The following is a 57671-nucleotide window of genomic DNA, read 5'->3' as shown; positions in this document are numbered from 1 at the left end:
CCGGTTGACGAGCGCCACGCCCGCGCGGCTTTCCATCTGCGTCAGGCGCTTGCTGACGGCGGCCGCCGTCAGTCCCAGTTCGCGGGCCGCCGCGCTCAGGCTGCCCGACGCGGCGAGCGTCGAAAAAAAGCCTAGATCGGCCGGCTGGACAGTATCGCGCATTGCTGCCACTTGTGAATTCAGGTTAAAGATGCTTTGAGTTTAGCACCGGTTTTCGAGCTCGGATGTGGGTAGAGTTCAGTCACACCTACGACATCTGAAGGACGGAGACATGAAAACCTATCGCATCGCAACCATCCCCGGCGACGGCATCGGCAAGGAAGTCGTTCCGGCCGGCCAGCAAGTTCTGGAAGCGCTGGCGCAGTCCAGCGATTCGTTCGCCTTCGAGTTCGAAAACTTCGACTGGGGCGGCGACTATCACCGCAAGCACGGCGTGATGATGCCGGCGGACGGTCTCGATGCGATCCACGACAAGGACGCGATCCTGTTCGGCTCGGCGGGCGATCCGGACATTCCCGACCACATCACGCTGTGGGGCCTGCGCCTGAAGATCTGCCAGGGTTTCGATCAATATGCCAACGTGCGGCCGACCCGCATCCTGCCGGGCATCGACGCGCCGCTCAAGCGCTGCAAGCCGGAAGACCTGAACTGGGTGATCGTGCGCGAGAACTCGGAAGGCGAATATTCCGGCATCGGCGGCCGCGTTCACCAGGGCCATCCGATCGAAGCGGCCACCGACGTTTCGATTCTCACGCGCGCCGGCGTCGAGCGGATCATGCGCTTTGCATTCAGGCTCGCGCAGTCCCGTCCGCGCAAGCTCTTGACCGTCATCACGAAGAGCAATGCGCAGCGTCACGCGATGGTGATGTGGGACGAGATCGCGCTGGAAATCTCGAAGGAATTTCCCGACGTGAAGTGGGACAAGGAACTGGTGGACGCCTCGACGGCACGGATGGTGAATCGTCCGGAAACACTCGACACGATCGTCGCGACCAACCTGCACGCCGACATTCTCAGCGACCTGGCGGCCGCGCTCGCCGGCAGCCTCGGCATCGCGCCGACCGGCAACATCGACCCGGAACGCCGCTACCCGTCGATGTTCGAGCCGATTCACGGCTCCGCATTCGACATCATGGGCAAGGGACTCGCCAATCCGGTCGGGACGTTCTGGTCGGTCGTCATGCTGCTCGAACATCTCGGCGAATTCGACGCAGCCCGTCGCGTGATGCAGGCAGTGGAAGCCGTGACGGCGGACACGTCCCTTCACACGCGCGACCTCGGCGGCACGGCAACGACGGCGCAGGTGACGGCTGCCGTCTGCGCGCTCCTCGACAAAGCCGCGGTTCCCGCCGCCAACGCCGCGTAAGCCAGGCTCAAGGCGACTCGTCGCGCGACACGCCTGCCGGCGGCAGGCGTGCCCATTCTCGATCCGAACCGATGGCCGCGCCATTTCGCGGCCGGGATCGACTCGTCCCGGCGCTTTGGACGCAAGCACCGACAGCCCTAAAAAAATGCCGACCGAACGGCAAGGACGTTTCAACCATTCCATAGAGCACCGCTCAACCCTCCAAGGAGGAGACAAATGATTTCCGAACTCGAAGCCCGGGTTTCCCGGAAGCTCATGCTGCGGATCATTCCGTTCGTGATGCTGCTTTATTTCATCAGCTTTCTCGACCGCGTCAACGTCGGCTTCGCGGCGATGACGATGAACAAGGCCATCGGACTGTCTCCGGCCGCATTCGGCCTCGGCGGCGGTCTGTTCTTCATCGGCTACTTTCTGTTCGAAGTGCCCTCGAACCTGATTCTTCACAAGGTCGGCGCGCGCAAGTGGATCGCTCGCGTGATGGTGTCGTGGGGCATCGTGTCGGCGGCCTCGGCGTTCGTCGTCGGGCCCAACAGTTTCTACGCGCTGCGCTTCATTCTCGGTGTCGCCGAGGCAGGTTTCTTTCCCGGCATCATTCTTTACCTCAGCCTGTGGTTCCCGGGCCGCCAACGCGCCGTAGCCGCCGCGTGGTTCATGGCGGCGGCACCGATCTCGACCGCCATCGGTTCGCCGCTTTCCGGCGCCATCATGAAGCTGCCGCCGGTCTGGGGTCTCGCCGACTGGCAGATGCTCTACATCATCGAAGCGGTGCCGGCGATCATCCTCGGCTTCGTCGTGCTGAAGTACATGACCGACACGCCGTCGAAGGCGCACTGGCTCCAGCCAGAAGAGCGCGACTGGCTGATCGCGAAGCTGAAGACGGAAGCGGACGCCAAGCAGTCGCATGCCGGTCATACGGCCGGTGCGCTCGGCGCCTTGCGCGACCCGCGCGTGCTGGCGCTGGCGCTGATCTACTTCGGCACGTCGGCGGGTCTTTATACGCTTGGCCTGTGGGCGCCGCTGATCATCCGGCAGTACGGATTCGGCTCGTTCGAAACCGGTTTGCTGGCGGGCGTGCCGAGCGTCCTGGCCGTCGTCGCGATGATCGTCTGGGCGAAGCACTCGGACCGCACCGAAGAACGGACGTGGCATGTGGTGATTCCGTGTGTCGTCGCGTGCCTCGGATTCGTCTTTGCCGGCGGCGCCACGAGCGCGCTGATGATCATCCTGTCGCTCGTGGTCGTGAACATCGGCATCAGCGCCGCGAAAGCGCCGCTGTGGGCCATGCCGAGCATGTTCCTCTCGGGCGCCGGCGCCGCGGCCGGCATCGCGATGATCAATTCCGTCGGCAATCTCGGCGGCTTTGTCGGCCCGTTCGCAATCGGCTGGCTGAAGGACGTGACGGGCGGCTACTCGGCGGGTTTGTACGTGGTCGGTGCGACGCTGGCGGTCTCGGCCGTGGTGACGTTGCTGCTGAGCCGTCAATCGAAGCAGACGCCCGTCGCGGCTGGCGAACGGCACGGGCACTGAGCACGAGCGCTCGCAGGACAGCAAGACGCTCGTCTTGCGAGCTACGACTGCGCGAACGGCGTGCCGTCTTTGCGCACGAAACGACCATCGGTGTTGGCGCTCATCATGTCGACATCGGAGCATGTGGTGAGGTCGTCGACTATCCGCGACCCGACTTCCAGATACACCGCCACCGTTGCCGACCTGTTGATCATGTGATGGCCGTTGCCCGTGCCCTTCGGAAACGCGGCGCAATCGCCCGCGCGCAACACGGTTTCGCCCTCGTCTTCGACCAGCACCAGTTCTCCTTGCAGGACATACACGAACTCGTCCTCATGCGAGTGCCAGTGACGCTGGCTCGACCAGTTTCCCGGCGGCACATGCATGAGGTTCACGCCGAAGTCGCCGAGGCCGCCCGCCTCGCCAAGCCGCTGACGGATGCGCTCGGCGCATGGGGCATCGAAGGGCGCCGGATAACCCGAGCCTTTCACCTTCGGCACGGCGGCAACGTCGATCTTGGGCATGGCTCGTCTCCCGACCATGAAGTCGCACTGCGCGCGAATCAGGTGCCGTGCGGCGGCACGGCCGCCTTGGCGATGGCGGCGGCGCTCGGCAGGCTCTCGACCTGCCAGCACGTTTGCATCAGCGCCTGAATCTGCTCGCGAGGAAGAATGCCCGCAGCGAGATCGGTGAACTTGGTCTCCAGTTGCTGATCGCTCATCGGCACTTCCAGACTGCCGATCGCGTGCTCGATGAACTTGTGCAGCTTTCGCCCGTCCTTCAGCGTGATGGTCATGTCGACCTGCTCCGGGCGGATCGACGGCACGACCGTCGCGTTCACCTTGTCGCGCAACGCGATGGTCTGCGGGTCGCGCACTGCGCGGTCGCTATATTGCTTCTCGCCAGCGGCGCCGTCGATGATCGCCACCGCTACGGAGTGATAGATGCTGAACTTCCCTTCTAGACCGATCTGCGGGGTCTTCTTGCCGGTCAGTTCCAGCACCAGCGGATGCACTTTCAGATCGACGCTCTGGATCATGTCCGGCGTCAGGTGGTTCTCGTTGCGAAGCTGGATCGCGGCGTCGATGGCCGGATGGATCACGATGCCGCACGCAAACGGCTTGTACGTATTGAGCGTCGATTCGTAGTGCTGCCCGAGCCCTTCCGTGATCTCGCGATAGTCCTGCTTGGTGCTGATCGTATTGGCCCATCCGCGCTTCGCTTCGATCATGCCGTCCGAACTCGTGTAGTCCCTCGCCGCGAGCAACGCGGCGAAAAGTCCGTTGGCCGCCGCGCGTCCGGGGTTGAAGCTCTTGTTCATCGAGCCGAACGACTCTCGCAGGCCGACCGGCTGCGACGCCGCAAGGCCGAGCGCCCACACCATCTGCTGCTCGGTGAGCCCCATCAGCTTGCCGGCGGCCGCGGCCGCGCCGAATACGCCGCAGGTCCCGGTGATGTGCCAGCCCACGTCGTAATGATTCGGATAGACGGCATTGCCGATCCGGCATTCGGTCTCGACTCCGAGCACCAGCGCGTTGAGGAAATCCTTTCCCGATACGGGCTGATATTCGGAGTACGCGAGGATCGCCGAAACGACCGGTCCCGCCGGATGAATGATGGTCTTCAGATGCGTGTCGTCGTAGTCGAAGATATGGCTACTCACGCCGTTGATGAATGCCGCATTCATGATGTCGAAGCGGTCGGTGCGTCCGAGCAGGCTCGCCTGCGGCGGTCCGGAGAACGGACCGAGCGCGGCCACGGAGCGCTTGACGGGGTCCTCGCGCGAGCCGCCGACCGCGACGCCGACCCAGTTGAGCAATGTCCTTACGCCTTCCTTGCGGACATTGGCGGGCAAGTCCTCATAGCGCGCGGTGACGATATAACGGGCGAGAATTTGCGTGACTTTCGGCGGCTTCGCGGATGGCGCCTGCGCGGACGTTGCAGAGGCCGGAGTGGCAGCCTGCGCGGCCGCGGGCGCGAGTGCGGCGGTAAGGACGGGCGCTGCCGAAGCAACCGAGGCGGCCACGCTTGTCTTGAGGAAATGGCGTCGATGCAAAGGATTCATGTAGGCGTCTCTCTTCTTATCGTTGAACCGTGATGTCGTGGTTTCAGGCAGTGAGAATACAGGCAACGCGATTGCCGTGCTGCTGGCGGGGTTATCCGGGCATCGATCACCCGCGAAGCAGAAGCGGACGGCAAACGTTCAACCCGCAGCGGTTGCGAAGATCGAAGGAAGCCTATCTATTTTTTTTATCGGCCGGTCGCGCAGAATGGCTGTGATATCAACGACCGAACATCGCGCGCCGCACTTCATCGCGGCCCTATCCCCTTGATTCTTCGTCCTTTTCCGCCGGCCCGCCGATTCGAACTCTCGTTCGATTGTCTCGGTGACGAATCGAAAACCGCGATTCGTTGTACTCCGTTGCTCGCTGCGTCGCCATACCTTCCAGCGCGCTAGCCACCTATATTGGCGAGGCGCGCACACAGCTGATCGACGATAACGAACGGAGACGAAGATGCCAGTAGACGGTAAAGCAGGAGTATCGCGAAGCGGTTTGCCAGGGAGCCCGAGCCGGTCGACCCAAGGCGCACTAGGCCGATGGTGCGCCGCGTTCGCAGCGTTGCTCGTGGTGGCCTTCTGGTCGTCAGGCGCAAGCGCCGCGGCGGGCCTCGCGGATCTTCCCGCCATCATGCCCGCCATGAATTGCGCGGCAGTGGCGACGCTCGACCTGAGCGGCGTCACCGACGGCACGGTCACGATCACGTCGGCCACGGCGCTTCCTGCGGGAACGATGGTCGGCAACACCAAGCTGCCTTCGGCGGTGTGCGACGTGAAGGGCAGCATCGGACCGGGTGCCGCGCTCTTCGAACTGCGCCTGCCGACTCAGGGATGGACGCAGCGCTACTTGCAGACGGGTTGCGGCGGACTATGCGGCAACCTCAACATCAACGCGCCGATGGCCGCGAGTTGCGTGCCCGTCACGAACGGACAGATCGCCGTGGCTGCCACCGACATGGGCCACGAAGGCTCCGGAACCCCGGACGGCGCCTGGGCGCTCGACCCCAAGGCCAAGATCGATTTCGCGTATCGCGCGGAGCATGCGACGTCGCAGGTCGCGAAGGCGATTATCAACAAGTTCTACGCGAGGCCCGCGAAGTATTCCTACTTCGACGGCTGCTCCGATGGCGGACGCGAAGCCCTGATGGAAGCGCAGCGCTATCCCGACGACTTCGACGGCATCGTCGCCGGCGCGCCCGCCAACGACCTCATCGTACAGAACACGTTCCACCACGGCTGGGCCGCCGCGGCGAACATCGATCCGAAGACCGGCAAGTACATCCTGCTCGCCGACAAGCTGCCGCTCGTTCATGCGGCCGTCCTGAGCGCCTGCGATGCCAACGATGGCGTGACCGACGGCATCATCGACAATCCGCAGGCCTGCCGCTTCGATCCCGCCACGATGATCTGCGCGAAGGGACAGGCCGCCGCGACGTGTCTTTCGGAAGCGGAGGCAACGGTCGTGCGCAAGATCCACGATGGCGCTACGGACCCATACGGTCGCCATCTGGAACAGCCGATCTCGCGCGAATGGGGCTCGGAACTGCAATGGACGCTGTTCGTGCCGACGACGGATGCCGGCCCGAGCGGCAGCATCAACTTCGTTCTGCCGTTCCTGCGCTATCTCGACTACTTCAACGCGTCATATCCGAACGCCACGCTGAGCGACCTGAAGTTCACCGTCGAATCGTTCGTGAAGACCGTGCAGACTTCGAACTACCTCGCGGCCACCGACCCGGACCTGCGTCCCTTCGAGCGTCATGGCGGCAAGCTGATCCTGTGGCATGGTCTCGAAGACCAGCATATCTCGCCGCAATCGACGCTAGAGTATTACCACGAGATGAAGGAAATCATGGGCGACGAGCGGGTCGAGACGTTCTCGAAGCTGTATCTGTTTCCCGGCGTCGCTCACTGCGGCGGCGGCGACGGTCCGAACACGTTCGACATCCTGACGCCGGTGATGGCATGGGCCGAGACGGGGACGAAGCCGGGCAAGATCATCGCTTCGATCGTCGACACCACCGGACAGACGACCCGCACCCGGCCCGTGTTTCCGTATCCGGCCGTGGCCCGCTATACGGGGTCGGGCAGCACGGACGACGCAGTGAACTTCGTCGCCTCCAGGCCGCATGGCGATCCGTACACGGACTTCCACTGGGTCGGCCAATGGCTCTATTCGCCGGGCTACGAAGCCACATGTAGCGCGCAAGGTTCGCAACTGGTCTGCAAGGGCGGCAACGACTGGAAGAGCTATCACGCCTATCACGGTGACGGCCACGACAAGGATGGAAACCACCGCTAACCCGGCCGGCACTCCCGCAGCCTGACGCGCAGCCATTCGATCGCGCATCGAATGGCTGTTTCGCTTGCGGATTCATTCGTTGCTCAGGTAGGCGCTATGGCGCACATTGGCCGAGCAGAACACGCGGAACTCGACGGGCTCCTCGCGCGGCGCCGCCTCGACGACACCGCACGCATGCAGCACGTGCTGAAGCGCCGCGATGACCTGTCCGTCCGGGTCCTGATCGATCACGATATCCATGATGCCCGCTTCGATATAGTCGCGATGCAGATCGAGCATTTCGTGTCCGACCCATACGATATCGCGCGCCGCACCGGACTTGCGCAACGCGGCTTCGACGCCCGCCGAGCCATAGCCGCTGTTATAGATCGCGCTGACCTCGCCCTTCCTGAGCGCCGCCGTCACCGCGCGATAACAGCGGTCGTCATCGTCGAATGTCTCGAACGTCTCGCGATCGCACGTGAGGTGAGCGAACGCTTCGTCGATCTGCGCCCGACAGCCGCCCATACGATCGACGTGCGCCCGGTAATCCATGCGTCCGCCGAGCAGCAACACGCGCCCGGGCCGGGTCGCGAGCCGGCCGATGTAATAGCCCGCGGTACGGCCTGCACGCAGGTTGTCGATGCCTGCGTAGTGCAGCCGCGCGATGTCCGCGATATCCGTCACCATCGTCACGACCGCTTCGTTGCGCCCGATGGCTGCTGCCAGCGCGTCACGCACGCGCGCCGTATCGTGCGTCGTCACGATGAGCGCCGCGCGCCGGTAGCGCGGTTGCGCGATGGCCGCGGTGATCGTGGTGTCGTCGGCGGGCGGCAGCGCCACGCGATGCACGATCACCCGCCGGTCCAGCATCTGCATGGCGCGTTGCAGCGCCTGATCGAGACGTCGGAAGAACGGGGCGTCGCTGTCCGGCAGCAGCACGTCGACGTGAACGAGACCGTGTTGCGTTTCGGGCAAAAGACGCGGCAACGCAAGTTCCCGCGCCGCCGCGACGACGCGCTCGCGCGCCGCGGCCGACACGCTGCCGCGCTCGTTCAACACGCGATCGACGGTCGAAGGGCTGACGCCCGCCCGTTCTGCGATCTCCACGAAACGCGCGGTTCGTTTGCGTCGCGGGGATGCGGACGGATTCGGCACGGCGGTCTCCAGATGGTTCGCGACTCGTCGAGCGCGCTTTGGCACAAAGCTAGAAGATTGACGATAAATCGTCAATCTTCTCGTTGAGCGGCGCTCGCGGAGGGCTTATTTTTGAGCCTTGGACGCTCTGCGAGGCGCCGGGAGCCTTCCAGTGAGATCGGCAACCATCCGACCAAGGAGACGCATGTGTCGAATTCATCGCAGCGGCATGAGGACTACCGGCTCGTCGGCGGTGCAGGCGAGCGCGCGCAAGCGGCGGGGCTTGTCAACGCCGACTGGTACAAGTGCGCGGTGCCGCGCCCCGTGATGAAACAGTTGATGCAGCGCAGCGACGCCCGCGCGATCCGCGACACCGTGCTCTGGTACATCGCGATCGTCGCGAGCGGCGCGCTCGCCGGGTTCGCGTGGCACCTGCATTCCTGGTGGGCGATGCCGGCGTTCTTCGTCTACGGAACGCTTTACTGCAGCCCCGCCGATTCGCGCTGGCATGAAGCCGGACACGGCACGGCATTCAAGACACGCTGGATGAACGATGCGCTGTATCAGGCCGCGTCGTTCCAGGTGTTCCGTCGCGCGACCGTGTGGCGCTGGAGTCATGCGCGTCATCACACGGATACGCTCGTGGTCGGGCGCGATCCCGAGATCGCCGCGCCCCGGCCGACCGACTGGCTGGCACTCGTATCGAGCGTCTTTGGGCTGAAGCAGGTGTCGAGCGAGTTGCCGAAGATGATCACCGCCGCATTCGGCAGGATGAACGCCGACGATCGCACTTTCGTGCCAGCCTCCGAATGGCCGAAGGTGTTCCGCGAAGCGCGTATCAGCCTTGCCATCTACGCCATCGTGATCGCGGCGAGCACGTACTTCCGCACGATCCTGCCGCTACTCTTCATCGGCCTGCCGAGCCTGTACGGCGCCTGGCTTTATCTGTACTTCGGTCTCACGCAGCATGCGGGCATGCCCGAGAACGTGCTCGACCATCGCAAGAACTGCCGCACGGTGCTGATGAATCCGCTGTTCCGCTTCCTTTACTGGAACATGAACTATCACGTCGAACACCACATGTTCCCGATGGTTCCGTTTCATGCACTTCCGCAACTGCACGAAGCGGTGAAAGCGGACATGCCGCCACCGTATCGAAGCACCCTCGCCGCTTACGCCGAAATCATCCCGGCGCTGGTGAAGCAGACGCACGATCCGTCGTTTCACGTAGTGCGTCCGGTGCCGGCGGCCAGCCAGGCCTGAAAGACCACAACCATAAGGAAACACTCCACCATGCCCCAATGGATCGATGCTGCCGCGCTCGACGACATCGAAGACGAAGACGTCATGCGATTCGATCACGCAGGCCGGACCTTCGCGATCTATCGCGTGAACGACGAGGTCTACGCGAGCGATGGCCTGTGCACACACGAACACGTCCATCTGAGCGACGGATTCGTGATGGACCATACGATCGAATGCCCGAAGCACAACGGCCGCTTCGACATACGCGATGGCCGTCCGCTTTGCGCGCCCGTCTGCGAGAAGCTCGCGACCTATCCCGCGCGAGTCGAAGGCGGACGCATTCTGATCGACGTGTGATGTCATGACGAGGGCAGCCGTTGCGGCTGACCGCAAACGCGCCCGCTAGCTGAACCGGAGTTCCGTGCCCGGGCCGGCGGTCCGCGTCGAGACATGGACGCGCTGAAGCAACGCTTGCAGGTCGTCGATGTTAAAGGGCTTGGACAGGATGGTCACGCCGGCATGCTTGGCGCGCTCGAACTCCTCCGCGTAGCCGGTCATCAGGGCAATCGCCTGATGCGGCCACGCGCGCCGGACTTTCTCCGCGACGTCGATCCCGTTGTTCAGGCCGGGCATCTGGATGTCCGAGAGAATCAGGTCGAATCGCTCGCCGTCTTCGAGCAACTGAAGGGCGGCGTCGCCGGTCAGTTCGTGGCGCGCGCGCCAGCCGAACACTTCGAGCACCGCAGCGAGACCGGCCGCGACTTCGACGTTGTCTTCCACGAGCAGCACCGATCCCTGATTCGCGACCTCGGCCACGTTCTCGGGCTTCGACAGTTCGGCGGCTTCCCGCCTTGCTTCACCCGCCCAGCGCGGAAGAAAGAGACGGATCGTCGTGCCGTGGCCGACGACGCTGTCGACTCGCGCGGTGCCACCCGCCTGCTCGCACATCGCGAACACCTGCGCGAGGCCGAGGCCGGTGCCTGCGCTCGTCGCCTTCGTCGTGAAGAGCGGCTCGAATGCGCGCTGCACGACCGCGGGCGGCATGCCGGTTCCGTTGTCCGTGCAGGCGATCACGACATAGTCGCCCGGCTTCAGCCCGGCCGACGCCTGGAGCAACTGAACGTTCTCGCAGCGAATGACGAACTTGCCGCCTTCGGGCATCGCGTCCTTCGCGTTGACCGCGATGTTGATCAGCGCGGACTCGAGTTCGGTTGCATCGACGTAGACGGGCCAGACGGTCTCGGGCGCATGGAGCGTCAGCTCGACTTTCGCGCCAAGCGAAGTCTCGACGAGCGACGCGGCGTCCTTGAGCCAGCCGCTCAGTTGTGTGGCGTCCTCGCGCAACGGCTGCTTGCGCGCGACGCTTAACAGCCGGCGCGCGAGCACCTCGGCGCCGAGCGAGGCGCGCTCGACGGCCGTCACTTCCTTCTCCAAACCGTTGAAGCCCTTGCGCCGCGCGAGCTCCATGTTCGCCTTGACGACCATGAGCAGGTTGTTGAAGTCGTGCGCGACGTTCGCCACGAGATTGCCGAGGGCGCCCATTCGACGCATCTGACGACTGGTCGCTTCCGCCGTCAGCCGCATGCCGACTTCGGTCCGCCATCGCTCCCACGCGGCCTGTTCCTCCTTGAGCCTGCGCAACGAGAAGACGACGAGCAGCCAGATGCCCGTGCAAGGAATCAGCGTCGCGAGCGCAATGAGGCCGTCGTGTTGCAGCCATCGGCTCGTCACCGCCGACACCGCGATCCCGGCCGTCACGTAGAGCGGATACGTGCCGACCTGCCGGTACGCGAGCAGCTTGTCGACGCCGTCGAGCGTCGACTCGATCCGGATGCGGTCGAATGCGCCATTTCCTTCGATCGCGCGCGCCAAGGGCAGATTGCGAGCCGGTGCCGGCGCGATCCGCGGCGGCGGCGACCGCGCGAGAATGCCCCCGTCGCGGCGATAGAGACCGAGTGTCAACGCACTGTCCCGTGCCGCCAGTTCCTGATAGAAGGACAGGAAATAGTCCCGGCGCAGTGAAATGGTGACAACCCCGAGAAAGCGGCCATCGGCTGCGCGCCTGGCCGTGTTCGTCGTGAAGACGTCGGTGCCGCTGAGCGCGTCGCGTAGCGGCATCGACACCTCCGTTTCGGAATCGCGCTTCTGCACCGTCTCGAAGTCGACGCGCTCGCGCACATTCAGACGCGGCGCCGGATAGTAGTGGCTGCTCACGAGCAGATCGCCGTTCTCGCCGAAGACGAAGATGCCCGCGATCTGCGGCAGACGCGCCGCCATCTCGCCTAAGATCTGATGAACCTCTTCCTGGCGCGCGAGCACTTGCCGGTCGTCATCGGAACCCAGCAGTTGCTCGATGCGCGACGACATCTCCCGGTTCAGGTCGAGCACCTTGACGGCATGTTCCTCGGCGACGCGCGCGAGGCGATCAATTACTTCCGACGAATCGGAGAGCCGGCTCTCGTAGCCGACATATCCATAGCCGATGATAAAAAAAAGGGGAGTAACGATCGAGGCCAGCAGGACGACGATGAGGATACGGCGCGTCGCGCCGAAGTCCCTCGGCGGGACGGGAATCTCCAACGCGGAACTGTCCAGCGCCGATACTTCTCGATGCTCGGTCATCACGGGTCCCGCAATCTTCGGAAGCCGAAGATTATCCAGACGGATGCGCGGCGTCAAACGGGACCGGAGGCGATTTCATTGCAAAAAACGCCCGCCGATATGCTTCTTCGCAATGTTTCGTCAGTGCGATGACGCATACGCGCTCGTCTGGCGGCGTCCATATCGGATCGCTTCTTATTACGGCCCCATTTCCCCGCGGCGAAGGGTGGTCTCGTCGTATGGCGAGCCTTTTCGCACGACCGATCGGACTGTCCTTCGGCGCTCCAGGTTGCCGGCTTCAGACGCGCATGGCGCAGCATGTTGAAGGTCGCCCGCACTTCCCGTGCGCTTTCTTGTGCAGCCAGCGCACGGCTTCGTCAACGGCGCGTCTGTCGGCTGCGCGCGAGCATAGTCGGACTTCACCGACACTTGCGCGATCGCGCTACTCCTCCATCGCCTTTTCGAGCACCGCGCGAAGTTTCGGCGTGCAGGCGATCACGCGATTGCCTTTCGCGAGGCATTCCTCGGTCAGGAAGTCGTTGACCCATCCGCCCGCTTCCTCGACGAGCAGAACCGCCGCCGCGGCATCCCAGGAATTGATGTGCAGCTCGCAGTACGCATCTTGCCGTCCCATCGCGACATACGCGAGTCCCAGCGCGCCCGAGCCACGCCGCTTGATTCCCGCCCCGAGGTCGTTGACACGTTGCATCAGCGCCGCGTAGCGCGCGAACGCCACGCGCGACGACCAGCCCAGTTCGACGACCGACTGCCGGATATCGTCGATCGGGCTCACCTCGATGGCCTGCCCGTTCAGCGTTGCGCCCTTCCCTCGCTGCGCGGCGAAAAGCTCGTCGAGCATCGGGTCGTACAGGACGCCGATCTCGGCGCGGCCGTCCCGCACGAACGCCATCGATACGCAGAAGAATGGCACGCCGCGCGCGAAGTCCGCGGTGCCGTCGATCGGGTCGACGATCCACACGTCGCGTCCGAACGAACCGCCGCTTTCCTCGCCGAAGAAGGCGTCGTCGGGGAACGCTTCGGCGAGACGCCCGGCAATCAGCCGTTCGACTTCGCCATCCGTCTCGGTCAGGTAGTCCTGCGGGCCCTTGAACTTGAGCGTCAACGCCTCGTCGCGCGTCAAAAACCTGTCGCGTGCGAGGCGCCCGGCTTCCCGCGCGATCGCGCAAGCGGCCAGAAATCGAAGCTGCATCGAAGCATCGGTCATGCAATCCCTCAGACAGATCAAGGCTGCGGGGTCGATGCCGCAGTCGGCGGAATGAGGCACCGATCTTAGCATCGCACTGCTTCGCGTCGACGCGATCATCGACGTGCACGCGGTCCTCTCGGCCTGGTTGCTCCGGCGAGCACTTCATCATGTTCCCTGCGAAGCACATCGACGAACGCCATCGCCAGCCGTTCGCGCGGCCGGTGCGGCGGAAACAGCAAGTAGGTCGAGAACAACACGTTCGGCGAGAACGGCCGGATCGCGATTTCCGGTCCCGCGAAGTCTCGCGCGACGACCGGATGCGCAAGCGTCAGTCCCATGCCGCAACGCACCATCTCGCAGCAGATGGCCGCGTACTGCGCCTCGATAGCGAGCACGCGCGCAACGCCTGCCCGCTCGAACACTTCGTCCATCTGCACGCGCGTGCCGTCGCCGTGACACAACGAGATGAACGGCTCGCCCTCGAAGTCGGCCGGCTTGAGCGTCGTCTTCTTCGCGAGCCGGTGACCGGCCGGCATCACCGCGACCGCCGGCACCTTCGAGAGCAGTTCCACTTCGCAATTGGACGCCTCGCTGATGTACACCGCGACGCCCAGATCGCAGAACTGGGAAGCCGTCCAGTGATTCACGGTGCCCGACGTGTTCACGTGCAGCGATACCGTCACCTCCGGATAAAGCGCCTGGAAGCGGTTGATCGCATGCGGGACGAGCGTCATGCCCGCCGAGGGCATCGCCGCGATGCGCAGCCGCCCGCTACCCAGATTGCGGATCTGCGCGGCCGCGTTGGCGAGCCCTTGCAGGCCCACGTAGGCGCGCTCGACTTCGCGGAAGAACGCGTTGCCCTCGCTTGTCGGGATGAGCCGCACGCCGCTGCGCTGAAAGAGCCGCAAGCCCGTTTCGCGTTCGAGCTGCGAAATAAGACGGCTTACGTTCGGCTGCGACGTGAAGAGTTCCTTCGCGGCCGCGGTCATCGAACCGGCGACCATGACGGCGCGAAACGCCTCGATATGCTTCAGGTTCATCGCATCCAACCCATATCAACCATGTATGGATAGTTATTTTATCCGTATTGGACGATATGGGTCGATCGCGCCAATATTGTCCCGACGGACGGTAACCCACGCCACGTTCGCGAACCCCACATCGAATGGAGAAGTGTTCATGAATAAAGTGCAGCACAGCCGCCGCGCTTCTGCGCGAACGTTCGCCGCCGCGCTCGGCCTGACCGGCGCGCTCGTCGGGCCCGCTCTCGCCCACGCCGAAACCACGCTCTACGTCGCCAACGTGGGCGGCTCCAACGAACAGCTCTACCGTCAGAAAGTCATCCCGCCGTTCGAAAAGGCGCACGACGTCAAGATCGTCTATGTCGCGGGCAACTCCAGCGACACGCTCGCCAAGCTCCAGGCGCAGAAAGGCCATCAGCAGATCAACGTCGCCGTGATGGACGACGGTCCCATGTATCAGGCGATGCAACTCGGCCTGTGCGCGAAGGTCGACGATGCGCCGGTCATGAAAGACCTGTATCCGCTCGCGCGGCTCGGCGCGACGTCGGTCGGCGTCGGGATGGTGGCGACCGGCATCGGCTACAACGAGGAAGCGTTCAAGAAGCTCGGCCTGCCCGCGCCGGATTCGTGGCAGGTCCTCACCGACAAGCGCCTGAAGGGCAAGCTCGGTGTGCCGCCGATCACGAACACCTATGGCCTGCACACGCTCGTCATGCTGGCGCGCATGAACGGCGGCGGCGAAAAGAACATCGACCCCGGCTTCGCGGCGATGACCAAGCAAGTCGCGCCCGACGTGCTCTCGTGGGCGCCCACACCCGGCGAAATGGACGGCCTCATGCAAAGCGGCGACGTGATCCTCGCGCCTTACGGCAGCGGCCGCGCGGTCGCGTTGCAGAACACCGGCTTCCCGCTGAAGTTCGTTTATCCGAAGGAAGGCGGCGTCGCGCTGCAGGTCGCCGCGTGCGCCGTGGCGGAAAACGCGCAGCCGCAGTTGTCGCAGCAGTTCGTCCAGTATCTTCTGAGCCCCGAAGTGCAGGCGATGCAGGCACAGGCCATCGGTCTCGGCCCGGTCAACAAGACGGTCAAGCTCCCGCCCGACATCGCCGCGCGCGTGCCATACGGTCCGGAACAGATCGGCAAGCTGACGGCGATGGACTGGACGACCGTCAACCAGCATCGCACGGAGTGGACGGAGCGCTGGAACCGTTCCGTCGAACGATAAGCGACACGGCGGACGGCGCGCTGCTCGCCGATCCGCCGGATTCCACGCCCCCACGGACCCGACGCCCATGACCTTCCTCACACTCAAAGGCATTTCGAAGCGCTACGGCGACTACACCGCCATCGAGCACATCGACCTCACGGTCGAGCGCGGCGAGTTCCTGTCGCTGCTCGGACCTTCCGGCTGCGGCAAGACCACGACCTTGCAGATGATCGCCGGCTTCGTCGCGCCGAGCGCGGGCAGCGTGATGCTCGACGGCCGCGACATCACGAACGAGCGCCCCGAAAAGCGCGGCATGGGCGTCGTGTTCCAGAGCTACGCGCTCTTTCCGCACATGACGGTGGCGGGCAATGTCGGCTTCGGCCTCGAGATGCGCAAGGTGAAGCGCGCCGAGCGTGCGGAGCGCGTCGCCGAAGCGCTCGATCTCGTGCGCCTGAAGGGGCTCGATGCGCGCTATCCGAAAGAGCTGTCGGGCGGCCAGCGTCAGCGCGTCGCGATTGCCCGCGCGATCGCCATGCGCCCCGAACTGCTGCTGCTCGACGAACCCATGTCGAACCTCGATGCCAAGCTGCGCGAGGAGATGCACATCGAACTGCGCGCGATCCAGCGGCGGCTCGGCATCACGACGATCCTCGTCACGCACGACCAGGTCGAGGCGATGACGATGAGCGACCGCATCGCCGTGATGTATCGCGGGCGGATTGCGCAGCTTTCCACGCCGTTCGAAGCCTACGAGCATCCGGAGACACCGTTTGCGTCGAGCTTCCTCGGCAAGACCAATACGCTGGCGGGCGAAGTGATGCGGCGCAATCCGCGCTGCTCCGAAGTCGACGTCGCGGGGACCACGTTGAAAGTGCCGCACGAAGGGCGCGTGGTCGATGGCGCGGTGCATGTCTACATCCGTCCGGAGAAGGTGCGGCTTGCCAATGGCGACGCGCGCGTGCGCGGACGCATCGCGACGCGCGTGTTCGTCGGCAACCAGTGGCTGCTCGAAATCGAAACCGGCCTGGGCACGCTGCGCGTCGCGCAGCCGAATCTGGGCGCGCCGCCGCCTTCGGAGGGCGACGAAGTCGGCGTCTTCTGGACCGACGACGACCTGCGCATGCTCGAACGGGAGAACGCTCATGGCAACGCTTGACGACACCCGCGCGGGCGCGGCGCCCTGGCTGCTCTCCGCGCCCGCGCTGCTCCTGTTCGGCACGCTGCTGCTGGTTCCGCTCGTGCTGACGCTGATGCTGTCGTTCCGCGTCTTCAGCGACGTCGGCGGCGTGCAGGTCGCGTACACGCTGAAGAACTATGCCCAGGTCGTGACCGATCCTTACTACGGGACGATCTTCCTACGCACGGCGACGCTCGCCGTTTCCGTGACGCTGCTCTCGATTCTCCTCGGCGTACCGGAGACGATCGTGCTCGCGCGCATGAAGCGGCCCTGGCAGTCGCTGTGCCTGCTCGTCGTGCTCGGGCCGCTCCTGATCTCGGTCGTCGTGCGCACGCTCGGCTGGCAGATCCTGCTCGGCAACAACGGCGTGCTCAACAACGTGCTGCAGGCGCTGCACATCACCTCGGAGCCGGTCCGCCTCGTCTTCACGATGACGGGCATGGTCATCGCGCTCACGCACGTGCTCGTGCCGTTCATGGTGATGTCCGTCTGGGCGACGCTGCAAAAGCTCGATCCGCAAGTGGAATGGGCGGGCCTCTCGCTCGGCGGGTCGTCGTTCACGGTGTTCCGGCGCGTCGTGCTGCCGCAGATCATGCCGGGCGTGTTGTCGGGTTCGATCATCGTGTTCGCGCTCTCGGCTTCGGCGTTCGCGACGCCCGCGCTGATCGGCGGACGGCGTCTGAAAGTGGTCGCCACCGCCGCCTACGACGAGTTCCTCGGCACGCTGAACTGGCCGCTCGGCGCGAGCATCGCGGTGCTGCTGCTGATTGCGAACGTCGCGATCGTGACGGGTTGCAGCAAGCTCGCCGAGCGTCGTTTCAAGCATATTTTCGACTGACGGAGCCGAGGCGCACATGAAGCAAAACGGATTCTGGGGCCTGCTCTTCAACGCGTTTTTTCTGACGTTCATCCTGGCGCCGCTCGTCGTCGTGATGCTGGTCGCGTTCACGGACAAGGGCTTCATCTCGATGCCGTTCGACGGCGCGTCGCTACGCTGGTTCAGGGCGATCGTCGAGAACGGCGACATCGTCGCGGCGTTCTGGCTGTCGGTGCGGCTCGCGTTCGCGGCCGCGACGATCGGCGTCGTGCTCGCCGTGCCCGCGGCGCTCGCGATCGCGCGCTATCGCTTTCCGGGCCGCGCCGCGCTGGTGAGCTTCTTCCTCTCGCCGATGATGATTCCCGCCGTCGTGCTCGGCATCGCGTTCCTGCGCTTCCTGTCGCTCCTGCACCTGAGCGGCTCGTTCTGGGCGCTCACCGCGACGCACGTGATCGTCGTGCTGCCGTATGCGCTGCGGCTCGCGCTGTCGTCGGCGGTCGGGCTGGATCGCGATGCCGAGCGCGCCGCGCTCTCGTGCGGGGCAAGCCGCTTCACCGCGTTTCGCCGCGTGGTGCTGCCGATGATCCGCACGGGCGTCGCGGGCGGCTGGGTGCTCTCGTTCATCCAGAGCTTCGACGAACTGACGATGACCATCTTCGTCGCGACGCCCGGCACGACCACGCTGCCCGTCGCCATGTACAACCAGATCGCGCAGACGATCGATCCGCTCGTCGCTTCGGTGTCGGCGGTGATGATCGTGGGCACGGTCGTACTGATGGTGCTGCTCGACCGGATGGTCGGACTCGACCGCATTCTTATCGGAGAAGCTCGATGAAAGGCAATACATCCGCAAGCCCGGACGTGCTCGTGCTCGGCGGCGGACTGGTCGGATCGGCGGTGGCATATGGCCTCGCGCGCGAAGGCGCGAAGGTGACGGTGATCGACCAGGACGACGGCGGCTTTCGTGCGTCGCGCGGCAACTTCGGACTCGTGTGGATTCAGGGCAAAGGCTACGGACTCACGCCGTATGCGCGCTGGTCGCGCAGTTCGGCGACGCGCTGGCCGGCGCTCGCGGCATCGCTGCTCGAAGAAAGCGGCGTCGATGTAGCGCTGCGTCAGCCGGGCGGCTTTCACCTCTGCTTCTCCGACGAAGAACTCGCCGAGCGCGAGAAGCGCCTGTCCACGCTGCAAGCCGAACTGGGCGGCGACTATCCGTATCGTCTGCTCGATGCGCATGAGCTGCGCGACCTGCTGCCGGCCATCGGGCCGGAGGTCGTCGGCGCGAGCTACACGCCGATGGACGGCCACGTCAATCCGCTCAAGCTGCTGCGCGCGCTGCATGCGGGCATGCAGCATCGCGGCGTGCAACTGGTGAGCGGCGACGGCGCCGAGCGCATTGTGCCGGAACCAGGCGGCTTCGCCGTGCACGGCAAACGCGGCGTGTGGCGCGCGCCGCGCGTCGTGCTGTGCGCGGGCCTCGGCAACCGCGCGCTCGCGCCGCACGTGGGACTGCACGCGCCCGTCGCGCCGAATCGCGGACAAATCCTCGTGAGCGAACGCGTCGCGCCATTCCTGCATCATCCGACCATGAACGTGCGCCAGACCGACGAAGGCACCGTGCAGTTCGGCGATTCGATGGAGGAAGTCGGCTACAACGACTTCACCACGACCCACGTGCTCTCGAACATCGCGCAACGCGGCGTGCGCGCGTTTCCGCTCCTGAAGCACGTGCGGCTCGTGCGCACGTGGGCGGCGCTGCGCGTCTACAGCCCGGACGGCTTCCCTATCTACGACGAATCGGCGCGGTATCCGGGCGCGTTCGTCGTGACCTGCCACAGCGGCGTCACGCTCGCCGCGGCGCACGCGATGCGCATCGCGCCGTGGATCGCGGGCGGCGCGATGCCCGAAGAAATCCCCGCCTTCACCGGCAGCCGCTTCGCCGGTGCCCGCGCCGAACCGACACCCGCACACTGAATCTCATCATGACTTCGACACCGCTTTTCAGGGCCTTACCCGGCGCCGACGCGCCCATCGACATCTGGTTCAACGACCGCCCGTTGCGCGTGCCCGGCGGGCGCTCGGTGGCGGCGGCGCTGCTCGCCGCCGGCATCGACCGCTTTCGCGCGACGCCCGTCTCGGGCGCATCGCGCGCGCCCTACTGCATGATGGGCGCGTGCTTCGAATGCCTCGTCGAGATCGACGGCGTGCCGAGTCGGCAAAGCTGCATGGTGACGGTGAAGGAAGGCATGCGTATCCATTCGCAGGAAGGCGCGCGCGATCTGCCGCCGGTCGAATCCGAATCGATGGAGAACGCCCATGGTCGCTGAACAAGTGGATGTCGTGGTGATCGGCGCGGGCCCGGCCGGATTGAGCGCCGCGACGCGCGCGGCTTCGACGGGCCTCTCCGTCGTCCTGCTCGACGAACAGGACGCGGTCGGCGGCCAGATTTACCGGGCGATCGAGCGCACGGACGCGCGTCGCCGCGAAATTCTCGGTCCCGACTACACAGCGGGCGCGACCCTCGCCGATGCATTCGCACGCTCGGGCGCGCGTTATGTCGCGAATGCGTCGGTGTGGCAGGTGACGCGCGAACGCAGCGTCCACTATTTGAAGGACGGCAAGGTCGGCAGCTTCGAGGCGAAGCGTGTGATCCTTGCGACCGGCGCGATGGAACGTCCGTTTCCGATTCCCGGCTGGACGCTGCCCGGCGTGCTGACCGCGGGCGCCGCGCAGATCCTCTTGAAGAGCGCGGGCGAAGTGCCTACCGAGCCGCCGGTGCTGGTCGGCTGCGGCCCGCTGCTCTATCTCCTCGGCTGGCAATACGTGCGTGCGGGTGTGCCGATTCGCGCGCTCGTCGATACCACGCGCCACGAAGACCGCTGGCGCGCGAAGCGTCATCTGCTCTCGGCACTGCGTGCGTGGCCGTTCCTGAGCAAGGGCCTGCAACTGATGCGCACGCTGCGCGAAGCCGGCGTGCCGATGCACGAAGCCGCCGACGATCTGCGCGTCGAAGCGAAGCGCGGCGAGGACGGCGTCGAGCGGGCAGGCGCGCTGCACTTCACGACGCAAGGTCAGGCGCATCGCATCGAAGCGAACGTGATCCTGCTGCATCAGGGCGTCGTGCCGAATACGCAGTTCACGCTCGCGCTGCGCGCGAAGCATCGCTGGGATCCCGCGCAGCTCTGCTTCGTGCCAGTGACGGACGCCTGGGGCGAACTCGACGTGCCCGGCCTCTTCGTGGCCGGCGACGGCTCGGGCATCGGCGGCGCACAGGCCGCCGCCGAAGAAGGCGAACTTGGCGCGCTCGCGGTCGCGGCGCAACTCGGCGCGATCGACGACGCCGCGCGCGACCGGCTGGCCGCGCCGCATCGCCGCAAGCTCGCCGATGTCATGCGCATCCGCCCGTTCCTCGACAGCCTCTATCGTCCGCGCGACGCGAACCGCATTCCCGCCGACGACGTCATCGTCTGCCGCTGCGAGGAAGTGACCGCGGGCGACGTGCGCGGTTTCGTCGAACTCGGCTGCCTCGGACCGAATCAGGCGAAGTCGTTCGGGCGCTGCGGCATGGGTCCGTGTCAGGGACGCATGTGCGGCCTGACCGTCACGGAAGTCATCGCGAGCGCGCGCAACGTCGAACCCGAAGCGGTCGGCTATTACCGCATCCGTCCGCCAATCAAGCCGCTCACGCTCGGAGAACTCGCCGGTGAATAAGCCCGTCTCCGAATCCGACGTGCTCGTCGTCGGCGGCGGCCTGCACGGATCGAGCAGCGCGTTTCACATGGCGCGTCGCGGCGCGCGCGTCACCGTGCTCGAAGCCGATTACGTCGGACGGCATTCGTCGGGCGTGAACGCGGGCGGCGTGCGTACGCTCGGGCGGCTTTTGCCCGAAATCCCGCTCTCGCTGATGTCGCGTGAAATCTGGCACACGCTTGCCGACACGATCGGCGACGATGGCGGCTTCGTGCCGTCCGGCCAGATGAAGATCGCCGAGACCGAAGCCGAACTCGACGAATGCCGCGAGCGCGTCGCGTTGCTCGAATCGCATGGCTTCACGCACGAGAAGATCATCGACCGCGACGCGCTGCTCGAACTCGAGCCGAACATCGCGCCGCACGTGACGGGCGGAATCTGGGTCGAGCGCGACGGCTACGCGTTGCCGTTCCGGACCACGGCATCGTTCCGGCTCGCCGCGCAAAAGCATGGCGCGGCGTTCCATGAAGGCACGGCCGTCACGCGCATCGAACAACGCGGCGAGCGCTGGCTCGCGCATACGGCATCGGGCACGCATGCGGCGCAACAGCTCGTCGTGACGGCGGGCGCGTGGGCCGGCGAACTCGCGCGGCAAGTGGGCGAGCCGGTGCCCGTGCATCCGGAAGGACTGATGCTGATGGTCACGCATCGTGTCGCGCCGTTTTGCCGCTCGACGCTCGGCGCGACCGGCCGGCCGCTGTCGTTCAAGCAGTTCGACAACGGCACGGTCGTGATCGGCGGCAAGCTGATCGGCATCGCGGACCTGCCCGCGCGTCACGGCGAAGTGGATTTTGCGCGGCTCGTTCGCAGCGCCAACACGGTCGTCGATCTCTTCCCGCATCTGCGGCATCTCGGCATCAATCGCGCGTGGGCGGGCGTGGAAGCGTTCACCGAGGACTCGCTGCCCGTCATCTCGACGAGCCGTCGCGCGTCTAACCTCACTTACTCGTTCGGCTATTGCGGCAGCGGCTTTCAACTCGGACCGGGCTGCGGCAAGCTCGTCTCCGAACTGGTGCTCGACGGGCGCGCTTCCCTGCCGCTCGATGCCTTCGCGATCGACCGCTTCGGCGCGACGGCGCATTGATTTTTCCGCGCATCGTCCGGTGCGCGGCATCGTTACCAAGGAGTGCTTTTACGCATGAGCGATATCGTCAGAATCGAAACCAATCAGCGCATGAGCCGCGTCGTCAAGGCGGCGGGACTCGTGTTTATCGGCGGGCAAACCGCGAACGAGCGCACGCCGGATGTCAAGTCACAGACCGCGCAGGTGCTCGACAAGATCGACGGCTTTCTGGAAAAGGCCGGCATCGACAAGACGCGGCTCGTCTCGGCGCAGGTCTGGCTCGCGGACATCGCGCGCGACTTCGCGGGCATGAACGAAGTGTGGGACGCTTGGGTGCCATCCGGCTGCGCGCCGACGCGTGCGACGGTTCAATCGCAGCTTGCGGCGCCGGACTTGCTGGTCGAGATTTCGGTGACGGCGCTCGACCGATAGCGCGAGGAAGCCGGCCGAAAATGCCGGCTATAACTGCCGTTCATATTGTCCGATTTAGCCGGATGCCGATGGGTAGCCGTGGAGGCCGGTCTGCTATAACTTAACGGAACTCAAACGACAGCATACAAACCCGTTGCAGGACGCGCCGCCTGCCTCCGTCGGAGAAACGCATGCCTCACGACAGATGCCTTGCCGACACTCTCGCCGGCGCGCCCCTCCGACGGCAGCCTGCACATTGACTCGACCCCATACCAAGAAACGCCGACTCGCGAGGCCGGCACACCTGAGCCTGCCTTGCACGGTCGCACTCATGTTGCTGACGTCCTCGGCGCTCGCGCAGTCCTATCGCGACGTCACGCCAGCGGCGCCGCCCACGCCCCCACGCCCCGTCGCGCCGCCCGTGCCGCCGCAGCCCGCGACCGATTCGCCGCAGATCGCCGTGCAGACGCTGAACGGACTGGTCTTCGATCCGGCGGCGAGCGCGGCGCCCGTCGCCCCGATTGCCAGATCGAGCGCATCGAACGGGCGCATCACGGCGTCCGGCCTTCCGCTGCTCGACGAAGCCTTCCTCGCCGGATTCGCGCCGGACCTCGGACGGCCGCTGAGCTTCGGACGCCTTGCCGAGATTCGCCGGGCCGTCGTCCAGCGATACCGCGACGCGGGCCTGCCGCTCGTCGATGTCTATGCGCCCGAGCAGGACGTATCGAGCGGCGTCGTGCACATCACGGTGGCGAGCTACCGGCTCGGACAAGTGGTCGTGCGCGGCAACCGTCATTTTTCGAGCGCGCTGCTCGCGGGTGAAATGCCGCTCGAAAGCGGCGCCACGATTCGCGAATCCGACGTCGCTTCGGGCCTGTCGATGCTCAACGCCAATCCGTATCGCACCGTCGACGTGGTGTATGCGCCCGGCGAGGCCGAGAACACCACCAACGTCGTGCTGCAAACCGAAGACCGCTTTCCGCTGCGGGTCTCGGCCGGCTATGACAACGCCGGCGTTCCGCAACTGGGCCGCGACCGCTTCTTTGCGGGTTTCGACTATGGCAACCTGTTCGGGCTGGATCAGCAGATCGCCTATCAGGCGACCGCGAGCAACGATCTCTTCGGCGGCAATCCGTACATCGAGGGGCGCACGAACCGGCCGCGTTTCGTCGCGCATGCGCTGAACTATTCGGCGCCGTTGCCGTGGCAGGACCGCATCGAATTGTTCGGCGTCTATGCGCAAAGCACGCCGCGGCTTCCGGACAGCTACGGCCAGACCGGCATCTCCGCGCAGATGAGCTTTCGCTATGACTGGCGTCTTGCGCCGCTCGACGGATGGCAGCAGCAGATCCAGTTCGGCTACGACTTCAAGCGTTCGAACAACGACCTGGAATTCGGCGGCTTTCAGGTTTTCAATTCCAACACGCACATTCATCAGTTCGTGTTCGCCTACGACGTGAACCGGCTCGATGCGCTCGGTCAGGCGCGCGCCAACGCGACGCTCGTGCTGAGCCCGGGCCGTCTCGATGGCGACAATCAGGATGAAGCCTTCGACACCGCACGCCACGGCGCGACGCCACGCTATGCGTACTTGCAGCTGTCGGCCCAGCGCGACGTGACGATCGGCCCCGGCTTCGCGCTTTGGGGACGCGGCATGTTCCAGTGGACGCCCGACACGCTGTTGCCGAGCGAGGAAATGGGCCTTGGCGGCGAGAGCAGCGTGCGCGGTTATGACCCCTACGTCGTGCAGGGCGATCGCGGCTGGAACGTTCAGACCGAAGTGCGCACGCCCGCGTGGGTCATGGGTTCGAGCGGCGTCGCGCTGCAACCGTTCGTCTTCCTCGATGCGGGCCGCGTCTGGAATCGCATCGACCAGCCGACCGAGCCGAACAACGGATCGCTCGTGAGCGTGGGCGCGGGTTTCCGCTTTCAGCTTCGACGCTATATCAACGTGCGCGGGATCTATGGGTTCCCGCTGCGCGCGGCCGTGCCCAATGGGTCCAAGTCGCCTTTAGGGATGCTTTACGTGTTGATCGGCTCCTGATGGCGCGCCGCCTGAAGTGACACGCATGTGTCACGGGGCACGTTATTCGCTCAACGCAGATGCAGCACAGATTTTCTTAGCATGCGGTCAAGTTTGTTCTACAACTAAGAGGCTAAAGACAACACTAAAGCACACGCTATAAGCAATCCGGAGGGGCACGTCATGCAGCGCTCTTTTCATCTTGCGGACTTCGGTCATTCACAACGCCGCGCCTCCGTGTCGCTGATACGCGGCGATGCCGTGCTGGCTTTTATCCTCTGCGCGATGAGCGCCAGTGCGCTCGCCGCCGGACCGCTTCCGCAAGGCGGCCAGTTCGTCGCCGGCACCGGATCGATCGCGACCAGTGCGACGGCCGTCAACATCACGCAGAACACGCCGCGCGCCGTGATCGACTGGCGCAGCTTCTCCATCGGCAACGGCAACACCATCAACGTCAACAACGGCACGGGCGCGACGCTCAGCCGCGTGACCGGTATCGATCGTTCCGTGATCGACGGCAAGCTCGCCGCCTCGGGTAGCTTTTACCTCATCAATCCGCAAGGCGTCGTGGTGGGCCCGAGCGGCGTCGTCACCACGGGCGGGCGCTTCGTTGCATCGACGCTCGACATCGGCAATAACAACTTCATGAACGGCGGTCCGCTCAACCTTACCGGTTCGGGCGATGGTGTCGTCGTCAATCTCGGGAAGATCAGTTCGACGGGCGGCGATGTCTTTCTCGTCTCCCGTAAACTCGTCGAGAACGAGGGCAGCATCAGCGCGCCGAAGGGATCGGCGGAACTCGCCACCGGCAGCGAGGTACTGCTCAAGGACTCGGCAACCGGTCCGCAAGTCTTCGTTCAGGCAGGCACGCACGGCGACGTCGTGAACAAAGGCACGATCGAGGCCGCGCAGATCGACCTGCGCGCGGCGGACGGCAATATATTCGCGCTCGCCGGTCAACACGACGATCTGCGGGCGACGGGCACCGCAACGCGCGAAGGCAAGGTGTGGCTCGTCGCCGACCGCGGCACGGCACACGTTCATTCGAAGATCGAGGCATCGAATGCGGACGGCACCGGCGGCACGGTGATCACGACCGGCAACACGCTGCATCTCGACGACGCCGCAATCGATGCGGCGTCATGGGACATTAGCGCGCCCGAGTTCAACGCCGGGCCGCTGAACTCGGCGACGCTCGCACGCAATCTGTCGGCCGGCACGTCGATCACGGTAAACGCGACGGGCGGCACGGGCGGCAGCGGCAACATCAACCTCGGCGCGGCCGTGCGATGGACGGGCGATGCGTCGCTCACGCTGAGCGCGGTGCACGACGTGACGCTCGGCCCGCTGGTGACGCTCGCGAACATCGGCGCGGGCAACCTGACGCTGCGTGCCGATTCGCACGCCAGCGACAACGGCGGCAGCATCCTGAGCGGCGGCACGCTCGACTGGTCGCAAGGACTCGGCATCATCTCCGCGTTCTACGACATGAACGGCACCTACACGCGCGCTACAGTGCGGCAGAACGAGTCGTGGAAACCGGCGCCGTATAGCGGCCTCAAGACGCAGTACACCGTGTACCAACTCGTCAACTCGAACGCGGATCTGGTGAAGATGGGAGACAACCTCGTCTCCAACTACGCGCTCGGCCGCAATCTCGATCTCGCGCCGGACGTAGGCAAGATCAACGTGATCGGCGGAGGCATCGCGCTGTCCGGCCAGTTCGACGGCATGGGCCACACCATCAGCCACTTCAACGGCTATCAGGTCGGGACCGAGCCGACGCTGGTCGGCCTGTTCGGCGCGATCTACACGGGCGGTGTCGTGCGCAATCTGGGCGTGATCGATTCGAGCGCCTCCGGTTCCTACAATACGCCGGCCGGCATCCTCGCCGGGCTCAACAGCGGGCTGATCTCGAACGTGTATACGACCGGCTCGACCGGCTCGCCCGAAGAGACGGGTCCCGGTGGCGGCGGCCTCGTCGCACGCAACGAAGGCACCATCGAGCGATCGTGGAGCAGCGCGAGCGTCGGCGGCCAGGGAGACTACGGCGGCCTCGTCGGCGTGAACAACGGCAAGATCGTCCAGTCGTTCGCAACCGGATCGGTCTTCGGCGGATCTCATGCGGAAGGCGGCGGCCTCGTCTCGCAGAACAGCGGATCGATCACTCAATCGTATGCATCGGGCTCCGCGCAGATGTACTACAACGGCGGCCTGGTCCTCGACAACACGAGCACCGGCACGATCAGCGAATCGTTCGCGACGACCCACATCGTTCCGCAATTCGATCCCGCACTGAAAGGCGGCGTGGCGTTCTCCAACGCCGGGACGATCGCGAACAACGTCTACTGGGACGTGGGCATGACCACGGCGACCAACTCGGTCTACGGCGGCACGCCCGTGCCTGCCGCGAACGGACTGAGCACCGTGCAGATGCGCACGGCATCGAGCTTCGACTCCAGCTGGGACTTCAGTCCGACCGGCACGTGGGCGCTTCCCGCGGGCGCGCAGCATCCGGTTTTGCGCTGGCAACTCGGCGCGCAATGAGGACCGTCGCTCACGTGCGGCCACCCGGATGATAGTGCCGGTCGACGCGCGCGAGCAGACTGCGTGACAGACGCGTCGCGCGTCCCTGTATCAGCCATTCCGACACGCGCGAGAGCGCATACGACATAGAGAGCACTGCGAGCAACGTCGCACTGAAAAGCGCGAGCGAGACGTCGCGGTTCGTCTGCCTGAAGTCGTGCTCGAAGAAGTGGAACGTCGCGTAGACGCAGATGAAGTGCCAAAGATAGATGCCGTAGCTCTCGCGACCGAGCGCTTCGGCGCAACGGCGCACTAACGTGTTGCGTGGCGCTCGGCGCGGGCCGGCATCGTTGCGCGAGCTCACGAACAGCAGGAACGCGACCGCGCCGCACGCCGCGACGAGCGGCGCAAGCTCATGCGCCTTCGCGAACCAGACGCCGAGCGCTGCGGTCCCGAACGCGAGTGCCAGCGCCAGCGAGAAATAGAGCCACGTCGCCTGCCGCGTCGCGCCGGCGTCGCCCAGCAGACGCGAACGGAACGCGTACCACGCCCACATTCCGACGATGAAACACGGCCCCTGCACCGGCGGCCAGAAGTATGCGAACGAGTTGTTGCTGACGTGACAGTCGAGCGCCCCGCTGCACTCGCCGACCCATACGGCAACGACGGACGACGCGAGCAGCACTACCGTCGCCACGAGCAAGCGCGTGCGGTTCATCGCGACGAAAAACAGCAGCGGCGCGATCAGATAGAACAGCATCTCGACGCCGATCGACCATCCTCCCGGCACGACGTTGTTGATGGCCGTCGGCGACAACGCATGCAGGAATAGCACGTTGAGCAGGATGTCGATCGGTCCGTGCGCGCCGAGCACCCACGCGCGCTCGTAGCCGGAACGCGTCGCGCCGTAGCTGATGAGACCGTAGACGGCGATCGCCGCGTAGTACATCGGGGCGATGCGGAAAAAGCGCTTGATATAGAAGCGCAACGTGACATGACGCGCGTCCGCGCAGCGCGCGTGGTCCACTTCGAGCGTCATGAAGATCGTGATCGCGCTGATCACGAAGAAGAGTTGCACGCCGTATTGGCCCATGCGCGCAAGCAGCGTCACGCCATCCGGCAGATTGGGAAACTGAAACGACAGGTGTACGGCGACCACCCCGACGATCGCGAGCGCCCGACCTGCGTCGAGCGCGGCAACGCGTCCTTTCTCCATCGATGCTCCTCCTCGCGGTTCGTGTTAGCCGCTGGCCGCTAAAAGGCCGCGAGGTCCGTGGACAGCACGCGATCGCCCGAAGTTCCTGAAATCGTCGGACGGAGGCGATGAACCGAGTTTCACGGAATTGCCACATGCCGCGCGTGTAATGAGCATCACCGTCGCGCGGACCCGGGCACGACCCTTGCTCTACGCCTTCGCCCGCCTGGGTGGAACTGTTGGATAACCCACAGACCCAGGCCGCCCAACACGACAACATCCAAATCATGTTCACGACCAAACCTTGCACCGCGACCTGCGTCCTCGATGGCGCGCCCGTCACCCTGACCTTCTTCCCCGACACGCATCTCCTGCGCATCTGCAGCGCCGCTGGCGTGTGTCTGCGCGAAGTCCGCTGGCCCGCCTCATGGCGAATCCTGCTGGCGACGCTGCGCGAGTTCAGTCAGCGCGACGACGGTAGCGGCGTCGAATCGCGCCTCGACGAAATGCTGGACAACCAGCCGGCGCCCGCGATGGCCTGAACGTCACCCGGTTTTTTATCCGCGAGCAAGGGCTCGCTCAATGCTGCAACGAGGAAACGATGGCAACAGGAACAGTAAAGTGGTTCAACGATGCAAAGGGCTTTGGCTTCATCACGCCGGACGACGGCAGCCCTGACGTTTTTGCGCACTTCTCGGAAATCCAGGCGAACGGCTTCAAGAGCCTCCAGGAGAACCAGAAGGTGCTGTTCGAAGTGCGGACAGGACCGAAGGGCCTACAGGCAGCGAACATCCAGCCGCAGTAAGCCGCATCGGGCGTGGCGCGCGCCACGCCCTCAATTGGTTCACGCCCGCGGCGTCGTGCCCCGCGTCTTTACGGCACGCAGAAAGTCGAAATCGACACCCTTGTCGGCTTGCGTCACGCTCTGCAAGAAGAGCTTCAGATAGCCGCGCTCGGCGCTCGGCTCGACCACCGGCTTCTCCTTCGCGCGCTGCGCCAGTTCTTCCTCCGACACGAGCAGATCGAGCTCCCGGCACGATACCGAAAGCCGGATGCGGTCGCCGCTTCGCACCTGCGCGAGCGGCCCGCCGATCGCGGACTCGGGCGTCACATGCAACACGATGGTCCCGAACGCAGTCCCGCTCATGCGGCCATCGGAGATGCGCACCATATCCTTGACGCCCGCCATCGCGAGCTTCTTCGGAATCGGGATATAGCCCGCTTCGGGCATGCCGGGCGCGCCTTTCGGACCGATGTTCCTCAGCACGAGAATGTCGTCGGCGTTCACATCGAGATCGTCCGAGTCGATGCGCGCGGCGAGGTCCGCCGCGTTCTCGAACACGACCGCGCGTCCTTCGTGCTCCATCAGGCGGGCGTCGGCGGCCGACTGCTTGATGATCGCCCCGCCCGGCGCGAGATTGCCTTGCAGCACCGCGATGCCGCCCTGCGGATAAATCGGATCGTCGAACGGACGCACGACGCTTTGCGCGAACGCCGGCCCTGCCGCGTCGATCTCTTCGCCGAGCGTGCGGCCGGTCACCGTCAGCGCATCCAGATGCAGCAGCGGCCTGAGTTCGCGCAGGAGCGTCGCCATGCCGCCGGCCTTGTCGAAGTCTTCCATGTAGTGCTGCCCCGACGGCTTCAGGTCGAGCAGCACCGGCGTTTCGCGGCCCATGCGGTCGAGCGCCTTCAGGTCGACGTCGAAACCCATGCGCCCCGCGATCGCCGTCAGGTGCACGATGCCGTTGGTCGAGCCACCGATCGCGAGCAGCACGCGCATCGCATTCTCGAAGGCCTCGGCGGTGAGGATCTTGTCGATCGTGAGGCCGTCGCGGGCCATCTGCACGGCTTCTTTTCCGGTCAGCTCCGCGATGCGCATGCGTTGCGCCGTGACGGCGGGCGGCGACGCGCCGCCCGGCACCGTCATGCCGAGCGCCTCCGCGATGCACGCCATCGTGCTCGCCGTCCCCATCACGGAGCAAGTGCCCACGCTCGCGACGAGCTGATCGTTGACCGCCGCGATCTCCGCCTCGTCGATTTCTTCGGCGCGAAAGCGCGCCCAGTAACGCCGGCAGTCCGTGCACGCGCCGACGCGCTCCGAGCGGTGCGAGCCCGTCAGCATCGATCCGGTGATGAGCTGGATCGCGGGAATGCCCGCCGACGCCGCGCCCATCAGTTGCGCGGGCACGGTCTTGTCGCAGCCGCCGATCAGCACGACGGCGTCCATCGGCTGGGCGCGCAGCATTTCCTCGGTGTCCATCGACATGAGGTTGCGCAGGTACATGCTCGTCGGCTGCGAGAACGACTCGGCGATGGAGATGGTCGGGAAGTCCATCGGCAGGCCGCCCGCGAGCATCACGCCGCGCTTCACGGCCTCGATCAGCTGTGGCGCGTTACCGTGACACGGGTTGTAAGCGCTGCCCGTATCGACGATGCCGATCACCGGCCGGTCGAGCGCGCTGTCGGTGTAGCCGGCGCCCTTGATGAACGCTTTGCGCAGGAAGAGCGAGAAGCCGTTGTCGCCGTAGCTCGTGAGCGATTTGCGCAGGCCCGTGGGAGCGTCGTCGGACGGGGATGGTTGGTCGGAAGTGTCGGTCATGGCGATTGGCGAAGGCGGTGGGGTTGTCGGAACGCGCGAGGGGGCGCCTGTGGGTCAATTATCACCACATAGGCGAAAGCGCGCGAGTGACGCCTCGACCGGCTACCGCGCGCCCGGCCCCGCCTGCTGCGAAATCGCGCGGCAGGCTTCCCTGAGCGGCCCGACATACGTTTCGAGCGGCGTCGTGCACTTCCTGAAGAGTGGAATGCTGATGCTGACGCAGCCCATCGGCCGTCCGTTCGAATCGAGGATAGCGCAGCCGTAGCAGAAGATCTGCGCTTCGTTTTCCTCGCGATCTTCCGCATAGCCGCGCGCGCGCGTCGCGTCGAGTTCGGCGTCGAGCGCCGCACGTTCGACGATCGTATTCGGCGTGAAGCGCTCGAACGAGAGGCCGTGCAACAGCATATCGCGTTCCGCGGGCGCGAGCGCCGCGAGATAAGCCTTGCCGACCGAACTCGAATACAGCGTGACGCGCGTACCGATGCGCGACGCCATGCGCACTGCATGCGGGCTTTCGAGCTTTTCGATGTACACCATGTCCGAGCCGCTGCGCACGGCGAGATGCACCGTCTCGTGCGTGACGTCGCGCAGCGTCTGCAGGGCCTCGGCCGCCGCGATGCGAAGATCGGAGCGGTCCCAGCTGCGGCTCGCGAGCGAAATCAGCCGCGGACCGAGTTCGAAGCACGCGCCCCGCCGCGCTTCGACCACGAGCCCTTCGGCCAGAAGCGCACCGACGATCCGATACACCGTCGGCCGCGGATAGCCCGTCAGCGCGGCGAGTTCGGCGACGCCCGGCGCGTCGCTCGCGTCGGCGATCAGTTGCAGGACCGCCATGAACTTCGAGAAGGCGGCGGTACCGGTGGCTTTTGCCGCGTCGAGCGAAGCGGAGTCGGAAAGTGCTGGCATGAACGTCGGAGAGAACGGCGCGGAGGATGCCCGATTATAACGAGCGATCCGGCGCCGCCTGCTCGCTAAGCCACCATGTAGCCGCCATCGACGGGCACGATCGTGCCGGTCATGAAAGACGCCGCCGGCGAACATAGAAACGCGACCACGCGTGCGACATCCTCTGGCTGTCCCCAGCGCTTCATCGGCGTGCGATCGAGGATGCCCTGCGAGCGGCCGTCGTCGTCCTGCAAGGCCTGCGTGAGCGGCGTCGCGATCCATCCCGGCGCGACCGCATTCACGCGGATGCCGTCGGCGGCGTAGGCGATGGCGAGCGACTTCGTCAGTTGCGCGACGCCGCCCTTGCTCGCGCTGTAGGCGGGCACGAGGCCGCCGCCGAAAAAGCTTAGCATCGACGCCGTGTTCACGATCGATCCGCCGCTCGCCTTCAGACGCTCGCGCGCGGCGGCGCACATGCGCATCGTGCCACTCAGGTTCACCGCGATCACGCGCTCGAACACGCCGATGTCGTGCTCGTCGCCGCGCCGGATCATGCCCGCGCAGTTGACGAGCACGTCGAGCGCGTCGATGCGTTCGAAGAGCGCGGCGACGCTCGCGTCATCGGCGACATCGAGCGGCGCGACCTCGACGCGCGGCTCCAGCGCTTCGCGTTGCTGCGCGGTCGGCGCGATGCCCGCCGCGATCACGCGCGCGCCGAGCGTCGCGAACTCTTCCGCGATGCCCGCGCCGATGCCTTGCGTGCCGCCGCTCACGACGACGGTCTTGCCCTTGAACAGATCTCTTTGAAAAGTCATATCGAAAGTGAAGATTTAAACCGGGGCCACGGCCGGCGCGTTCTGTTCCGAATCCTGGATCGGCACGCGCACGACGAACATGTAGACGAGCGCCGCCGCGAACGCCACGCCCGCGCTGATGAGAAACGCGTTCACGAACGAATGCGTCTTGTCGACGACGAGACCGGTGATGAACGGCGCGAACGATCCGCCGAAATAGCCGCCGAAGTTCTGGATGCTGCCGAGCGATGCCACCATGTGACGCGGCGCCGCCACGCTCACGAGCGCCCAGGCCGCGCCGCTCGCCATGTTGACGAAGAACATCGCCGCCGAGAGATACACGATCGCGAGCGTGAGGTTCGGCGTGAACGCGGCGGGCACCGTGAAGAGCGCCGCGCCGATGAGGCCCGTGCAGATCGGCCACTTGCGGCTGCGGATGGGCGCGACGCCGCGCGCCATCAGACCATCGGCGACGAAGCCGCTCGACAACATGCCGAGCGTGCCGAAGAGATAGGGAATCGACACGATCCAGCCGGTCTTCGCGATGGTCAAGTGGCGCTCATGTTCGAGATACGCGGGCAGCCAAGTGAGATACAGCCACACCATGTAGATCACGCCCATGAAGCCGAAGATCATGCCCCAGGTCGTCGCCTTGCCGAACAGGCCGCGCCATTCCGCGAAGCTCATGCGGCGTTCCGCGCGCTGCTGTTCCTCGCCTTCGGTCAGATGCGCGATCTCCTGCGGGTCCAGCGGGACGTCGCGGCGGTTGCGGTAGACGATGTACCAGCCGATCGCCACCGCGATCCCCAGCACGCCCATGATGACGAACATGTAGCGCCAGCCGAAGACGAGCAGGAGCGCGGTCAGGATCGGCGGCGCGAGTGCCGGGCCGATCGTCGACGAGGTCACGAAGATGCCGGTCGGCTTGCCGCGTTCACGCAGCGCGAACCATTCGCTCACAACCTTCGCGCCCGCCGGAAACTGCGGCGCCTCGCCGATGCCGAGCGCGATGCGCGCGAACAGGAACTGCTGCAGGCTCGTCACAAGGCCGCCGAACAACTGCGCGACCGACCAGACGAACATCCCGAGGCCGAGCATGATGCGCGCGCCGAAGCGGTCGAGCATCACGCCGATCGGCAGTTGCGAGAACGCATACGCAAACGAGAACGCCGACAGCAGCAAGCCCATCTGCGAAGCCGACAGCCCGAGTTCCTGGCTGACCGAGTGATTGGCGATCGACAGCGTGCTGCGGTCGAGATAATTGACGATGCCCGCCAGCGTGAGAAACGTGAGTGCGACCCACTGGATGCGCTTCAAGCGCGGTGACTTAGCCTGCATGATGTCTCCTTTGGCGCTCTGATCGGCGCTCATTCGGTTTCGAGTTGTGTTGTGTGCGGGACGGTTCAGCGGATGAACTGATCGACGTAATCGGCGCCGAGGCCGACCTCGGTGAAGTGCTTGCGGCACATGTCGATCTTCGTGAAGACGTCTTCGTAGCCGGTGTGATTGCCGTACGGATCGCAGTAGAACATCACGCCGTTCACCTGGAAGTACGTGATCATTTCCTCGACGTCTTCCGGCACGTACAGCGTGTGCGTCTCGCCGGGCGGCTCGAAGACATAGCTGCCTTCCGTTGCGACCCAGTCGTGCTCCAGGTAGCGCCATCTGCCCTTGAGCACCATGCCGTGCACGGCTTGCGGATGCCGGTGACGCGACAGCACGCCCGACTTGCGCACGCGCAGCAGATTCATCCAGTAACCTGTCGATGCATTCAGGCACAGCGGCCGGAACCAGACGTTCTCGGCTTGAGGGACCCAAAGCCGCTCGTCCTTCGGAATGGCCGATTCGACGACGATTTCCTTCGCCGCCTCGGCGGGGAAGGGAAGTTGATACGGCATGAGTGCTTCCGCCGTGGGGTTTGGCGCGGTCATCGCGTCTCCTTGTCCATATTGTGGATAATGAACCGTATTATGGACAATATTCCGTGCGATGTTGACGCATGTCAAGCGTTTTGCATGGACACATGGGCTAAGGGCCTCGCGCTTCGCAACACGGAAGTGCGCCTTTTCGATTTGCCCCGGCGATCGGCACCGTCTACACTGGATCGGCTGACGCAATGCAACACGAACCGCGCCGCGTCACGCTGCTGCCAGGTTCATCGCCGATCTTGACGATACCGCGCCGATCGCAAGGCGCGAAGCGCCTCGCCTGGTTTCACGCCGCCTGTCCTCCCGCATGCAATCGTGCGATACCGACGGCGGCGCCGACTCTCCGATGGAGTTCGAAGCGACCATGATTCAGCCCAGTCCGGCATCCGCTCCCCCCGATCCTCCCGCGACGCCCGCGCCCGGCGGATTCGTCCCGGCGAAGGCGGCCATCGATTACATCGTCGACGCCTGGCAGCGAGGCATCCTGTTCGCCGACGTAATGCGCGAGCGCGGCAACCAGTATCAGGCCCACTTGCTCGAACGCGCGCCGAACGTGCTCGATTTCGGCACCGAGCTGGTCGTCGACGGACGCACGCTGCCGCGTCCCGTCAACTACGGCCTCGTGCGCATCACCGCCCCCGACGATCTCAAGCCCGACCGCGACGCCACCGGCGCGCACGATCCGGGCCGCCTGCGTCCGTTCATCGTCTTCGACCCGCGCGCCGGGCACGGTCCGGGCATCGGCGGCTTCAAGCGCGACAGCGAAATCGGCGCTGCCCTGCGCGCGGGCCATCCGTGCTACTTCGTCGGCTTCCTGCCCGATCCGGTGCCGGGCCAGAGCGTCGAAGACGTCATGCGCGCCGAAGCGACCTTCCTCGAAAAAGTCATCGAACTGCATCCCGACAGCCCGGGCAAACCCGCCGTGATCGGCAATTGCCAGGCCGGCTGGCAGGTGCTGATGACGGCCGCGATGCGCCCCGAGCTATTCGGGCCGATCATCGTCGCGGGCGCGCCGGTGTCGTACTGGGCGGGCTGGCGCGGCAAGAATCCGATGCGTTATTCGGGCGGCATGCTCGGCGGCTCGTGGCTCACGGCGCTCACCGGCGATCTCGGCGACGGCCGCTTCGACGGTGCCTGGCTCGTGCAGAACTTCGAGACCCTGAACCCGGCCAACACGCTCTGGCAGAAGCAATACAACCTGTACGCGAACATCGACAGCGAAGCCACGCGCTATCTCGGCTTCGAGAAGTACTGGGGCGGCCACGTGTTCCTCAACGCGGCCGAGATGCAGTACATCGTCGACAACCTGTTCGTCGGCAACCGGCTCGTCAAAGGCGAGATCATCACGTCGGACGGCATCCGCCTCGATCTGCGCAATATCCGCTCGCCGATCGTCGTGTTCTGTTCCTACGGCGACAACATCACGCCGCCGCCGCAGGCACTCGGCTGGATCACCGACCTGTATCGCGACGACGCCGATCTCTTCGGCCACGACCAGACCATCGTCTATGCGACGCACGACAGCATCGGGCATCTCGGCATCTTCGTGTCGAGCAGCACGGGCAAGAAGGAGCATCGCGAGTTCGTGAGCAACGTCGACCTCATCGACCTGCTGCCCTCGGGCCTGTACGAGGCGCATATGGGAAAGCGGACCGACGCCACGCCGCACGCCGAGCTGGTCGAAGGCGAACACGTGCTGTCGATTTCGCGGCGCGGTATCGACGACGTTCGCGCGATCGTGCAGCCCGACCCGGAAAGCGACCGGCGCTTCGCGACGGCCGCGTATGTGTCCGGCGTCAATCTCGGGCTGTACCGCAGCTTCATGCAGCCGTGGCTGCATGCGTGCGTGACGCCGTGGGCCGCCGACGTGGCGAGCCGCGTTCATCCGCTGCGCGTGCCCTATGAATCGTGGTCGGACCGCAATCCGCTCGCATCGAGCGTCGCGCGTCTCGCCGAGGACGTGAAGCAGGCGCGCACGAGCGTCGGCGCGGACAATCCGTTCTGGCAGATGCAGAACGCGATGTCGGATGCGATCGGCGCGTCGCTCGACTTCTACCGCGATACGCGCGATGCAGCTGTCGAACAACTATTCGAAGCGGTCTACGGCATGCCGTGGCTGCAGGCGATGGCGGGTCTTCCTCCGCGAAGCGCCGACGAAACCGCCGCCCCGCTGACCGAGCCGGGCGATTCGGAAGAACGCAGCGCGTCGATCGCCGCGGCGCACGAACACCTGCGCGACGACATGACGAAGGGCGGCCTTCTCGAAGCAAGCATGCGCGCGCTGCTCTTCATGCGCCGCACGCATGGCGAGGCCGACGAGCGCCGTTTCAATCTCGCGCGCGAAATGTTGAACACGCTGTCCGATCGCGGCATCCTCGCGTTCAAGGAAGTCGTGCGCGAACAGGCGGCGCTGCTGCGGCTCGACGTCGACGCCGCCATCGACGCCCTGCCCGGCATGCTGGCGAACGCCGCGCCGGCCGACATCCGCAACGCCGCGCGCCACATCGACACGCTCACCACGACGCTTCCGCTCGACGACCTCGAACGCGCCGACCTTGCGCGCGTGCTGTCGATTTTCGAATCGGCATCGAAGACGAAGACCAGGTCGACGCGGCGTGCCGAGACGCGCCAGCAAGTCGAATGACGGGCCTCGCCGCGCGCGGGCCGCACTGAAAACCGAGGGCACATGTCATGGAACACAAGCGTGAGAAGTACGAGCGGCTCGTCGCGTTTGCCGCGACGCTGCCGCCGACACCGACCGCCGTCGCGCATCCATGCGATCACGATTCGCTGTCGGCCGTGATCGAGGCGGCGCGCCTCGGGCTGATCGCGCCGATTCTCGTCGGGCCGCGCGAGAAGATCGAAGCGGCGGCGAGGGAAGGCAATCTCGATCTCGGCGACCTGCCTCTCGTCGACGCGCCGCACAGCCACGCGGCCGCAGCCGCCGCCGTGCAGCTCGTGCACGAAGGACGTGCCGAGGCGCTGATGAAAGGCTCGCTGCACACCGACGAACTGATGGGCGCAGTCGTCTCGCGCGCCACGGGCCTGCGCACCGAGCGCCGCGTGAGCCACTGCTTCATCATGGACGTGCCCGGCCGCGAGGACGCGCTCATCATCACCGACGCGGCCGTCAACATCTCGCCGACGCTCGATGAAAAGCGCGACATCGTGCAGAACGCCATCGACCTCGCGCACGCATTGCGCTTTCCCGCCGCGCGCGTCGCGATTCTCTCCGCGATGGAGACGGTCAATTCGAAAGTGCCCTCGACGCTCGATGCCGCCGCGCTCTGCAAGATGGCCGACCGGCGGCAGATCACGGGCGGCATTCTGGACGGCCCGCTCGCCCTCGACAACGCAATCAGCGAGGAAGCCGCCCGGATCAAGGGCATCGTGTCGCCGGTCGCGGGACACGCGAACGTGCTCGTGGTGCCGGACCTCGAAGCCGGCAATCTGCTCGCGAAGAGCCTGTCGTTTCTCGCCCACGCGGACGCCGCGGGCATCGTGCTCGGCGCGAAGGTGCCGATCATCCTGACGAGCCGCGCCGATTCGGTGATCACCCGGCTCGCATCGTGCGCGGTCGCTTCGCTCGTCGCGCTCGCGCGGCGCGAGAAAGCGTCCGCCGGCATCGTGTAGGGGCATCGCATGGATGTCATTCTGGTCATCAACTCCGGCTCGTCCAGCATCAAGTTTCATGCGTTCTCGGTGAGCGGCGGCACGCTCGATCCGATCGCGGGCGGCAAGCTCGAAGAGCTATACACGAAGCCGCGCTTCCAGGCGAAGCGACAGAACGGCGAAGTCATCGAAGACCGTGGCTGGCCGGAAGGCGAAAGTCTCGGCCACGACAACGCGATTGCGTTCCTGCTCGACTGGCTGCGCGCGCACGCGGGCGACGCGACGCTGCTCGCCGTCGGACATCGCGTCGTGCATGGCGGCGACCATTATTCCGCGCCGGTTCGCATCGACGCGAAAGTGATGGGCGAACTCGAAGCGCTCGTCCCGCTCGCGCCGCTACATCAGCCGCACAATCTCGCGGCGATCCGCTCGATCGAGGCGCGCAATCCGGACGTGCCGCAGATCGCCTGCTTCGACACCGCGTTCCATCACACCCAGCCGGCCGTCGCGACACGCTATGCGCTGCCGCCCGACATCACGAGCCAGGGCGTGCGGCGCTACGGCTTTCATGGACTTTCCTATGAATTCATCGCGAGCACGTTGCCGCAATACGGCGAGCGCGCCGCGCGCGGCAAGACGGTCGTGCTGCATCTCGGCAACGGCGCGAGCATGACGGCACTCGACGGCAGCAAGAGCATCGCGAGCACGATGGGCTTCACCGCTGTCGAAGGGCTCGTCATGGGTACACGCTCGGGCACGCTCGACCCAGGCGTCGTGCTGTGGATGATGCAACAGGCGCACATGGATGCGCACTCGATCGAGACGCTGCTGTACAAGCGCTCGGGCCTGCTCGGCGTCTCCGGGATATCGAGCGACATGCGCGCGCTGCTCGCGAGCGACGAACCCTCCGCTGCCGAAGCCGTCGAGTTGTTCTGCTACCGGATCTCGCGCGAACTCGGATCGCTCGCGGCCGCGCTCGGCGGACTCGATGCAATCGTGTTCACGGCGGGCATCGGCGAATATGCGGCGCCTGTGCGCGAGCGCGTGTGCCGCGCGGCGGCGTGGCTCGGCGTCTCGCTCGACGCGGCGGCGAACGCGAAGCATGGACCGCTCATCAGCGATGCCGCGAGCGCCGTCGAAGTCTGGGTCATACCGACCAACGAGGAACTGATGATCGCTCGCCACACGCTCGACCGACTGGAGGCATGAGCATGGACCCGCTTTCCGCGCAGCCGTTCTCGCAACGCAAGGTGCTGATCGTCGGCATCGCCAACGAGCATTCGATCGCCTACGGCTGCGCGCGCGCCTTCCGCGAGCTTGGCGCGGAACTCGCCGTGACCTATCTCAACGACAAGGCCAAGCGCTTTGTCGAGCCGCTCGCGGAAGATCTCGGCGCGTCGATGCTGCTGCCGCTCGACGTCTCGCAGCCCGGCCAACTCGAAGCGGTGTTCGACACGATTCGCGAACGCTGGGGAAGGCTCGACGTCGCTGTGCATTCGATCGCCTTCGCACCGAAGATCGACTTGCAAGGCGGCCTTCTCAACAGCTCGGCCGAAGGCTTTGCGCAGGCGATGGACATCTCGTGCCATTCGTTCATCCGGATGGCGCGACTCGCTGCGCCGCTGATGGACGACGGCGGTTCGATGTTCGCGATGAGCTATCTGGGCGCGTCGCGCGTCGTGCCCAACTACGATCTGATGGGACCGGTGAAGGCGGCGCTCGAAGCGTCGTGCCGCTATCTCGCGCACGAGCTCGGGCCGAAGCGCATCCGCGTGCATCCGATCTCGCCGGGACCGTTGAAGACGCGCGCCGCTTCGGGGCTCAAGGACTTCGACCTGCTGCTCAACGAAGCGGCCGCGCGCGCGCCGATCGGTGAACTGGTGGACATCATGGATGTCGGCTACACCTGCGCATTTCTCGCGACGCCGTATGCACGGCGCATGACCGGCAATACGATCTTTGTCGATGGCGGCGTCAGCATCATTGGGTGAATCGCTTCCACCCGCTCCGCTTCAATGACACAACTCCTCGAGCCGCTTGCCGTTGGTCTTCGGCCCGAATCCGCCGATCGACACCATCACCACCAGCATGCACACCGTAATACCGACGAACACGCCCTCCACGCCGAAATCGCGCAACAGCGCCGCGATGATGAAGCCCGACATCATCGCGCCCATGCGGCTCGCCGAATACACGATGCCGTTCGCTCGGCAGCGCACCGAAGTCGGGAAAAGCTCGGACTGGTAGGCGTGATAGCACACCGAGATCGTCTGCCCGGCCAGGCTGATGAGCACGCCGAAGACGATCAGCGGTCCCACCGACCTCATCTGTCCGAACGCGATCCCGAACACGATCACCGCGAGCGCGGCGCCCACGATCAGCCATTTGCGCTGGATCCGGTCGGCGTAGAGCATCGCGAGGAGCGGTCCGACCGGCAGCGCGAACGCGATGATGAACGAATACAGCAGGCTCTTCGTCACGGTGATGCCCTGCCCGATCAGGAGCGTCGGCACCCAGTTCGCGAAGCCGTAGTAGCCGATTGCCTGACAAAAGTTGAAGACGATCAGCATGATGAAGCGCGAGCGGTACGGCGGCTGCAGCAGCTCGGCGAACGACGCGCGCCGGTGCATCGGCTGCTCGATCGCGGGCAGCGGCGGCGGCAGCGGCTTGCCCGACTGCCGCGCGACGATCTCCTCGATCCGCTGCACGACCGCTTCGCCCTTCGCGACGTGATCGTGCGTCGCGAGCCAGCGCGGACTCTCCGGCACGGCGCGGCGGATGAACCACACGACCACCGCGCCCGCCGATCCCGCCAGCACGACGATGCGCCAGCCATCGATGCCGAACAGCGTCGTCGGCACGAGCCAGTACGAGAGGATCGCGGCAACCGGCGCCGCCGCGAACATCACGAACTGGTTGAACGCCATCGCGCGGCCGCGCATGTGCTGCGGCACGAGTTCGGTCACATAGCTGTCGATCGTGATGATCTCGACGCCCACGCCGATGCCCGTGATGAAGCGCCACAGGATCACGCCTTCGGGCGTCGTCTGGAAGGCCATGATCGCCGACCCGACCGAATACCACAGCAGCGAATACGTGAACACCGAGCGACGGCCGAAGCGGTCCGGCAGCCAGCCAAAACCGAGCGTGCCGACAAACAGCCCGGCGAACGTCGCCGCGATGAACCCCGCGATGCCCGTGAAGCCGAAGAAGGACGTCGTCGTGGTCGCGAGCATGCCGCTCTTCGCCATGCCCGGCGCGATATAGCCGGTGAAGATCAGGTCGTAGATCTCGAAGAAGCCGCCGAGCGAGATGAGGAACACGAGCACCCACAGATGCCGCGTGATCGGAAGGCGGTCCATCCGCGCGGAAATTTCCGCACCCGGGTTGATGCCGACGCGAACGTTCGGCGTTGCAAGCGGGGGACTGCCCGCGACGACGGAAGGCTGCATGTTTGTCTCCTTTGATGTCGGCGGCACTTTTTTCGATGCGTGCCTGCCGGCGTGATGGTACTGAATGAACTGTCGGACGCGCGTCGTGCCCTCAGGCGGCAATCCTGCTCTTCAACCGCGACAACACTTCCTGCGTGTGCTCGCCGACCTTCGCCAGCGCCTGCCGCACGCCGGGACGCCGGCCGCCCATCGTGAGCGGCAACAGTACGACCTCGGTCATGCTGCCGTCGTCGGTTTCCATCGGCACGAGGCCGCCGCTCGCCTTCAGATGCGGGTCGTCGAGCAACTGTTCCGGGCGCACGATCGGCGCGTAGGGAATGCCCGCCGCTTCGAGCTTCGGCGCGAGTTCGTCGACGCGATGATCCTTCAGGATCGCGCCGAGCACGTCGAGCAATTCGGGGCGGACCGCGACGCGCAGCGCGTTGTTCGCGAAGCGCGGCTCGGCCGGCAGATCGGGACGATGCAGCACGTCGCACAGCGTGACGAACTGCTTGTCGCTGACCGCGCCGATAAACAACTGTTCGCCGCCGGCCAGCGTGAACACGTCATAGACGCTCCACGCCGACACGCGCGCGGGCATCGGCGGCGGCGGTTCCTTCGTCATGGCGTACTGCTGCATGTGCTGCGACGACAGAAACACGCAGTTCTCGAACAGCGCGCTCTGCACTTCCTGTCCGCGGCCGGTGCGCTCGCGTTCGCGCAGCGCGGCCAGCACGCCGATCGCGCCGAACATGCCGCCCATGATGTCGTTCACCGACGTCCCCGCGCGCAGCGGACGGCCGACCGGTCCCGTCATGTAGGAGAGACCGCCCATCATCTGCACGACTTCATCGAGCGCGAGGCGCTTCTCGTAGGGTCCGGGCAGGAAGCCCTTGTGCGACACGTAGATGAGGCCGGGATACTGCTGCGAGAGCGTGCCGTAGTCGAGGCCGAGCTTCGTCATCAGGCCGGGGCGGAAGTTTTCGAGCATCACGTCGCAGGTGCCGATCAGTTCGACCGCGGCGTCGCGGCCTTCGGGCGTGGTGATGTCGAGCACGACGCTTTTCTTGTTGCGGTTGAACGAGCGAAAGAAGCCGATGCCGAGGCCCGGCAGCGTGCGCGTCTTGTCGCCGCCGGGCGGTTCGATCTTGATCACTTCGGCGCCGAGGTCCGCGAGGATCATGCCGCACGTCGGTCCCATGACCATGTGCGTGAATTCGATGACGCGCACGCCGTCGAGGGGAAGTTTCGTATCGTTGGTGCTCATCATGTCCTCAGGCGGCAAGCGCGTGGGTTTTTGGCAGTCCGGCGCGCCACAGCGCGCCGTGAAGCGATTCGCCTTCGAGCCACTGCGCGACCTTCGCGCGCAGCGCCAGCAAGGCGGGAATGTGGATGCCGGTTTCGATACCCATGTCGGCGAGCATGAACGCCAGGTCTTCGCTCGACGCGTTGCCGCTCGCGCCCGGCGCGTGCGGGCAGCCACCGATCCCGGCGAGCGTGGCGTCGAAGCGCGCGACGCCGGTTTCGAGCGCGGCGTAGACGTTGGCGAGCGCGAGGCCGCGCGTGTCGTGGAAATGGCCGCACCAGAAGCGCTCGCCGGCGATCTTGCGGGCCTTCTCGAAGAGATCGCGCACGGCGGCGGGGCCCGCGTAGCCGACCGTATCGGCGATGCTCACGCGGTCCGCGCCCGCATCGAGCAGCGCCTGCATACAGCGCAGCACGTCGCTCTGCTCGACGCGGCCCTGGATCGTGCAGCCGAACGCCGTGCCGATGCCGCCTTCGATCAGCGTCTTCGACCCGGCCGCGTCGCGCGCGGCACGGATGCGCGCCACGTCGGCGACGACTTCGTCGGGCGTCTTGCGCAGATTGGCGAGGCTGTGTTCGAGACTGGCCGAGAGCGGCACGAGCATCAGGTCGGCGTGGGTGTCGATCGCGCGCTCGGCGCCCTTCAGGTTCGGCACGAGCACGGAAACCAGAAGGCCCGGCAGCGTTTTCGCATAAGCGACGAGTTCGGCGGTATCGGCGAGTTGCGGCAAGAGGCGCGCCGGCACGAACGAGCCGACTTCGATTTCGCGCTGACCGGCGGCGTAGGCATCGGCGATCCATTCGACCTTGCGCTCGGTCGGCAGAATGCTCCGGATGCTTTGCAGGCCGTCGCGCAAGCCGACTTCGCGAATCGCGACCGCCTTGGGGAATGGGGGCATGCGCTTTTGTCTCCAGTTGGCCGGTCATTGACGCCGGCGTTGTGCTAACTTTAGACATTCCAGCCAAACCTTAAAGCGCTATTTTGGAACCGCTGACATTCCGAACCGGAACGGCTAAACCAATCTGAACGCGCGCCAGACGCCCATGCGAGACATCGACCTGAAAACATTGCGATTGCTCGTCGCGGTCTGCGATCACCGCAATATCGCGCGGGCGGCGGAGGAAGCGCACATCGAGCCTTCCGCGATCAGCAAGCGCATCGCGCAACTCGAAAACGATCTGGGCGTGCCACTTCTGTCGCGCTCGCGGCGCGGCGTCGAGCCCACGGCGGCCGGCATCGCGCTCCTGGAACACGCGCGCAACGTGCTGTTCACGATGGAGCGCATCGCAAGCGACGTCGCTGCGTTCGGGGGCGGGCTGAAGGGCCGCGTGAGCGTGTGCGCGTCGGCATCGGCGATTGCGGAAGCGCTGCTCGACGACATCGCGTCGTTCATGCGCGCGCCGGCGCATCAGAACATCCGCGTCGACGTCGAGGAGCGGCTCTCGCTCGAACTCGTGCGCCAGTTGCGCGAGGGCGCCGCGAGCGTCGGCGTGTGCTGGGACAACGTCGACTTGCAGGGCCTCGCGCACCGGCCCTATCGCCAGGACCGGCTCGCGCTCGCCGTGCATGCCGGTCATCCGCTCGCGGCCGAGGCGTCGGTGTCGTTCGAACAGTCGCTCGCGCACGAGCATGTCGGCCTGCCGCCCGCCACCGCCGTCCACACGATGCTCCAGCGCGCCGCCGCGCGGGCCGGCAAGACGGTGTCGTATCGCGTGATCGTGTCGAGTTTCGATGCCGCGTTTCGCGTCGTCGCGGCGGGGCTCGGGATCAGCGTCGTGCCGGTGGAAGTGGCCGAAACGTATCGGCCGCTGTTGGGAATCCGCGTCGTGCCGCTCACGGATGCGTGGGCGGAACGGCGCTTCGTCGTGTGTTTCCGGGACTTCGAGGCGTTGCAGCCGGCGTCGCAGCGGATGGTCGAGCATCTCGTCGAGCGCGCGGCGCAAGGCTCGCCAGAGTAAGCAGAATCACGCTTCGCCCGGCGCCGCGACGCGCAGCGGCATGCTGACCGACGTATCGTCGATCGGGAAGTGCAGGAGCGCCGCCGCCACGCCCGCGACGACCGTTGCTTCCCAGATCAGCGAGTAGGAACCGGTGACGTCGAAGACGAAGCCGCCGAGCCACGCGCCGAGGAACGAGCCGACTTGGTGGCTCATGAAACACACGCCGAACAGCGTGCCGAGATGCCGCGTGCCGAACACCTTCGCGACGAGCCCGCTCGTCAGCGGCACCGTGCCGAGCCAGGTCAGTCCCATGACGGCGGCGAAGGTCGTCACGGAGACTGTGGTTTTCGGCAGCACGAAGAACGCGCCGATCGCCGCGCTTCTGATCAGATAGAGCCAGCCGAGCACGTGCTGCTGCCGGAAACGCCCGCCGAGCCAGCCGCAGCCCCAGCTTCCCGCCATGTTGAAAAGGCCGATCAGCGCGAGCGCGGTGGCGCCGAGCCCCGCCGGCATGTGGCAGAGCAGCAGGTAGCCCGGCAGATGCGTCGCGATGAACGCAAGCTGGAAGCCGCAGGTGAAAAAGCCGATCGTCAGGAGCCGGTAGCCGCGATGCCGGCGCGCTTGCCCGAGCGTGTCCGCGAGCGACATCGCCGGTTCGTGCGCCGCCGGAGCGACGGCGCGCTGGCGGTCGAGCACGATCCCGAGCGGCGCCACCGCCAGCAGCACGACCGCGAGCGCCAGCAGCGAGGCGGAAACGCCGGACGATTCGCGGATCGTCTGCGCGAGCGGAATCATGAGCACCTGCCCGAGCGATCCGCCCGCGCTCACGAGGCCCATCGCCATGCTGCGCCGCTTCTCCGACACCGCACGCGACACCGCCGTCAGCACGACGCCGAAGGTCGTGCAACTGATGCCGACGCCGACGAACACGCCAAGCCCGAGCACCATCGCCCAGCCGGCCGGCGCGAACGCCGCGAGCGCGAGTCCGGCCGCGTAGGTCGCGCCGCCGAACGCGACGACGGGCGCCGCGCCGTAGCGGTCCGCCGCCGCGCCCGCGAAGGGCTGCGTGAAGCCCCAGACGAGGTTGTGCAGCGCGATCGAGAAGGCGATCAGCGTGACGGGCAATCCCCGCTCGAACGAAAACGGGTTGATGAACAGGCCGAATGTCTGCCGCACGCCCATCGCGGCGCTCAGGACGAGCGCGCCCGCGACGATCGCCAGCGTGACATGGCGCTGTGAAAAAACGAAGCTGCTGCGGCTGGCTGTCGACATCGAGATGTCCTCCTTGCGGACATCCTCGCAGCGGGCAAAGCGCGCGGCAAACGAAAAGTCTTCGACGCCAGATGAAGGATTTTCAACGGCCGGCGTGCTCGCGCGCGGGTTGCACCGCTTCTTCCAGCAGCCAGTTCCGGAAGCCCGCGAGGTCGGGTCGCTGATCGACGCCTTCCGAACTCACGAGCCAATAGGCGCCGTGCGAATCGATCGACGGCGCACCAGCCTCGACCAGCGCGCCCGATTCGATCTCGCGGTCCACCAGCGGCCGCCGTCCGAGCACGACGCCGAGCCCCGCCGCAGCGGCTTCGAACGCAAGCTGGATCGTGTCGAAACGCAGACCGCCCGTCGTCGGGACGCCCGCGACGCCTGTCGCATCGAGCCACGCCTGCCAGTCCTCGCTCGCGGTATCGACGTGGATCAGCGTCGCGCGGCGCAGGTCGGGGCGGCCGTGTTCGTCGAAGAGCCGCTCGCGGTAGGCGGCGCTGCACACGGGCACATGCCGCTCGCCGAAGAGCCGCGCCCAGCCTTCGCCCGCGACCGGCGCGCGCGAAAGACGAATCGCGAAATCGAAACCGTCGACGGGAAAGCCGACTTGCCGGCGCGATGTATCGACGGTCACGTCGATGGCGGGCCAGCGCTCGCGGAATGCGGCAAGGCGCGGCAGGAGCCAGCGCGAGGCGAGCGTCGGCGCGCAGCTCACGGCGATCGGGCGGCGGGCGCGCTTGTCGGGCAGCCGCTGGGTGCCGATCGCGATCAGCGAAAACGCCTCGGACACGTAGACGAGATAGTCGGCGCCCGCGGGTGTGAGCGCGAGCCGGCCCGGCTCGCGCACGAACAGTTCGACGCCGAGCGCCTGCTCCAGCCCGACGATTCCGTGGCTGACCGCGCTCGGCGTCACGGAGAGTTCGGCGGCGGCGAGCTTGAAACTCCGGTGACGGCCGGCCGCTTCGAAAAAGCGCAGCGACGACAGCGGTGGAAGGCGAAGCGGCATTGCACGTCCTGTTGGTCGGAAAGGTCCTCGTCGAGCATAGCGAGCGCGGCCGCAGCGGGCAAGCAGAGCAAGCGCGGCGGCCCGCGCGCTTCCCTGCCGGGCAGCGCTTGGGCACAATGGTTGCGTCTGAGTCCCGAGATCACACGGCGAGCGCGCACGAGCGGGCCGCCTCACCTCCCGAACCATGCGCCCTGCCGACGTCGACGTTTCCCCCGCCCTGGAATGCCGCGCCCTCTGCAAGGCCTACGGCGGGGGGCGCGTCGTGCTGGCGGAGCTCGACTTCGCGCTCGGCGGGGGCGAATTCGTCGCGATCATGGGCGATTCGGGCGTCGGCAAATCGACGCTGCTCAACCTCATCGCCGGGCTCGACAGCGCCGACAGCGGCGACGTGCTGATCGACGGCGTCTCGATCTCGCGCCTGAACGACGACGCCGCCACGCGCCTGCGTCGTCAGAAGCTCGGCTTCGTGTTCCAGGCGTTCCATGTGCTGCCGCATCTGACGCTCGCGCAGAACGTCGCGGTGCCGCTGCTGCTGAATGGGATGGCGCCCGCGCCCGCGCTCGACATGCTCGCGGCGGTCGGACTCGCGGGCCGCGGCGACGACCTGCCGCGCCAGTTGTCGGGCGGCGAGTTGCAGCGCGTCGCGATTGCGCGTGCGCTCGTGCACCGCCCGCGCCTGATTCTCGCCGACGAACCCACCGGCAACCTCGATCCGCAAACCGCGCACGAAGTGCTCGCGCTTTTCGTCGCCGAAACGAAGGCGACCGGCGCCGCGACGATGATGGTCACGCATTCGGAAGCGGCGGCGGCCTTCGCGGACCGCGTGCTGATTCTCGCCGACGGCGCGCTGCATGCGCGCACCCTGCCCGCGCACACGGACATGCACGCGCACGAGACGCGCCGCGCATGAGCGCGCCCCTTCCCCACGCTTACCGCGCTCACCGCACGCTCACGCGCTGGCTGCTCGGCGCGCAATGGCGCAGCCATCGCGGACGCGCGCTCGTCGCCATCGCGACGATCGCGCTTGGCGTCGGCCTCGGCTATGCGGTGCAACTGATCAACGGCGCCGCATTCAACGAGTTTTCCGCCGCGGCGCGCAGTCTCTCCGGCCAGGCGGATTTGCAGATACGCGGCGCGCAGCCGTTCTTCGACGAAAGCCTCTATGCGCGGCTCGCCACGCACGCCGGAGTGGCGATCGCGAGTCCCGTCCTCGAACTCGATGTCGCCGTGCCAGGGCAGGATGCGCCGCTCAAAGTGCTCGGCATCGACGTGTTCAAGGCAAAGCGCATCGCGCCGGACCTGACCGGCGTGCCGTCGTCGCAGACACCGTTCGACGCCCTCGCCGACGACGCCCTCTTCCTCTCGCCCGCCGCGCAGCAGTGGCTCGGCGCGGGCGCGAACGTGACATTGCGCCACGGCACGTCGGACGTGCGCTTGCGCGTCGCGGGCGGCATCGCGCGGGCGCGGCCCGGCCAGCGCATCGCGGTGATGGACATCGCCGCCGCGCAATGGCGCTTCGGGATGCTCGGCCGCCTGTCGCGCGTGGATGTGCAACTCGCGCGCGGCGTCGACCGGGAAGCGTTCCGGCGCGCGCTCCAGGACGAACTGGGCGCGGGCTTCGTCGTCGGCGAGACGCGCGACGTCGAAAGCCGCACCGACCGGCTATCGCGCGCGTACCGCATCAACATGAACGTGCTCGCGCTGGTCGCGCTCTTTACCGGCGCGTTCCTCGTCTTCTCGACGCAGGCGGCGGGCGTCGTGCGGCGCCGTGCGCAGTTCGCGATGCTGCGCGTGCTCGGCATGACGCGCGCGCTGCTCGTGCGGCAGATCATGCTCGAAGGCGCGCTCCTCGGCGTCGCGGGCGCGGTGCTCGGGATCGCGCTCGGCTACGCGGTCGCGGCACTCGCGCTGCGCTTTTTCGGCAGCGACCTCGGCGGCGGCTATTTTCCGGGCGTGGAACCGCGCGTCGAGTTCGAGCCGCTCGCGAGCCTCGTGTTTCTCGCGCTCGGGATTGGCGTGGCGCTCGCCGGCACGCTGATTCCCGCGCTCGAAGCGGCGCGCGCCCGTCCCGCGCCCGCGCTGAAAGCCGGCAGCGAAGAAGCCGCGCTTACGCCGCTCGCGACGCCCTGGCCCGCGCTCGTGTGCCTCGCGGCGGGCGCGGCGCTGACGCAGGCGCCGCCCGTCTTCGATGCGCCCGTCGCCGGCTATGCGGCCGTCGCGCTTTTGCTCGTCGGCGGAATCGCGCTGATGCCGCGCCTCACGGCGCTCGTCTTTCGCGCGCTCGAACGGTGGCGCGCCCGGCGGCGCTCCGGCGCCGTCGCGACGCTCGCGCTCGCGCGCCTCGCCAACGCGCCCGGACAGGCGTCGATCGCGATGGGCGGCGTGCTGTCGAGCTTCACGCTGATCGTCGCGATGGCGATCATGGTGGCGAGCTTTCGCAATTCGGTCGAGGACTGGCTCGCGCATCTGCTCGCCGCCGATCTCTACGTGCGCGTCGCGGCGAGCGGCGACACCGGCGGCCTCGCGCCCGGCCAGCAGGCGCAGCTTGCCGCCGTTCGCGGTGTGAAACACGCGGCGTTCGCGCGCACGTCGCGCGTGACGCTCGATGCGTCGCGGCCGCCCGTCGCGCTGCTCGCCCGCGAGATCGATCCCGCCGATCCCGGCGCGGCCATGCAGCTCACGGGCGCCACGCTGTCGCCGCGCGACTGGACGAGCGGCGACACGCCCGTGTGGGCATCGGAGGCGATGGTCGATCTGTACGGCTATCGCGTCGGCGAGCGCGTGCGCCTGCCGCTCGGCGGCGAGATGCGAAGTCTGATCGTGGCGGGCATCTGGCGCGATTACGTGCGGCAGACGGGCGCGCTGCAAATGCGCATCGACGACTATCGGCGCCTCACCCGCGACACGACCGCCACCGACGCCGCGATCACGCTCGCCGCGGGCACACAGCCCACGGCTGCCATCGACGCGATGCGCGCGCTGCCCTTCGCCGGCGCGCTCGAATTCTCGCAACCGGGCGAGATCCGCGCGCGCACGCTGACCATCTTCGACCGCAGTTTCGCCGTCACCTATCTGCTCGAAGCGGTCGCCATCGTGATCGGGCTGTTCGGGGTCGCGGCGACCTTCTCCATGCAGACGCTCGCGCGTTCGCGCGAATTCGGCATGCTGCGGCACGTCGGCGTGACGCGCCGCCAGATTCTCGCGATCCTCGCGGCGGAAGGCGGTTTGCTGACCGCGCTCGGCATCGCGATGGGTTGCGTGCTCGGCTTCGCGATCAGCCTGATTCTCGTGTTCGTCGTGAATCCGCAGTCCTTTCACTGGAGCATGTCGCTGCATGTGCCGTGGGCGCTGATCGGCGTGATCGGCGGCGTGATGCTGGTGTCGTCGTGCATGACGGCGCTTTTCGCGGGGCGCCGTGCCGTCTCCGTCGATGCCGTGCGCGCGGTCAGGGAGGACTGGTGATGCGGCGCTGGCTCCTGGCTTTGTCGATGACGCTGCCGCTTGCCGCCGTCGGTGCCGACTTCGCGCCCGTCGTGCCGGGAAGCGCGATCGACTATCCGCGCGACACCGGCGCGCATCCCGCCTTTCGCACCGAATGGTGGTACGCGACCGGCTGGCTCGACACGCCGGATCGCCGGCCGCTCGGCTTTCAGATCACCTTCTTCCGCTCGAAGACGGGCAAGGGCGCGGCGAACCCGAGCGCGTTCGCGCCGGCGCAGCTCGTCATCGCGCATGTCGCGCTGAGCGATCCCGCCTACGGCCGGCTCGTGCACGACCAGAAGATCGCGCGCGAGGGTCTCGGCCTCGCGTGGGCCAGAACCGGCAACACCGACGTCAAGCTCGAAACCTGGACGATGCTGCGCGGCACGGACGGCCGCTACGCGGTGAACATCGACGCGGCCGGCTTCGCGCTGCATCTGACGCTCGCGCCGACGCAGGCGCCGCTGATCCAGGGCGAGCGCGGCTATTCGCAGAAGGGACCGCGGCCGGAGCAGGCGAGCTATTACTACAGCGAGCCGCATTTGCAGGTAAGCGGCAGCGTGACGCGGCCGGCGGCGTCGGATGCGGCCAAAGGCGCGACCGTCCACGTGACGGGCAGCGCGTGGCTCGATCACGAATGGTCGAGCACGCTCCTGTCCGACGACGCGTCGGGCTGGGACTGGCTCGGCGCGAATCTCGCGGACGGCGCCGCGCTCATGGCGTTCAAGGTGCGCGGGCGCGACGGCCGCGCGGTCTGGGCGCACGCCGCGCTGCGCGAGCGCGATGGCCGCACGACGCAGTACGGCCCGGGCGACGTCGATTTCACGCCGCAGCGTCAGTGGCGCTCGCCGCGCACGGACACGACTTATCCGGTCGCGATGACCGTGCGCGCGGGGCCGTGGCAATGGCGCCTCACCCCGCTCATCGACGATCAGGAACTCGATTCGCGCGATTCCACCGGCGCGCTGTACTGGGAAGGCGCGGTAACGCTGAACGGAATCGGGCAGAACGCGCAGGGCGCGGGGCGCGGCTATCTCGAACTGACGGGCTACGCGAAGGCGGTCGAAGTGGAGAAGCGCTAAAATCGGCGTTCATTCTGCGCCCGCCCATGCTTCCCTCCGACACCCTCGCCGACGCCCTGCTCGATTCGCTCGCGCGACCGATCGTGTTCGTCGATCTGGAGACGACCGGCGGCAACGCAACCACCGACCGCATCACCGAAATCGGCGTGGTGGAGGTGAGCCGCGCGGGCGTCGAGCGCTGGAGCGTGCTCGTCGATCCCGGCACGCCGGTGCCGCCCTTCATCGAGAAGCTCACGGGCATCAGCGACGCGATGTTGCTCGGCCAGCCGACGTTCGCGTCGCTGGCCGAGGCGCTGATCGAACGCCTTGCCGGCAAGCTCTTCGTCGCGCACAACGCGCGCTTCGACTACGGTTTCCTGAAGAACGAATTCCGGCGCGCGGGCCTCGCCTTTCGCGCCGACGTGCTGTGCACCGTGCGGCTGTCACGCGCGCTCTTTCCTTCGGTGCAACGCCACGGACTCGATTCGCTGATCGCGCGCTTCGGCCTCGCGCCCGAAGGCCGGCATCGCGCGCTCGCGGACGCCGATCTGCTCTGGCAATTCTGGCAGAAGATCCACGAGCTGTATTCCCAGGATCTCGTCGATGCCGCGATCAAAACGCTGATTCGCCGCGCCGCGTTGCCCGCCGCGCTGCCCGAAAGCGCGCTCGACGCGTTGCCGGCGACCGCAGGCGTCTATGTCTTTCATGGCGAGGACGACCTGCCGCTCTATGTCGGCAAGAGCATCAACCTGAAAGAGCGCGTGATGGCGCACTTCTCGGGCGACCACCGGCTCGCGAAGGATCTGGCGATTTCGCAGGCGATCCGGCGCATCGAGTGCCGCGAGACGGTCGGCGACAGAATCTTCAGGCGATTCTTCATGCAGCGCAATATGCGCTTCCATTCGCGTGAGCGAATCGAATAAGTGACCGCATTGTGCGGCAGGCCTCTCTGAGCAAATGCCCGGTTATATATCGTTAGGTTTGCGGTGAATCCGCCGGATTAACAAACATTTCCCTTTCAATCAGACGATTATTGTTCCGGTATTCATCCGTTTTGAACTCCGACTAATGGAGGAGAAGATATAGGTCGAATTCCGGCTAGTCCGATTTCGCTTCGTGTGCGAGGATTCGGGCTAACCAGTGGCTGGAAGCAAGACGACGCACCGCGCATCGAGGTCCAGGACATTGACTTCGAATCTTCGGACAAAACGCGCGGCCGTCGCAAGAAAGATTCTTCGACAGAACGAAGCGCCGGCATCCTTTTTTGCCGGCCCAGCAACATTGCATGGGACAGGAGAACAACGATGTCGTTGCTCAACAGGCTGAAGGTCAACGCCAAGGAATGGTTGCCGGACAGTCTCTTTCTAAGCATCTCTCATCGCCAGAAGATAGGCCGCTTTCCCAATCTGAGAACGCCCGCGACGTTCAACGAAAAGATCCTACACCGGTGTCTCCATCCCGATCCGCGCTACGTGGAACTCACCGACAAGCTCGCGGTGCGCGATTACGTCGCGCGTTCGATCGGCAATGAACATCTGATTCCGCTCATTTCGACCATCGATCAATTCACGAAAGACACATTCGATTCGTTACCCGATTCGTTCGTGATGAAAGCGAATCACGGCAGCGGATTCGTGAAGATCGTGAAACACAAGTCGGAAACTTCGTTTGCCGAACTGAATGAGCTCGCGACGAAATGGCTGCAGACCGACTTCTACCGGATTGCGCGCGAACGGCATTACCGCAGTATCACGCCGAGGGTGTTCTTCGAGGAACTCCTGCTCGATTCGAGCGGCGACGTTCCGCCCGACATGAAAGTGCATTGCTTCAACGATGCCGCCGGCAAAACGACCTTCTATACGCTCGTCATTTCGGATCGGTTCACCCCGCATCCGCGTGGCGATTTCTATGACGCCGAGTGGAATCATCTCGACATTTCCATCGGGCACTATCCGCGCAGCGAAGTGGCCGCGCCGCCGCCGAAGAACCTCGACGAGATGCTCGATATCGCCGGCAAGCTCGCGCGAAACTTCGAGTACGTGCGCGTCGATCTCTACGCGCCCGACGACCGCATCCTCTTCGGCGAACTCACCTTCACGCCGGGCGCGGGCGTCTACCGTCTGATGCCGGAAGCCATCGACTACAACTGGGGACGCCTCTTTCACGCGAACCTCGAGCAGTAAAAACACTCCAAACGAACCGCCAGGCCGCATGACCAGGCACCGATGGTGTCGCGCCGTGCGGCGCTGTGCGTTCGCGTTCTGCGCTCACATCACTGAGGAACATCATGGCTAAAGTGCTCGTTCTCTATTACTCGATGTACGGCCACATCGAAACGATGGCGGAGGCGGTAGCCGAAGGCGCGCGCTCGGTCGCGGGTGCCGAGGTGACGATCAAGCGGGTGCCCGAAACGATCCCGGCCGACCAGGCCGCCAAGTTCGGCGCCAAGCTCGACCAGAAGGCGCCGGTCGCGACGCCGGACGAACTCGCGAATTACGACGCGATCCTGTTCGGCACGCCGACGCGCTTCGGCAACATGGCCGGCCAGATGCGCACGTTCCTCGACCAGACGGGCGGCCTGTGGGTAAAGGGCGCGCTGGTGGGCAAGATCGGCAGCGTGTTCGCTTCGACGGGGACGCAGCACGGCGGTCAGGAAACCACCATCACGTCGTTTCACTCGACGCTCTTTCATCAGGGGATGGTGGTGGTCGGCGTGCCTTACGCGTGCGCGGGTTTGACCAACATGAATGAAATCACCGGCGGGACGCCGTATGGCGCGACGACGCTTGCGGGCAGTGACGGGAAGCGGCAGCCGTCGCAGAACGAACTCGACATCGCGCGGTATCAGGGCAAGCACGTCGCCGAGCTGGCGATGAAACTGGCCGGGTAAGTTAACCGACAACGCGGGTCGCGCGTCTTTTTTCGGACGCGCCCCTCGTCTTGTTGACTCGCTCTGATGGTTCATCGTCGCGCTTGCAGTTGAAAGACGCGGCGGCGCTCGACCGTTAGTTGCGATTTCGACTCAGATGCGGTTTCCCAAAGCATCGAACGGCGCGGTCGTCGACTTGAACCCCAGCCAGTAGATCAGGAACCGTCCCGCGAAAATTCCCGCCGCCACGCCTGAGACGGCGGCGTCGAACAGGACATAGATCGAAGCGGAATCGGCGGGTGTCGTCGCCAGTTCGAAGCCGAGCCAGAACTTCGAGGCGAACGTTCCGAGCATCACGATGAGCGGCACCGCCGAACCTGGCAGCGTCACGGTTCCCTTTTCGCGATCGACGCTCATGCCGCTCGCACGCGCCAGCACGACGCCGCCACACACGCCGAGCGCCGCGCCCACGATCCAGCCGAGGCCCGCGTGCCAGCTCGCACCGGATTCGCGAACCAGATGCAGGATGCCCCAGCCGGCAAACACGACGGGCACGATCGCCAGTTTGGATAGCGGCACGGTGCCGCCCTTGAGCGCTTTCACGCCGCGCGAAACGAGGAAAGCCAGCAGCGCCCAGACCCAGACCGGTGTACCGCTCAAGATTGCATCGAATGACATGACTGTTTCTCCGTAATCGCGGAGGTTCGCCGCCGCGGTGTGAGTGAGTGAAATCGCCAGAACTTCTGCATCGGATAAATCTTTACATTGGAAAGATTTTGACTTCGACGACTCGCTGCGTCAAGATATCTTTCCATTGTAAAAATAGATCGGAACAGCGCCCGCGATTCCTATGCAGAAAACATCGAGTTCAAGCGATGCCGCCAAGCATCCCTACCACCACGGCTCGCTGCCCGACGCGTTGCTGCGCGCCGCGGAGACGGTCCTTCAGCGCGACGGCCTCAAGGGCCTCACCTTGCGTGCGATCGCGCGCGAGGCGGGCGTCTCGCACACGGCGCCGCAGCACCATTTCGGCGATACGGCGGGCGTCCTGAGCGAACTCGCCGCGAGCGGACACCTTCGGCTCGCGGCGACGATGGCAACAAAGGCGGCGGCTGCGGGCGGCGTCGAGCGAGGCAAGGCGATCGCGCGCGGCTATATCGAATTCGCGGTCGCGAACCCGGACCTCTTCCGCCTGATGTCGCGCAACGAGTTGCTCGACCCGGATCGTCCGTCGCTCGTCGAGGCGCGGCGGACCTCGGCGCGCGGGCTCGCGGGCGTTTTCGACATCGCGCCGAAGGAGCCGCAGACCGGCACGCGGGCCTTCGGCGCACTGAACGCCGCGCAGGCGATCAAGATGACGGCGGCGTGGGGACAGATTCATGGACTGGCGTCGCTTCTGGTCGACAACCGGCTCTCCGCGCTCGCCGCCGCGACCGGCTCGTTTCGCGATGCGCGCGAACTGGTCGATGCGGTGATCGATCAGCTTTAGTCCGTCGCGTGCGAGCGTCGGCTCACGCGGCGCTCGCCTGCTCGATGCCGCCAAAATCGAGCACCAACGGCGCGACCGGCCGGCTCAAGTGGTAGCCCTGCACGAAGTCGCACTGCGCCACGCGCAGGATGTCGAGCTGCTGCTGCTCCTCCACGCCCTCGGCGGTCACCATGATCCCCAGGTCGTGCGACATGTCGATGATGCCGCGCACGATGGTTCGCGTCGCGGCGTCGAGCGCAAGTTTCGCGGTGAACGACCGGTCGATCTTCACGGTGTCCGGCGCAATGTCGGCGAGATAGCGCAGGCTCGAATAACCGGTGCCGAAATCGTCGATGGCGATGCGCACGCCCAGGCGCTTGAGCGCGGTAAGCGTCTGCTGCGCGAGTTCCGGATTTTCCAGCAGCGCGCTTTCGGTCAGTTCGATTTCAAGGCTGCGCGGCGGCAGGCCGTGCTTGCGCAACGCGCGGTCGACGACATTCACGATGGCATCGCCCCGCAGTTGCCGCGCCGACACGTTCACCGACATGCACAGTTCGCTCGCCCCGTTCTTGCGCCACTCGGCAAGCTGACCGAGCGCGCGATCGACCACCCACGCACCCACGTCGACGATAAAACCGCTCTCTTCGAGAATCGGAATGAAGACGGCCGGCGCGATCAGTCCGCGCGAAGGATGCATCCAGCGGATCAACGCTTCGACGCTCGTCATCGACAGCGCGCCCGGCTCGTGAATGCCCTGGTAATGCAGCAGGAACTCGCCCGAAGCGAGCGCCATCGGCAAATCGCGCTCCAGCTCGAAATCTTCGATCGTGCCGGTCGCATCCTTGTCCGCGAAGCGAAAGCCGTTGCGTCCCGCTTTCTTCGCCGCGTACATCGCGATGTCCGCGCTCGTCAGGAGCGCCTCGTGATCGAGCCCGTGCTCCGGATAGAGCGAGATGCCGATCGACGCCGTTACGAACGCGCCCGCGTGATCGTTGCGGCCGCTGCTCGACAACACGTCGAGCAGCGTCTGCGCGAGCGACGCGAGTTGCGCCTTGTCGGCGGTGCTGCCGGCCAGCACCGCGAATTCGTCGCCGCCGAGTCGCGCGACATAGGCGTCCGGCGGCAGCGCGGCCTGGATCACGCGACCAATATCCTTCAGCAGACGGTCGGCGGCGGTATGGCCGAGCGTATCGTTGAGCACCTTGAAGCGGTCGAGGTCGATGAACATCAGCCCGAACGGCGCGGCTTTCGCGCAGCGCGCCTCGATCTGGCGCACGAGCGCGCCACGGTTGGCGAGCCCCGTCAGCGAATCGGAATAGGCGAGCCGGTCGAGCGCCGCGATACGCTCCTGCTCGGCGGTCACGTCCTCGCTGATGCCGACGATCCGCGCGACCGCGCCCGTCTCGTCGCGCACCGGATACGCGGTGCTGCGAATCCAGCGC

Annotated in this window: 49 protein-coding genes and 1 pseudogene (2 of these 50 only partly in view); 30 read left to right on the top strand and 20 right to left on the bottom strand. The window is 65.9% G+C overall.

Annotated features, from left to right (window positions below):
* A protein-coding gene (locus tag QCE48_RS18930) for a LysR substrate-binding domain-containing protein (protein WP_309784428.1) crosses the window boundary here: on the bottom strand, nt 1–162 show its 5' end (the start). It extends 765 nt beyond the left edge of the window; the window shows 162 of its 927 coding nt (coding positions 1–162); it begins with the start codon at nt 160–162; its stop codon lies beyond the left edge, outside the window.
* 109 nt (nt 163–271) lie between these two features.
* Between QCE48_RS18930 and QCE48_RS18925 the strand changes: the two genes are divergently transcribed.
* Both QCE48_RS18925 and QCE48_RS18920 read left to right on the top strand, forming a co-directional pair.
* Nucleotides 272–1366 carry a tartrate dehydrogenase gene (locus QCE48_RS18925; protein WP_309784426.1) on the top strand — a complete coding sequence of 365 codons (1095 nt, stop codon included), beginning with the start codon at nt 272–274 and terminating at the stop codon, nt 1364–1366.
* A gap of 216 nt (nt 1367–1582) precedes the next feature.
* A complete protein-coding gene (locus QCE48_RS18920) occupies nt 1583–2893 on the top strand; it encodes an MFS transporter (RefSeq protein WP_309784425.1) in 1311 nt (436 codons plus the stop codon).
* Nucleotides 2894–2934: 41 nt separating this feature from the next.
* Here the strand turns inward: QCE48_RS18920 and QCE48_RS18915 are convergent, their stop codons facing one another.
* Nucleotides 2935–3396 (bottom strand): cupin domain-containing protein, encoded by a 462-nt coding sequence (locus QCE48_RS18915; protein WP_309784424.1) that lies wholly within the window; start codon nt 3394–3396, stop codon nt 2935–2937.
* A 38-nt stretch (nt 3397–3434) separates the two neighbouring features.
* The gene (locus tag QCE48_RS18910) at nt 3435–4937 is read right to left on the bottom strand and encodes an MmgE/PrpD family protein (protein WP_309784423.1); all 1503 of its coding nucleotides are present in this window, start codon (nt 4935–4937) and stop codon (nt 3435–3437) included.
* Nucleotides 4938–5388: 451 nt separating this feature from the next.
* Here QCE48_RS18910 and QCE48_RS18905 point away from each other — a divergent pair, with 451 nt between their 5' ends.
* Nucleotides 5389–7233, top strand: coding sequence for a tannase/feruloyl esterase family alpha/beta hydrolase (locus QCE48_RS18905; RefSeq protein ID WP_404982501.1), 1845 nt, complete (start codon nt 5389–5391; stop codon nt 7231–7233).
* A gap of 72 nt (nt 7234–7305) precedes the next feature.
* Here QCE48_RS18905 and QCE48_RS18900 read toward each other — a convergent pair whose 3' ends face one another.
* Nucleotides 7306–8370: a LacI family DNA-binding transcriptional regulator gene (locus QCE48_RS18900; protein ID WP_309784420.1), complete on the bottom strand. Its 1065-nt coding sequence runs from the start codon at nt 8368–8370 to the stop codon at nt 7306–7308.
* Between the two features lie 186 nt (nt 8371–8556).
* On the opposite strand from QCE48_RS18900, the gene QCE48_RS18895 reads away from it, so the two are divergent.
* Nucleotides 8557–9612: a fatty acid desaturase family protein gene (locus QCE48_RS18895; protein ID WP_309784418.1), complete on the top strand. Its 1056-nt coding sequence runs from the start codon at nt 8557–8559 to the stop codon at nt 9610–9612.
* A gap of 30 nt (nt 9613–9642) precedes the next feature.
* Complete coding sequence (locus QCE48_RS18890) at nt 9643–9951, top strand: non-heme iron oxygenase ferredoxin subunit (protein ID WP_309784417.1); 309 nt, start codon at nt 9643–9645, stop codon at nt 9949–9951.
* Nucleotides 9952–9996: 45 nt separating this feature from the next.
* Here QCE48_RS18890 and QCE48_RS18885 read toward each other — a convergent pair whose 3' ends face one another.
* The 3 genes from QCE48_RS18885 to QCE48_RS18875 all read right to left on the bottom strand — a co-directional run bounded on the left by QCE48_RS18885 (nt 9997) and on the right by QCE48_RS18875 (nt 14442).
* Nucleotides 9997–12216, bottom strand: a complete 2220-nt coding sequence (locus QCE48_RS18885) for an ATP-binding protein (RefSeq protein ID WP_309784416.1) — start codon at nt 12214–12216, stop codon at nt 9997–9999.
* Between the two features lie 421 nt (nt 12217–12637).
* Nucleotides 12638–13405 (bottom strand): inositol monophosphatase family protein, encoded by a 768-nt coding sequence (locus QCE48_RS18880; protein WP_309784415.1) that lies wholly within the window; start codon nt 13403–13405, stop codon nt 12638–12640.
* Between the two features lie 110 nt (nt 13406–13515).
* Complete coding sequence (locus QCE48_RS18875) at nt 13516–14442, bottom strand: LysR substrate-binding domain-containing protein (protein ID WP_309784414.1); 927 nt, start codon at nt 14440–14442, stop codon at nt 13516–13518.
* Between the two features lie 139 nt (nt 14443–14581).
* Between QCE48_RS18875 and QCE48_RS18870 the strand changes: the two genes are divergently transcribed.
* The 11 genes from QCE48_RS18870 to QCE48_RS18820 all read left to right on the top strand — a co-directional run bounded on the left by QCE48_RS18870 (nt 14582) and on the right by QCE48_RS18820 (nt 27416).
* Entirely contained in the window at nt 14582–15646 is a 1065-nt protein-coding gene (locus QCE48_RS18870) for an ABC transporter substrate-binding protein (RefSeq protein WP_309784413.1), read from the top strand.
* 67 nt (nt 15647–15713) lie between these two features.
* Nucleotides 15714–16784, top strand: coding sequence for an ABC transporter ATP-binding protein (locus QCE48_RS18865; protein ID WP_309784412.1), 1071 nt, complete (start codon nt 15714–15716; stop codon nt 16782–16784).
* Entirely contained in the window at nt 16771–17643 is an 873-nt protein-coding gene (locus QCE48_RS18860; RefSeq protein WP_309784411.1) for an ABC transporter permease, read from the top strand. The genes QCE48_RS18865 and QCE48_RS18860 overlap by 14 nt, the downstream gene beginning before the upstream one ends.
* Nucleotides 17644–17659: 16 nt before the next feature.
* Nucleotides 17660–18457 (top strand): ABC transporter permease, encoded by a 798-nt coding sequence (locus QCE48_RS18855; RefSeq protein ID WP_309784409.1) that lies wholly within the window; start codon nt 17660–17662, stop codon nt 18455–18457.
* On the top strand, nt 18454–19596 hold the full coding sequence (locus QCE48_RS18850; protein WP_309784408.1) for an FAD-dependent oxidoreductase: 1143 nt from the start codon (nt 18454–18456) through the stop codon (nt 19594–19596). The genes QCE48_RS18855 and QCE48_RS18850 overlap by 4 nt, the downstream gene beginning before the upstream one ends.
* A gap of 8 nt (nt 19597–19604) precedes the next feature.
* Entirely contained in the window at nt 19605–19949 is a 345-nt protein-coding gene (locus tag QCE48_RS18845; protein WP_309784406.1) for a (2Fe-2S)-binding protein, read from the top strand.
* Nucleotides 19939–21333, top strand: coding sequence for an FAD-dependent oxidoreductase (locus QCE48_RS18840; RefSeq protein ID WP_309784405.1), 1395 nt, complete (start codon nt 19939–19941; stop codon nt 21331–21333). The genes QCE48_RS18845 and QCE48_RS18840 overlap by 11 nt, the downstream gene beginning before the upstream one ends.
* Nucleotides 21326–22456 (top strand): FAD-binding oxidoreductase, encoded by a 1131-nt coding sequence (locus QCE48_RS18835; RefSeq protein ID WP_309784404.1) that lies wholly within the window; start codon nt 21326–21328, stop codon nt 22454–22456. Before QCE48_RS18840 ends, QCE48_RS18835 begins: the two co-directional genes overlap by 8 nt.
* A 54-nt stretch (nt 22457–22510) precedes the next feature.
* Nucleotides 22511–22867, top strand: a complete 357-nt coding sequence (locus tag QCE48_RS18830; protein WP_309784403.1) for a RidA family protein — start codon at nt 22511–22513, stop codon at nt 22865–22867.
* Nucleotides 22868–23177: 310 nt separating this feature from the next.
* On the top strand, nt 23178–24890 hold the full coding sequence (locus QCE48_RS18825; protein WP_309784402.1) for a ShlB/FhaC/HecB family hemolysin secretion/activation protein: 1713 nt from the start codon (nt 23178–23180) through the stop codon (nt 24888–24890).
* 162 nt (nt 24891–25052) lie between these two features.
* Nucleotides 25053–27416, top strand: a complete 2364-nt coding sequence (locus QCE48_RS18820) for a filamentous hemagglutinin N-terminal domain-containing protein (protein WP_309794277.1) — start codon at nt 25053–25055, stop codon at nt 27414–27416.
* A gap of 10 nt (nt 27417–27426) precedes the next feature.
* Here the strand turns inward: QCE48_RS18820 and QCE48_RS18815 are convergent, their stop codons facing one another.
* Entirely contained in the window at nt 27427–28611 is a 1185-nt protein-coding gene (locus QCE48_RS18815; RefSeq protein ID WP_309784400.1) for an acyltransferase, read from the bottom strand.
* 209 nt (nt 28612–28820) lie between these two features.
* Between QCE48_RS18815 and QCE48_RS18810 the strand changes: the two genes are divergently transcribed.
* Nucleotides 28821–29132 carry a hypothetical protein gene (locus QCE48_RS18810; protein ID WP_404982492.1) on the top strand — a complete coding sequence of 104 codons (312 nt, stop codon included), beginning with the start codon at nt 28821–28823 and terminating at the stop codon, nt 29130–29132.
* 59 nt (nt 29133–29191) lie between these two features.
* Nucleotides 29192–29395, top strand: coding sequence for a cold-shock protein (locus QCE48_RS18805; protein WP_087629847.1), 204 nt, complete (start codon nt 29192–29194; stop codon nt 29393–29395).
* A gap of 39 nt (nt 29396–29434) precedes the next feature.
* On the opposite strand, the gene QCE48_RS18800 is transcribed toward QCE48_RS18805, so the two are convergent.
* The 5 genes from QCE48_RS18800 to QCE48_RS18780 all read right to left on the bottom strand — a co-directional run bounded on the left by QCE48_RS18800 (nt 29435) and on the right by QCE48_RS18780 (nt 34799).
* Nucleotides 29435–31189: an IlvD/Edd family dehydratase gene (locus QCE48_RS18800; protein WP_309784398.1), complete on the bottom strand. Its 1755-nt coding sequence runs from the start codon at nt 31187–31189 to the stop codon at nt 29435–29437.
* Between the two features lie 102 nt (nt 31190–31291).
* Entirely contained in the window at nt 31292–32095 is an 804-nt protein-coding gene (locus QCE48_RS18795; RefSeq protein ID WP_309784397.1) for an IclR family transcriptional regulator, read from the bottom strand.
* A 65-nt stretch (nt 32096–32160) separates the two neighbouring features.
* Nucleotides 32161–32889, bottom strand: a complete 729-nt coding sequence (locus QCE48_RS18790) for an SDR family oxidoreductase (protein ID WP_309784396.1) — start codon at nt 32887–32889, stop codon at nt 32161–32163.
* A 15-nt stretch (nt 32890–32904) separates the two neighbouring features.
* On the bottom strand, nt 32905–34206 hold the full coding sequence (locus QCE48_RS18785; RefSeq protein WP_309784395.1) for an MFS transporter: 1302 nt from the start codon (nt 34204–34206) through the stop codon (nt 32905–32907).
* 65 nt (nt 34207–34271) lie between these two features.
* On the bottom strand, nt 34272–34799 hold the full coding sequence (locus tag QCE48_RS18780; protein WP_087629851.1) for a 2,4'-dihydroxyacetophenone dioxygenase family protein: 528 nt from the start codon (nt 34797–34799) through the stop codon (nt 34272–34274).
* Between the two features lie 361 nt (nt 34800–35160).
* Between QCE48_RS18780 and QCE48_RS18775 the strand changes: the two genes are divergently transcribed.
* The 4 genes from QCE48_RS18775 to fabI are packed head-to-tail and all read left to right on the top strand — an operon-like array spanning nt 35161 to nt 40399.
* On the top strand, nt 35161–37440 hold the full coding sequence (locus tag QCE48_RS18775) for a DUF3141 domain-containing protein (RefSeq protein WP_309784394.1): 2280 nt from the start codon (nt 35161–35163) through the stop codon (nt 37438–37440).
* Between the two features lie 47 nt (nt 37441–37487).
* Nucleotides 37488–38429: a phosphate acetyltransferase gene (locus QCE48_RS18770; protein ID WP_309784393.1), complete on the top strand. Its 942-nt coding sequence runs from the start codon at nt 37488–37490 to the stop codon at nt 38427–38429.
* 9 nt (nt 38430–38438) lie between these two features.
* Nucleotides 38439–39617 (top strand): acetate/propionate family kinase, encoded by a 1179-nt coding sequence (locus QCE48_RS18765; protein WP_309784392.1) that lies wholly within the window; start codon nt 38439–38441, stop codon nt 39615–39617.
* 2 nt (nt 39618–39619) lie between these two features.
* Nucleotides 39620–40399 (top strand): enoyl-ACP reductase FabI, encoded by a 780-nt coding sequence (gene fabI, locus QCE48_RS18760; protein ID WP_309784391.1) that lies wholly within the window; start codon nt 39620–39622, stop codon nt 40397–40399.
* A 21-nt stretch (nt 40400–40420) separates the two neighbouring features.
* Here fabI and QCE48_RS18755 read toward each other — a convergent pair whose 3' ends face one another.
* From QCE48_RS18755 to QCE48_RS18745, 3 genes are all read right to left on the bottom strand, one after another.
* On the bottom strand, nt 40421–41860 hold the full coding sequence (locus tag QCE48_RS18755) for an MFS transporter (protein WP_309784389.1): 1440 nt from the start codon (nt 41858–41860) through the stop codon (nt 40421–40423).
* Nucleotides 41861–41951: 91 nt separating this feature from the next.
* Nucleotides 41952–43106, bottom strand: a complete 1155-nt coding sequence (locus tag QCE48_RS18750; protein ID WP_309784387.1) for a CaiB/BaiF CoA-transferase family protein — start codon at nt 43104–43106, stop codon at nt 41952–41954.
* A 7-nt stretch (nt 43107–43113) separates the two neighbouring features.
* Complete coding sequence (locus QCE48_RS18745) at nt 43114–44043, bottom strand: hydroxymethylglutaryl-CoA lyase (RefSeq protein WP_309784385.1); 930 nt, start codon at nt 44041–44043, stop codon at nt 43114–43116.
* A 145-nt stretch (nt 44044–44188) separates the two neighbouring features.
* Here QCE48_RS18745 and QCE48_RS18740 point away from each other — a divergent pair, with 145 nt between their 5' ends.
* A complete protein-coding gene (locus QCE48_RS18740) occupies nt 44189–45103 on the top strand; it encodes a LysR family transcriptional regulator (protein ID WP_309784383.1) in 915 nt (304 codons plus the stop codon).
* 6 nt (nt 45104–45109) lie between these two features.
* On the opposite strand, the gene QCE48_RS18735 is transcribed toward QCE48_RS18740, so the two are convergent.
* Both QCE48_RS18735 and QCE48_RS18730 read right to left on the bottom strand, forming a co-directional pair.
* Nucleotides 45110–46357, bottom strand: coding sequence for an MFS transporter (locus tag QCE48_RS18735; protein WP_309784382.1), 1248 nt, complete (start codon nt 46355–46357; stop codon nt 45110–45112).
* An 82-nt stretch (nt 46358–46439) separates the two neighbouring features.
* Nucleotides 46440–47351, bottom strand: a complete 912-nt coding sequence (locus QCE48_RS18730; protein ID WP_309784381.1) for a LysR substrate-binding domain-containing protein — start codon at nt 47349–47351, stop codon at nt 46440–46442.
* Between the two features lie 184 nt (nt 47352–47535).
* Here QCE48_RS18730 and QCE48_RS18725 point away from each other — a divergent pair, with 184 nt between their 5' ends.
* From QCE48_RS18725 to wrbA, 6 genes and pseudogenes are all read left to right on the top strand, one after another.
* On the top strand, nt 47536–48261 hold the full coding sequence (locus QCE48_RS18725) for an ABC transporter ATP-binding protein (RefSeq protein ID WP_309784380.1): 726 nt from the start codon (nt 47536–47538) through the stop codon (nt 48259–48261).
* On the top strand, nt 48258–50813 hold the full coding sequence (locus QCE48_RS18720) for an FtsX-like permease family protein (protein WP_309784378.1): 2556 nt from the start codon (nt 48258–48260) through the stop codon (nt 50811–50813). Before QCE48_RS18725 ends, QCE48_RS18720 begins: the two co-directional genes overlap by 4 nt.
* Nucleotides 50813–51913 carry a lipocalin-like domain-containing protein gene (locus QCE48_RS18715; RefSeq protein WP_309784376.1) on the top strand — a complete coding sequence of 367 codons (1101 nt, stop codon included), beginning with the start codon at nt 50813–50815 and terminating at the stop codon, nt 51911–51913. The genes QCE48_RS18720 and QCE48_RS18715 overlap by 1 nt, the downstream gene beginning before the upstream one ends.
* Nucleotides 51914–51939: 26 nt before the next feature.
* Nucleotides 51940–52749: pseudogene (locus tag QCE48_RS18710) on the top strand (exonuclease domain-containing protein); the annotation flags it as partial.
* 447 nt (nt 52750–53196) lie between these two features.
* The gene (locus QCE48_RS18705) at nt 53197–54075 is read left to right on the top strand and encodes an ATP-grasp fold amidoligase family protein (RefSeq protein WP_309784375.1); all 879 of its coding nucleotides are present in this window, start codon (nt 53197–53199) and stop codon (nt 54073–54075) included.
* 104 nt (nt 54076–54179) lie between these two features.
* Nucleotides 54180–54782 carry an NAD(P)H:quinone oxidoreductase gene (gene wrbA / locus QCE48_RS18700; RefSeq protein ID WP_309784374.1) on the top strand — a complete coding sequence of 201 codons (603 nt, stop codon included), beginning with the start codon at nt 54180–54182 and terminating at the stop codon, nt 54780–54782.
* Nucleotides 54783–54914: 132 nt separating this feature from the next.
* Here the strand turns inward: wrbA and QCE48_RS18695 are convergent, their stop codons facing one another.
* The gene (locus QCE48_RS18695) at nt 54915–55439 is read right to left on the bottom strand and encodes a DUF6622 family protein (protein WP_309784373.1); all 525 of its coding nucleotides are present in this window, start codon (nt 55437–55439) and stop codon (nt 54915–54917) included.
* 172 nt (nt 55440–55611) lie between these two features.
* Between QCE48_RS18695 and QCE48_RS18690 the strand changes: the two genes are divergently transcribed.
* Nucleotides 55612–56250, top strand: a complete 639-nt coding sequence (locus QCE48_RS18690; protein ID WP_309784372.1) for a TetR/AcrR family transcriptional regulator — start codon at nt 55612–55614, stop codon at nt 56248–56250.
* A 22-nt stretch (nt 56251–56272) separates the two neighbouring features.
* On the opposite strand, the gene QCE48_RS18685 is transcribed toward QCE48_RS18690, so the two are convergent.
* Nucleotides 56273–57671 carry the 3' portion of a putative bifunctional diguanylate cyclase/phosphodiesterase gene (locus tag QCE48_RS18685; protein ID WP_404982484.1) on the bottom strand. The gene runs 1034 nt beyond the window's last position, so the window shows 1399 of its 2433 coding nt (coding positions 1035–2433); the start codon falls outside the window, past its right edge; it ends in the stop codon at nt 56273–56275.

The sequence above is a fragment of the Caballeronia sp. LZ024 genome (assembly GCF_031451455.1).
GTDB classification, from domain to species: Bacteria; Pseudomonadota; Gammaproteobacteria; order Burkholderiales; family Burkholderiaceae; genus Caballeronia; species Caballeronia telluris.
This window is presented reverse-complemented; position numbering and strand designations above follow the sequence as displayed.

Bases quoted from the DNA above. Each gene is read 5' to 3' on its own strand.
- QCE48_RS18925 (WP_309784426.1), top strand. From the start codon at position 272: ATGAAAACCTATCGCATCGCAACCATCCCCGGCGACGGCATCGGCAAG.
- QCE48_RS18920 (WP_309784425.1), top strand. From the start codon at position 1,583: ATGATTTCCGAACTCGAAGCCCGGGTTTCCCGGAAGCTCATGCTGCGG.
- QCE48_RS18915 (WP_309784424.1), bottom strand. From the start codon at position 3,396: ATGCCCAAGATCGACGTTGCCGCCGTGCCGAAGGTGAAAGGCTCGGGT.
- QCE48_RS18910 (WP_309784423.1), bottom strand. From the start codon at position 4,937: ATGAATCCTTTGCATCGACGCCATTTCCTCAAGACAAGCGTGGCCGCC.
- QCE48_RS18905 (WP_404982501.1), top strand. From the start codon at position 5,389: ATGCCAGTAGACGGTAAAGCAGGAGTATCGCGAAGCGGTTTGCCAGGG.
- QCE48_RS18890 (WP_309784417.1), top strand. From the start codon at position 9,643: ATGCCCCAATGGATCGATGCTGCCGCGCTCGACGACATCGAAGACGAA.
- QCE48_RS18885 (WP_309784416.1), bottom strand. From the start codon at position 12,216: ATGACCGAGCATCGAGAAGTATCGGCGCTGGACAGTTCCGCGTTGGAG.
- QCE48_RS18880 (WP_309784415.1), bottom strand. From the start codon at position 13,405: ATGCAGCTTCGATTTCTGGCCGCTTGCGCGATCGCGCGGGAAGCCGGG.
- QCE48_RS18875 (WP_309784414.1), bottom strand. From the start codon at position 14,442: ATGAACCTGAAGCATATCGAGGCGTTTCGCGCCGTCATGGTCGCCGGT.
- QCE48_RS18870 (WP_309784413.1), top strand. From the start codon at position 14,582: ATGAATAAAGTGCAGCACAGCCGCCGCGCTTCTGCGCGAACGTTCGCC.
- QCE48_RS18865 (WP_309784412.1), top strand. From the start codon at position 15,714: ATGACCTTCCTCACACTCAAAGGCATTTCGAAGCGCTACGGCGACTAC.
- QCE48_RS18860 (WP_309784411.1), top strand. From the start codon at position 16,771: ATGGCAACGCTTGACGACACCCGCGCGGGCGCGGCGCCCTGGCTGCTC.
- QCE48_RS18855 (WP_309784409.1), top strand. From the start codon at position 17,660: ATGAAGCAAAACGGATTCTGGGGCCTGCTCTTCAACGCGTTTTTTCTG.
- QCE48_RS18850 (WP_309784408.1), top strand. From the start codon at position 18,454: ATGAAAGGCAATACATCCGCAAGCCCGGACGTGCTCGTGCTCGGCGGC.
- QCE48_RS18845 (WP_309784406.1), top strand. From the start codon at position 19,605: ATGACTTCGACACCGCTTTTCAGGGCCTTACCCGGCGCCGACGCGCCC.
- QCE48_RS18840 (WP_309784405.1), top strand. From the start codon at position 19,939: ATGGTCGCTGAACAAGTGGATGTCGTGGTGATCGGCGCGGGCCCGGCC.
- QCE48_RS18830 (WP_309784403.1), top strand. From the start codon at position 22,511: ATGAGCGATATCGTCAGAATCGAAACCAATCAGCGCATGAGCCGCGTC.
- QCE48_RS18825 (WP_309784402.1), top strand. From the start codon at position 23,178: ATGTTGCTGACGTCCTCGGCGCTCGCGCAGTCCTATCGCGACGTCACG.
- QCE48_RS18820 (WP_309794277.1), top strand. From the start codon at position 25,053: ATGCAGCGCTCTTTTCATCTTGCGGACTTCGGTCATTCACAACGCCGC.
- QCE48_RS18815 (WP_309784400.1), bottom strand. From the start codon at position 28,611: ATGGAGAAAGGACGCGTTGCCGCGCTCGACGCAGGTCGGGCGCTCGCG.
- QCE48_RS18805 (WP_087629847.1), top strand. From the start codon at position 29,192: ATGGCAACAGGAACAGTAAAGTGGTTCAACGATGCAAAGGGCTTTGGC.
- QCE48_RS18800 (WP_309784398.1), bottom strand. From the start codon at position 31,189: ATGACCGACACTTCCGACCAACCATCCCCGTCCGACGACGCTCCCACG.
- QCE48_RS18795 (WP_309784397.1), bottom strand. From the start codon at position 32,095: ATGCCAGCACTTTCCGACTCCGCTTCGCTCGACGCGGCAAAAGCCACC.
- QCE48_RS18790 (WP_309784396.1), bottom strand. From the start codon at position 32,889: ATGACTTTTCAAAGAGATCTGTTCAAGGGCAAGACCGTCGTCGTGAGC.
- QCE48_RS18785 (WP_309784395.1), bottom strand. From the start codon at position 34,206: ATGCAGGCTAAGTCACCGCGCTTGAAGCGCATCCAGTGGGTCGCACTC.
- QCE48_RS18780 (WP_087629851.1), bottom strand. From the start codon at position 34,799: ATGACCGCGCCAAACCCCACGGCGGAAGCACTCATGCCGTATCAACTT.
- QCE48_RS18775 (WP_309784394.1), top strand. From the start codon at position 35,161: ATGATTCAGCCCAGTCCGGCATCCGCTCCCCCCGATCCTCCCGCGACG.
- QCE48_RS18770 (WP_309784393.1), top strand. From the start codon at position 37,488: ATGGAACACAAGCGTGAGAAGTACGAGCGGCTCGTCGCGTTTGCCGCG.
- QCE48_RS18765 (WP_309784392.1), top strand. From the start codon at position 38,439: ATGGATGTCATTCTGGTCATCAACTCCGGCTCGTCCAGCATCAAGTTT.
- fabI (WP_309784391.1), top strand. From the start codon at position 39,620: ATGGACCCGCTTTCCGCGCAGCCGTTCTCGCAACGCAAGGTGCTGATC.
- QCE48_RS18755 (WP_309784389.1), bottom strand. From the start codon at position 41,860: ATGCAGCCTTCCGTCGTCGCGGGCAGTCCCCCGCTTGCAACGCCGAAC.
- QCE48_RS18750 (WP_309784387.1), bottom strand. From the start codon at position 43,106: ATGAGCACCAACGATACGAAACTTCCCCTCGACGGCGTGCGCGTCATC.
- QCE48_RS18745 (WP_309784385.1), bottom strand. From the start codon at position 44,043: ATGCCCCCATTCCCCAAGGCGGTCGCGATTCGCGAAGTCGGCTTGCGC.
- QCE48_RS18740 (WP_309784383.1), top strand. From the start codon at position 44,189: ATGCGAGACATCGACCTGAAAACATTGCGATTGCTCGTCGCGGTCTGC.
- QCE48_RS18735 (WP_309784382.1), bottom strand. From the start codon at position 46,357: ATGTCGACAGCCAGCCGCAGCAGCTTCGTTTTTTCACAGCGCCATGTC.
- QCE48_RS18730 (WP_309784381.1), bottom strand. From the start codon at position 47,351: ATGCCGCTTCGCCTTCCACCGCTGTCGTCGCTGCGCTTTTTCGAAGCG.
- QCE48_RS18725 (WP_309784380.1), top strand. From the start codon at position 47,536: ATGCGCCCTGCCGACGTCGACGTTTCCCCCGCCCTGGAATGCCGCGCC.
- QCE48_RS18720 (WP_309784378.1), top strand. From the start codon at position 48,258: ATGAGCGCGCCCCTTCCCCACGCTTACCGCGCTCACCGCACGCTCACG.
- QCE48_RS18715 (WP_309784376.1), top strand. From the start codon at position 50,813: ATGCGGCGCTGGCTCCTGGCTTTGTCGATGACGCTGCCGCTTGCCGCC.
- QCE48_RS18705 (WP_309784375.1), top strand. From the start codon at position 53,197: ATGTCGTTGCTCAACAGGCTGAAGGTCAACGCCAAGGAATGGTTGCCG.
- wrbA (WP_309784374.1), top strand. From the start codon at position 54,180: ATGGCTAAAGTGCTCGTTCTCTATTACTCGATGTACGGCCACATCGAA.
- QCE48_RS18695 (WP_309784373.1), bottom strand. From the start codon at position 55,439: ATGTCATTCGATGCAATCTTGAGCGGTACACCGGTCTGGGTCTGGGCG.
- QCE48_RS18690 (WP_309784372.1), top strand. From the start codon at position 55,612: ATGCAGAAAACATCGAGTTCAAGCGATGCCGCCAAGCATCCCTACCAC.